Origin of the sequence: Phytopseudomonas daroniae (assembly GCF_004327285.1) — a bacterium.
Classification (GTDB): domain Bacteria; phylum Pseudomonadota; class Gammaproteobacteria; order Pseudomonadales; family Pseudomonadaceae; genus Aquipseudomonas; species Aquipseudomonas daroniae.
Window position 1 is genome coordinate 1 of the sequence record NZ_QJUI01000013.1, and the last position, 57,206, is coordinate 57,206.

Sequence of the window (57,206 nt, forward strand, 5' to 3'; positions counted from 1 at the left end):
CCGGCAGCGAACTGACCCTCAAGGCCGCTGGCAGCTTCATCAGGATCGACGGCGGCGGCGTGACCCTGAGCGGGCCGGTGATCAACATCAACTCCGGCGGTAGCCCGGGCAATGGCACCGGGGCGATGCCGTTGTTGCCGGGGCCGTTGAAACAGGCGGATACAGACAAACCCGGCGCACTCCTCAAACAGCGCCTGCGCGAGGAAGTACCAATCGTCGAGCTATGCCAGAAGCCGAAGGGGGGCACACCTCTACAGTGCCCATTGTCGGACTGCCCCTGCCGTAAGGCCATGAACGCCGGGGGGCATGCATGAGCAACAATCGCTGGCTCCTATTGGAAGGCACGGAACACTTGCTAACCGACGTGTACAGGATGAGCGAAAACCCTGATCCATCACGTCTGTACGATGGCACCGAACTGGCGGCCTACACGGATGAAAGTCTCCTACTGTTCAGCGTGAGCGCCAACCCCTCGCTGCTGCGCGCCATGCAAGACGATCCAGAGACGTGGCCCGGCCTGCTGATCACGGCAGGATGTAAGCGAGATGATCTGTTAACCCATCTTCGCTACATCTTGCTCGTGCGCTTCGAAACAGAGCGTAAGGGCGTGTTGCGCTATTCCATCCCGCGCACGGCCAGTTACTTCTTTCCCGCCTGCGCTGCCGAAACCCACCTCACCTGGCTCGGGCCCATCCAGTCACTGAGTTGGTATGGCGGCACCTGGCAGGACAGTGCCAATGGCCGTGCAGCCTGGCAAACCGTCGAGAATACCAGCGCAGCAGCTTGGCGCCCCACGACCGCCATTGGCACCTTGTTTCTGGATAGCGGCCAAGAGCAGGCCCTGGGCCGCCAGCAAGCTGAAAGTTTTCTCTACCAATGGTGGGCGCGGCAGCGCATCACACCTTTCGACGAGGCCCGGGGTTATCTCGATGAAGGCATGGCGGCCGGTTTTTTCTCGGCAGACGCATTGACCGCCTACCTCAATTTGCGCAGCGCCTATGCACACCTACCCCCGCCAGCAGAGCTGTGTCCAGGCAGCGATACCGAACGCCTGCATGAACTTGAACAGCATATGATTCTGCGCAACAGCAACAAGGAACGTAGCGTATGAGCAACAACGTAGGCGCCCTTAGCCAGGGCGCCGCCTGCGAATCCGGAAAACTGATCGTCCAGGTGGTCGGCAAGGATCACCCCACCACGCAAAAGCTGGTGATCTATGACGAAACCAACATGCAACAGCAGGAAGCACTGACCCAGCAAGACAAGCCAGAAATACAAAATGGCGCTACGTTCAGCAGCGTGCTGCACGTATGGGACTGGGAGGGGCAGCCCAACCGTAATCTCTGGCTGGAGATCGCCAGCGAACGGGGTGGGCCGATCCGCGTGCCGCTGCTTGAGGGCATGCGTCCCACCCAACGGCAGATGCCGGGCGAAACCCAGTGGAACCAGATCGTGCCGGTCGTACCGATGACGCCGCTGCCGGGCAGCAAGAGCCTGTACGACCTGGGTACGCCGGTCGTCGTGCGCAATGGCTATATCTACGTCTTCTATCAGGAGCGACTCTGGCGCGAACTGGAAGTACGCAGTGAGGACAGCCAAACCACCTTCCACGACGTGAACCTGTTCAACTACCGCCAAGGTGATGGTTTCAAGCCAGGACGGCGCACGCCCACCGGCGTCGCGTTGCAGGAAATCTGGCTGCCCGCCCAGTGCAATCGACGCAAAGTGACGGATCTGCAATTGTGCTTCTCGGAAGTGCAGCTTAGCCCGGCCCGCCTCAAGCGCCTGGAGCAAGACACTTCATTACGACGAGAACGCTGTAGCAGGCCGGAACTGATTGTCTCGCAAGCCACCTTCATCAAGCGTCACGCCAACCAGCCCAATGGCCTGGAAATGCTTGAGCTGTTTTCCAAGGTCAGTGCGATGCAGGCTAGCGCCAGTCAGGCGCGAACTGCGCACGCGAGCCTGAGCGGCAATGCGTTCCCGCTGGCTGTCGTGGCGCCTCAGCGCAACCGGCAACCTGGCTTCGAGTGGTTTCTCGACCACCCTGGACAATTCGTCTGTGACCTCGCAGGGAGCTATCCAGACACAGCCAAGAGCAGTGCGCAGACGTACGTGAATCAGTGCGAGCAAGGCAATCCCCCGACCACTCCCGACCCACTGCTCGAACTGGATGCTTGGGCCGATTGCCTGGAGCATCTGATCAAGAGCAAACGCCCAGCAGCAAGCAACCCTGATACCGCTAGCAGTTCAGCAGAGGAGCAAGCCCCTGATATCTGGCAAGCGGCTCCCGCTGGCGTGGACGTGCTGCTCTCGGCCCGCAATCGGCAAATCTGCGGCGTCATGCTCGACGACCACCTGTATCGCATGCGCTACCTGAAAAATCGCCTGGAGTCCCAGCAAAAGCTCCTCAGCCTCTGCGCCCAGCGTGCCACCCTGCATCCGAATCACGGCAGCGCCTTACTCATTCAGCAACTGGTCGTGCCCCGGGTGATTGGCGGCAAGAAGAACCCGCTGCACGAAAGCATCAGCAAGATCGGAGCGCGCGGCCGGCGCGATATCGAGCAGTTTACCGCTGCCAGCGAGCGCGCCCAGATCACGCTAGCCCACCAAACCGTGCAATCCATCTTCTACGAGTGCTTGTCCACCGCGCGAGCCCAGCAGACGCTGGCTGACCACCTGAGCCTCGATGGCTTCGACTACCTGGCCGAGCTTTATTTCGTCAGCCAACTGCTCGGCTGCCTCTCCATCACCGCCGATCAGCTCGACCCACTGGCCGCAGCAGGCACGGCCAGCCAGCAGGAAAGCCAGGGGCAGAAGTTCATCAGCGAAATGGCCAACAACGAGCACCACCCGTTGCACCTCATGCTTTGCCCAGCGTATGACGAGCAAAGCCTGCTGGCATCCTACAAAGCCCCAGCACAAGCAATCGGCAACCAGGGGGATGGTCTGTTCCGCGCCGACGAGCTGGCCGTCTTCGAAAACCGCAGTGAGCCCGCTGGCCCTTACAACACCTATAACGCGGAGAGCCTCGCCGGGCTGATGGCCTCAGGCAGCTTGCGTAACGCCCTGACCACTGAACTCAAGGCTGGGGCCGGGGCGTTGAACGCCATTTGTGAAAACCTGCAGGGCGCCGTGGATAGTGCCGAAGCAGCGGTCAAGGCCGCCGAAGAAACGCGCCATAAGGCCATGCAGGCGCTGGCCGACAACCGCCAGCAGCGTACCACCAGCCGGCAGGAGCAAAAGACGGCAGAGCGGGTAGCACGCGCGGCTGAACAGGCCGAGCAACGGGCTATCGGTCGGCAGCAGGGCACCCAGGCTGCACTGGATCGCGACAACCAGAACCTGGCTCAGGCTCGCCAGGCCGAACAGAACCTGCGCAACCAGTTGGCGCCCCAGGCGCGCCCGGTGAACCTGCGTTTGCATGGCATCAACGTCGAGCGCTTGCGCAGCATGATGCGTGACACCTTTGGTGCTGCGCATTTCGTGCGGCGCAGCAGCGCAGCGATCAAGGACTACTACCTGTTCGCCCTGGAAGACATACCCCACGAGCAGCAGCGTGCGGTGCGTATGTACGGGGAGTTTCGCGATGCCGACAACAACCTGCTCGCCTCGACCAACCAGCGCCGGGCACCTCGCAGTGAACAGGCGCCAGGTGATCACCTGGTGTTGGGTATCCCCAGAAACCACCGCACCGCGCAGATCATCGCAGGCCTCAATGAGCGGATCCGTGAAGTCCTGATCGCCGAACGGGCAGCGCAGGCTGCCAGCAGCGCGAATACCCAGGCACAGGCACAGGTCAGGCAAACGGGCAGTGCCTCAACGACAGCCAGAGAGGCCGAAGGCCGAGCGGCACGGCAGGGCCAGCAGGCGGCCAATGATGCCAGCATCGCCAGCCAGAATGCCCAACAGGCCAAAGGCGACCTGCAAAGCGCACTGGATCGCCTCGGTAATCATCAGAGCAGCAAGTTCTATCAGGCGCTCAATGGGACGTTGTTTCCTGCCTCGGTGTTGATGCTGGAATTGTGGAATATCAATGCTGAGTGGTCTGGAAGAGCAGGGACAGCGACAGAAAAAGGAAGAGCACGACAAGTATTCGGACTAGTCGGCGCAGGGCTTGATTTAGTAATTGCCATGGAGATGCTCACTGCGAAGATTGCCGGCAATCAGTCTGTTTTGAATATGGGGCAGAGAAACGTATTTACCTACTCGCGGGCTCAGGCAGAACAGCTTCTCGGGAGAACTGTCGGCAGCAAGGTGATTACCCGGATTACCGCCAGGCTGATTGCCCAGACGGCCGCTGCCGTACTGATGGTAGGGCTCTGTCTATTCGACTCCTGGCATGCCTGGCAATGGAATGATGCCGCCATCTGGGGCTATATGCTCGTGGCCGGCGGTGCTCTGGTCGGCGCGGTGGGTGGGTTCTTCGCGACTGGCGCAACCCTGTTCGGATTGGGGCCGGCGGGGTGGATCGCCTTGCTGTTGCTGGGCATCGGTATAGGCGTGGTGTACCTGTTCAGCAGCTCGCCACTGGAGGACTGGCTGGGCAATGGTCCTTTTGCCGATAGCCAGCAGGCACCACTGGATGATTCCGAGGAGGCTTTCTATCGGCTGCTGGGCCTGTTGGCCGGCATCACCATACATATCGAGAACAACCCCTACTACGAGCGCAATGCCAAGCTGGATATCAACGAAACCCTGCCGTACAAGATCCGCAATGCACCGTCGCGTATACGGGTCGAAAGCAACCTCCCCGGCTTGCTGGGCAACCTTGGCGAGATGACCACGCGTGTCGAATGTCGCCTGCGCACCCATACTGCCTATCCCCACGGCGTCGTAAGCGAACAACGGGCCTTGGGAGCATCAAGACCGGAAGCACAGGTGCTGTGGCCCAATGCCCTCGAACTGTACTTGCGCGCCCCAGATCTCGGCATCACCACGCCTGAACAAAACAATACCTGGCACAGCTGGGCGGTGCGTGCCCAGCTGTGCCTTACGCAAACCACGGATCAGGCCTGTACGATTCGTTATTTTCCAGCGCCATCGCCCCGCGCCAAGGTGGAGGCCGGAGCAGCCCATGCCGATCCCGATTTTAATCGGGTTGACCAGACGTTCTGGGCCGATGAAGAGACCCATAAACCCGATAACTGAAGCCGAATTTGATGTCTACCGATAGTTACTATGCCTCTACGGCCTACCAGCCTGATCGTATTCCCGAGCAGGAGCCTTCTGTTCCCCGTACCTGGATCCGCAAATTTTCCAAGGCGCGGTTGCCGTGGGGTAACACCCAGGAAGTTACCCCGGCAGATTTTCTCTGGCGCGAAGACCCCAAGCATATGCGAGCGCTGGAAAAGGACAAACAGGAAAGGCAGGCCGGCACCTACAAGCCGGCGCCATTTGAGCACCTGGACTTCCACTATATACATGACCAAGAGAAATTAAGATTTGCGCAGCTTCCCGGCGGATCTAGGGCTTTGATGATTGGATATTTGTTCGGAAAATTTTCCTTCCTAATCTCTTTTCCGATTTTTCTTATTGTATGTATTGCCCTTGCATTGGATTCTCGCAATCCATTTTTCTCTGAGTTCATGAGCCTATTTATTGAGACATCTCCCTTTTTATGTTTCCCACTTCTTTTTTTATGGGGGGGGGGATGGCTGATTATTCATAAACTCCCAAAAGTATGGGCTCGCCCCTCACGCGGCCCCGAATGGGAACTCAATCGCCGCACCGGCATGGTCACGGTCTTCGATTACGACAATAACGGCGAGTACAAGAAAAACGGCACCATCGGCGAGATCGTCCGTCCGTTCTACGAGTTCGATGCCTATGTCAGCACTCATCCGGATCGCCAAGGGTTGCCGATGAGCTTTCTTTACCTGCACCACCGCTACGAGGACATCAAGTTCAGCCTGGCTGGGCTGCTGCCCATGGATCGCTTCGCCGAGCCGCATTACGCCTTGTGGGATTACCTGCAGAACTTTATGGACACCAGCCGCCCGCTACCGGATGACCCCTTCCATGAACCGCTACGCGCCCTCGACCCTACCAGCGCCGAGCACGACCGGCAAAACGACCGCAACCCACGCTACTGGCGTGACATGGATGATGAAACCTACAAGCTCATGGTGGCCGAAATGGAAAAGCGCATAGCCACAATCGATACCATGCGCCGCCCAAACTTGATGGCCAAATACTGCACATACGTGGACTGATGCCACTTGACCCACTCTTAGTGCCGGAACCCGACGATGCCAACCGATAAGCCCATGGAAGCGCCCACTCTGGAACTGGACAAGCAGCATCGTGCGGGGGATGTGGTCGGCTTTCCCGGCGGTCTGGTCAGCTACCTGGCCCCCCTGCCGCTGCCCACCGGCCAGCCAGCCCAGGACTATGCCCATGCTGTGGGGGAGGTCAATGATACCTATCTGGACTTCGGGGTTGGTCTTCCTCCTGTATTCGGCTGGCAATTGACTCTAGGCCTACCTTTTGGCGGCTGGATAATGGCTGTTGTCTTATCTCCTTTATTGATGCTCGTGGGTACCCCTCTATTGGGGGGGGGCTTACTGTTGCAATAGAACTGGCTGTAGGGATTTTTGAACTTGGAATCAAGATTGGATCAATTGCTGCTCTTGTCGCATTGCTTCTCGGTTTGGGTATTTGGCTACACAAGCATCTCCAGCACCGCAACGTCATCCCCGCCCGCTTCAACCGCCAGCGCCGCGAGGTCTGCTTCGTCCCGGAAGGCCACACCGAACCGATCTTCGTCCCCTGGGAATCCCTCTCCGCCTGGGTGATCCAAGCCCAGGGCGCTACCCAGTACGGTATCCAGCGCCAGTACGCCATGGGCGTCGGCTTTCACCATGCCGAGAGTGGCGCGGACTTCTCCCTGGAGTTTCCCTGTGCCGGCCTGCCCCTGGCCATCGCCAATTGGGAGGCGATCCGCGCCTATATGGAACACGAGGTGCACAGCCTCAAGGAGATTCAGGATCCGCTCGATCTGCAAGGCCCCGATGACCCGCTCCACGAAGGCCTGCACACCTTCCGCAACGCCCGCGAACGCATGCGCCGCCGTTACCGCGAGAACGAAGTGGTCGGGTTCTACGTGTTTGGCTGGTACCTCTACCATGTGATGACCCTGTGGACGCTGCCCTTCCACCTCACCGAATGGGAAGTCGGCAGGGTCAAGCGCATGCACCGCCAGGATATTCCCGAAGCCATGCGCGCCTGGTCGCAACCGTTGCCGCCCGGGCAATGGGCCAGGCCCAGCGAGGAACTGCAACGCCAGAGCCGGCAGGTGGAGGCCCTGCGTCAGCGCGACCCACAGCGTTCGATCATCGAGGTATTCGCCGAGGTGCAACGCAGCCACACAGCCGTGTAGGGGGCGCCGCGCGCACCACCGACACGCTCCGTCGAAGTAGAATCAGGCGCGCTTTCTGTTGGCGGAGGGATTGTCGGCGGCGGGTGTTCGGTTGAGTTTCTCTTCGCTGAGCCGGCGCTGGCCTTCGCCATCCACCCAGCCGGCTTCCCAGGCGGCAGCGGGAACGCTGGCGTCGAAAGGCTGTGTCTGTGACGAGTGGCCTGCCAGACCAGCCATGTAGCCCTGTTGGTAAGCCTTGGTGAGGCTTTCCAGGCTCCAGTGCTGGTCTTTTTCGCTGTGGGTCATGGGGGCTGGATTCGCATTGGGTGCCTGCAAACAATGCTAGCCAAATCCGCTCGAGAGAACCGGGCCGCCGGTCTCGGATTTATGACCGTTGGCTTTTTTTGTGACGCAGTTGACGTGAGCGGCTGGTCTATCCCGGCCGATCTCGGCCGTTTTTCAGACCGCCAGCGCCAGGATGCTCGCCTGATAGGCAGCGGCGAAGCTGTCGAAGTCGCCGTCTTCATGAACCTCGAGCTCTGCCTGTTCCTGCAGCGAACGCTGTGCGGCCTGCTCGAATTCGCTCTGTTGCTCGGCGCTCAACGGTTGCCCACGGAAGTGCTCGGCGTGGCGCTTGCTCTGCCGCAAGGAGAAGGCCGCGAAGCTTTCGCCTTTTTGCAGCTCTGCCAGCACCTGGGCCGACGGCGTCAGGCTGGCGTCATCGATCTTCGCGCGTTGCGCCTGCAGGGCGTGGGCATGTGCGTCGCTGCCCTGGCTGCTGTCGAGCAGCCTGGTGATGGCCTCGATGCCATCGAGCAGCTCATGAGCCCAGCTCTGCAGTACCACCGGCCCGCCCTGGCGGTGCAGATGCAGACCGGGGCGACGACCTTCCTTGACCACCTTGAGGAAGTTGTCGGAGCAACTGCCACACTCGCCATTGCTCAGTTGCGGGCTGTCCTGCAATGCGCAGAACAGCAGGAAGGCGTCGAGGAAGCGCGACTCGGTGAGGTCGATACCCAGCGGCAGGAACGGGTTGATGTCCAGGCAGCGGGCTTCCACGTATTGCACGCCTCGGGCCATCAGCGCCTGGATCGGACGCTCGCCGCTGTAGGTCACGCGTTTCGGACGGATGTTGGAGTAGTACTCGTTTTCGATCTGCAGGATGTTGGTGTTGAGCTGCAGCCACTCACCGTCCTTCTTGGTGCCGATGTCGACATAGGGCGGGTAGGGCGTGCCGACCGCTTGGCGCAGGCTGTCGGTGTAGCTGGCCAGGTCGTTGTAGCAGGGCGTCAGCCCGGCCTGGGCCTCGCTCTGGTAACCCAGGTCGCTCATGCGCAGGCTGGTGGCGTACGGCAGGTACAGGGTGTCGGCATCCAGCTCCTGCAACTGGTGCGGGCGGCCGCGCATGAAGTTCTTGTCCAGCGCGGGTGATGCGCCGAACAGGTACATCAGCAGCCAGCTGTAACGACGGAAGTTGCGGATCAGTGCGATGTAGCGTGACGACTGATAGTCGCGGGCACTGCGCTGATCGCCTTCGGCCTGTTGCAGCACCGCCCACAACTGCTCCGGCAGGGAGAAGTTGTAATGGATGCCGGCGATGCACTGCATGGTCTTGCCGTAGCGCAGGGCCAGGCCCTGGCGGTAGACGTACTTGAGCTGACCGATGTGTGAGTGACCATAGCGTGCGATCGGAATGTTCTCTTCGTCCGGCAGCGGGCCGGGCATCGATGGGCTCCACAGGTACTCGCCGTCGAGCTTGCTGTAGACGAAGCGATGGATGCGATCGAGCTCGGCCAGGGTGTCGCTCGGATCGACGGCGGTCGAGGTGATGAACTCGAGCAGCGACTCGGAGTAGTCCGTGGTGATCTGCGCATTGGTGAGTGCCGAGCCCAGGGCGGCCGGATGTCCGCTCAGCGCCAGCTCGCCTTCGCTATCGACGCGCAGGCACTCGCGCTCGATGCCGTGCAGGCACTGGGACAGCAGGGAAAGGTTGGCGTGCTCGCCGAGCAGGGCCAGACGGCGGGAGAACAGGTCGCTCAAGATTGCATTCCTTCACGCAGCGGTCGCCCCAATATGGGGGTGGACTCTGCACTCTACAAGGGGGCGAATTGCTGACGTTGGTCGTCTGGCGAAAAGAGCGCGCATTCTAGCTTTGGCGAAGGGCTGCAGTCATGCCCAGGGTCTTGCGTGATGGCGTCATACCAGACCGACTTGTCGGCCCGGCAGGCTGTTTGCAGGCGAGACCGGTGCGCTACGCCGTCAGCGGCGGCTCTCTCACAGGCAGGCGAAGGTGGCCTGAGCCTTGGCGACCAGCTTGTCGTGCTGATGCACTTCGGCTTCGATCACCTGGGTGCGGCGCCCGGCGTGCACCACCCAGGCGCGGCAGCTCAGGCCGCCCTCGGTGACGCCGCGGATGTAGTTGACCTTGCATTCCAGAGTAACGCTGGTCGGCTCGCCGTCACTGAGGCTGTGGCTGGCCTGGCCCATGGCGGTGTCGATCAGCGAGAACAGCGCGCCGCCGTGCAGCTTGCCGTGCAGGTTACGCAGGCCGTCGTGCATGCTCAGCTCGATCACCGCTTCGCCGCCTTCGGCCTTGACGATCTGCAGGCCCAGCAGACGCCCGAAGGCGCTGCTCTTGCCGATTTCTTCCACGGGCTCGCTCATGGCTTATTTCCTCAACTGTTTGGCGTTGGCGAATAGCGACGCCATGGCGGCGTTGGCCGGGGCTGGTTTTTCCTGCCCGGAGTGACGCTCGCTGCGCGGCGTTTGTCCACCTTTGCCGCCACCCTGGCGACCACCACTGCGTGCGCCACTGCGTACGCCTTCTACCTTCTCGCCGGGCGTGTCGCCCATGCGCATCGACAGGGCGATGCGGTTACGCGGGATGTCCACTTCCATGACCTTGACCTTGACCACGTCGCCAGCCTTGACCGCTTCGTGGGGATCCTTGATGAATTTCTCGGACAGCGCGGAAATGTGCACCAGGCCGTCCTGATGAACGCCGATATCGACGAAGGCGCCGAAGTTGGTCACGTTGGTGACCACGCCTTCGAGGATCATCCCCAACTCGAGATCCTTGAGGGTTTCCACGCCTTCCTGGAACTCGGCGGTCTTGAATTCGGGGCGCGGGTCGCGGCCGGGCTTTTCCAGTTCGCTGAGGATGTCGCCGATGGTTACCAGGCCGAACGTCTCGTCGGTGAATTTCTTGGGATCCAGACGCTTGAGGAAGCCGGCATCGCCGATCAGCGAGCGAATATCGCGACCGGTGTCGACGGCGATGCGCTGCACCAGCGGGTAGGTTTCCGGGTGCACCGCGGAGGCATCCAGCGGGTTGTCGCCATTCATCACGCGCAGGAAGCCGGCGGCCTGCTCGAAAGTCTTGTCGCCCAGGCGCGGGACTTTCTTCAGCGCGTCACGGGTCTTGAACGCGCCGTGGGCATCGCGGTGGGCTACGATGTTTTGCGCGAGAGTGGCATTGAGCCCGGAGATGCGCGCGAGCAGGGCGCTGGAGGCGGTGTTCACGTCCACGCCAACGGCGTTCACGCAGTCTTCCACCACGGCGTCCAGGCTGCGTGCCAGTTTCAGCTGGGAAACGTCGTGCTGGTACTGGCCCACGCCGATGGATTTCGGGTCGATCTTGACCAGCTCGGCCAGCGGATCCTGCAGGCGGCGGGCGATGGATACGGCGCCACGCAGGGAGACATCGAGATCAGGGAATTCCCTGGCGGCCAGTTCCGAAGCCGAGTACACCGAAGCGCCGGCTTCGCTGACCATGATCTTGGTCATCTTCAGGCCCGGGTATTTCTTGATCAGCTCGATGGCCAGCTTGTCGGTCTCGCGGCTGGCGGTGCCGTTGCCGATGGCGATCAGATCCACACCGTGCTTGGCGCACAGCCTGGCCAGCACGTTGAGGGTGCCGTCCCAGTCGTTGCGCGGCGCGTGAGGGTAGACGGTGGCGGTATCCAGCACCTTGCCGGTGGCATCGACCACGGCGACCTTGCAGCCGGTGCGCAGGCCCGGGTCGAGGCCAAGGGTCGCGCGCGGGCCGGCCGGGGCGGCCAGCAGCAGGTCATGCAGGTTGCGGGCGAAAACGCTGATGGCTTCGTCCTCGGCGCCTTCACGCAATTCACCCAGCAGATCGGTTTCCAGGTGGGTGTAGAGCTTGACCTTCCAGGTCCAACGCACCACTTCGCCGAGCCATTTGTCAGCGGCGCGGCCCTGGTTGGAAATGCCGAAACGCTCGGCGATCATGCCCTCGCAAGGGTGCAGGGTGCCGGGAAGTTCTTCGCCGATCTTGAGGCTGGCGCTGAGGATGCCTTCGTTGCGACCGCGGAAAATTGCCAGGGCGCGGTGCGAAGGGGCGCTCTTGAGTTTCTCGTCATGCTCGAAGTAGTCGCGGAACTTGGCGCCTTCCGCTTCCTTGCCGGCGATCACGCGGGCGCTGAGAGTGGCGTTGTCCTTGAGGAAACCGCGCAGGCTGCTGAGCAGGCTGGCGTCTTCGGCAAAGCGCTCCATGAGGATGTACTTGGCCCCTTCGAGTACCGCCTTGGTGTCGGCGAAGCCCTTTTCCACATCGATGAAACGGGCAGCTTCGCTTTCCGGGGTCAGGTTCGGGTCGTTGAACAGTGCATCGGCCAACTCGCCAAGGCCGGCTTCCAGGGCGATCTGGCCCTTGGTGCGACGCTTCTGCTTGTAGGGCAGGTAAAGGTCTTCGAGGCGGGTCTTGGTGTCGGCGAGGTTGATTTCGCGGGTCAGCTCGGGAGTCAGTTTGCCCTGTTCCTCGATGCTGGCGAGGATGCTGGCGCGGCGATCGTCGAGTTCGCGCAGGTAGCGCAGGCGCTCTTCCAGATTACGCAGCTGGGTATCGTCGAGGCTACCGGTGACTTCCTTGCGATAACGTGCGATGAACGGCACGGTGGAGCCTTCGTCGAGCAGTGCGACGGCGGCGGCGACCTGTTGCGGGCGCACGCCCAGTTCTTCGGCGATACGGTTGTTGATGCTGAGCATAGAAAGAAGAATCCACCCTGGAGCTACGAAAACCGGCCTCGCTCATGATTGGCCGGACGATAAAGCGGCGCATTATAGCCATGCATGAAGGCGCGCATGCCACGCCGCAAGCTGCTGTCAGACCGTGAAAGTCAGTTAAGTACGCCAAGGGCAGCGAAAAATCTGCTAACAATGGACAATACGTGGTCTATACGGCCTCTGAGCCATAATGCCGCGTTGAAGTCGGGCGCGTCGCGTCGCGGATTCTCGATCAAGGAGCCCCTATGAGCAGCACTGCAGCACAACCGGTCGAAGGTGAAAAAATCCTGATTGTCGACGACGATGCCCGTCTGCGGCGTCTGCTCGAGCGTTTCTTCGACGAGCAAGGCTACCGCGTACGTGCGGTGGAGAACGTCGAACAGATGGATCGTCTGCTGTCGCGCGAACTGTTCAATCTGGTGGTACTCGACCTGATGCTACCCGGCGAAGATGGCCTGAGCGCCTGCCGTCGCCTGCGTGCTTCGAACAACCAGGTACCGATCATCATGCTCACCGCCAAGGGTGACGAAAGCAGCCGTATCCAGGGTCTGGAGCTGGGTGCCGACGATTACCTGGCCAAGCCGTTCAACCCGCGTGAACTGTTGGCGCGGATCAAGGCCGTACTGCGCCGTCAGGCGCCGGTGGTGCCGGGTGCACCGGGCAGCGAGGACGAGAGCGTCACCTTCGGTGACTACGAACTGTCCCTGGCAACCCGCGAGCTGAAGAAGGGCGAAGAAGTACACATGCTTACCACGGGTGAGTTCGCCGTGCTCAAGGCGCTGGTGCAACATGCCCGCGAGCCACTGACCCGCGACAAGCTGATGAACCTGGCCCGCGGCCGCGAGTGGGATGCGCTGGAGCGTTCCATCGACGTGCAGATATCCCGCCTGCGCCGGCTGATCGAGCCGGATCCGTCCAAGCCGCGTTACATCCAGACCGTCTGGGGCGTGGGCTACGTGTTCGTGCCGGACGGCAACAAGTAATCACTCGTCCGGCTACAACCATGTAGGCGTCAGCTTGCTGCGGTACGGCGCTCCGTCGATCCTTACGCTTTGATCGCCAGCGAGCTGGCTCCTACGGATTTTGTGTTCTCAATGAAAGCTCCGCTGTGGTTCCCGCAAAGTTTCTTCTCGCGCACCCTCTGGTTGGTGCTGATCGTCGTGCTGTTCTCCAAGGCGCTGACCCTGGTTTATCTGATGATGAACGAGGACGTGCTGGTCGACCGTCAGTACAGCCATGGTGCAGCGTTGACCTTGCGTGCCTACTGGGCGGCTGATGCGGAGGATCGGGCCAATATCGCCGCGGCCGCCGGGCTCAAGCGGGTACCGCGCACCGAGGTGCCGGCCAGCGAGGAACACTGGCCGTACAGCGAGATTTTCCAGCGGCAGATGCAGTCCGAGCTCGGCCCGGATACCGAAACCCGTGTGCGGGCCAAGAGCCCACCCGCCTTGTGGGTGCATGCGCCGACATTGGGCGATGACTGGCTGCGGGTGCCGCTCTATCCCCATCCGCTGCGCGGTCAGCGCATCTGGAGCGTGTTGGGTTGGTTCCTCGGTATCGGCTTGCTGTCCACCGCGGCCGCCTGGATTTTCGTGCGTCAGCTCAGCGAACCGCTCAAGCGACTGGTATTCGCGGCCCGGCAGTTTGGCCAGGGGCGCAGCGTGCGCTTGCCAGTCAGCGATACGCCGAGCGAGATGACCGAGGTGTATCGCGCCTTCAACCAGATGGCCGAGGATGTCGAGCAGGCGGCGCGCGAGCGTGAGCTGATGCTGGCCGGTGTTTCCCATGATCTGCGCACACCACTGACGCGGCTGCGCCTGTCGCTGGAGTTCCTCAATCATGACTCCGAGCTGACCGACGACATGGTGCGCGATATCGAGGATATGGACGCCATCCTCGATCAGTTCCTGGCCTTCATACGCGACGGGCGTGACGAGCCGGTGGAGGAATTGAATCTGCCCGAGCTGATCCGCGAAGTGGTGGCGCCCTACAACCAGAAACAGGAGCAGGTGAGTCTGTTTCTGGAGGCGGTGCCGGCGTTCCCGCTGCGCCGGGTGTCGATCAAGCGGCTGATCGTCAACCTGATCGAGAACGCCCTGCGTTACGGTGGCAGTGCCGTGGAAATCGTTCTATCGGTGGCCGATGACCACAGCGCACCCTACGTGGTGCTCAGCGTGCTGGATCGCGGTACCGGCATCGACCCGAGCGAGCTGGGTAATATCGTCAACCCGTTCATCCGCGGCGACCGTGCCCGCGGCGGCCAGGGTGCCGGGCTTGGCCTGGCCATCGTCAAGCGCATCGCCTCCTTGCATGGTGGCAGCGTCGAATTGCGCAACCGCACTGGCGGTGGGTTGGAAGCACGTATCTGTCTGCCGTTGGGGCTGCTATTGCCGCGCGACGCAGCATGACATGCAGTTGCCCAGTCCGCACGGGCTGGACTACCCATGGACATGCCCATGGGCGAGGCGGACTTGCCGATGCGGATAGATACACCGTCGCGTGTTTGTTCCTGGCGAGCGCTACCAGCTGAGGGTTGCACCCTGCAGCCGTGCGAGCCGGCCATAGGGCCAGGCGAAGTTGGCGTCACCGTGGCCGCTGGCTAGATCGCCGTACAACGGGATATCGAACGGTGCCAGGTATCCGCCGATGATCTCCTCGATGCTGTGTTGTACGCCGCGCCGTGGGCAATCGGTGAAGCTGCCCAGGCATACCGCCGCCGGGCGCTGCTCGCCGAAGCTTTCGAACAGCTGCCAGAAGCTGCGTTCCAGGCGGTAGTAAGGTTCGCCGACATCTTCGAGGATCAGGATGGCGTTGTCCGGCAGTTGCATGCCGGCAATGGTGCCGCAGCCGCTGGCCAGGGCGGTGAGGTTGCCGCCAACCAGCGTGCCCTCGACGGGCGACTCGGGGCCGCTGATATGCCGCACCGGCAATGGCTGACTGCGATCCTGCAGCAGATCCCACAGCGAGCGTATAGAGGCCAGGCGCTCGCGCTGGCCGGTCGGCGCTGACAGTGTTTGCAGGCCCAGCGCGGTGGTGACCGGGCCGTGGATGGCCGGCAGGCCATGGCGCCCGAAGGCGTCGAGCAGCAGCGACAGGTCGGAGTAGCCGATCAGCGGGCGCGGGCTGGCGTTCTGCAGCAGCGCCCAGTCGATGCCCGGCAGCAACTGCGCGCAGCCGTAGCCGCCGCGCAGGCACCAAACCGCATTGATATCCGCTAGGGTGAAGGCCTGGTGCAGATCTTCCAGGCGCTGCGCCGGCGTGCCGGCCAGGTAGCGATGGCGAGCCCGCACGTGGCGGCCCAGATGGTAGTCGATACCGAGCACCTCGAGCTGCGCCAGGGTCGCTTCGAATACGTCTTCGGCGATGGCCGAGGCGGGGGCGATCAGGGCCAGGCGGCCTGCGAATGGCGTACTCATCCTTTACCCTTGGTGCGAGTCAGGTTCGGGCCGCCGTTCTTTTCCAGAAACTGGATGATCATCCCGGCGACGTCCTTGCCGGTGGTCACCTCGATGCCTTCCAGACCGGGCGAGGAGTTCACTTCCATCACCAGCGGGCCATGATTGGAGCGCAGGATGTCGACGCCGGCCACCGACAGGCCCATGACCTTGGCCGCGCGGATGGCAGTCATGCGCTCTTCCGGTGTGATCTTGATCAGGCTGGCGGTGCCGCCGCGGTGCAGGTTGGAGCGGAATTCACCCGGTTTGGCCTGGCGCTTCATCGCGGCGATGACCTTGTCGCCTACCACGAAGCAGCGGATGTCTGCGCCACCGGCTTCCTTGATGTACTCCTGCACCATGATGTTCTGCTTGAGGCCCATGAAGGCCTCGATCACCGATTCGGCGGCCTTTTCCGTTTCACAGAGCACCACGCCGATACCCTGGGTGCCTTCCAGCACCTTGATCACCAGCGGGGCGCCGTTGACCATGTCGATCAGGTCGGGAATATCGTCCGGCGAGTGGGCGAAACCGGTCACCGGCAGGCCGATACCGCGGCGCGACAGCAACTGCAGCGAACGCAGCTTGTCCCGCGAACGGGCGATGGCCACCGATTCGTTGAGCGGCACCACGCCCATCATCTCGAACTGGCGCAGCACGGCGCAGCCGTAGAAGGTCACCGAGGCGCCGATACGCGGGATCACCGCATCGAAGCCTTCCAGCGGTTTGCCGCGGTAGTGGATCTGCGGCTTGTGGCTGGCGATGTTCATGTAGGCGCGCAGGGTGTCGATCACCACCATTTCATGGCCGCGCTGCTGCCCGGCTTCGACCAGGCGGCGGGTGGAATACAGGCGCGGATTGCGCGACAGCACAGCGATTTTCATTGGGCAACGCTCGGGTCGGGAAGCACGGGTTTGTCTTGGACGTAAGTGAGCGCCGGATTGACCACCAGTTGGCCATCCACCAGCGCCTTGGAACCGAGCAACATGCGATAACGCATGGTCTTGCGGCTGGCCAGGGTGAACTCCACCGGCCACAGTAGATCGCCCAGCATCAGGCTGGTGCGGATCACGTAGCGGCTCTGCGCCTGGCCATTGGAACTCTTGATGCTCTTGAACGCCACCAGGCGCGCCTCGCAGCGATGGCGACGCTGCACCTGGGTGCCAATATAGGCCGTGAATCTTACCCAGCGTTCACCGTCGCGCTCGAAGGGCTGGATATCGCTGGCATGCAGGCTCGAGGTGCTGGCGCCGGTGTCGATCTTGGCGCGCAGGCCGATGATGCCCAGCTCCGGCAGGTTGACCCATTCGCGCAGGCCGATCACGTTGAGGTGGTCGAATGTCTTCAAGGTGAGGCTTCCGTAACAGACCCGCAGAGCCTATAAAGGTCGGCATTGTAGTGATGGCATGTGACAAGCGCATCCTGGCGAAGATGCGTTTTACCATGTCATGCAAGCGTAGCGAATTCATTGTGGAGAGATGTTTGAGCGACAAAGACGACAACAAGGTGCGCCTGGATAAATGGCTGTGGGCCGCGCGCTTCTTCAAGACGCGAGCGCTGGCCAAGGCTGCGATCGAGGGCGGCAAGGTGCATTGCCGTGGCGAGCGCTGCAAGCCGGGCAAGGAACCGAAGGTAGGCGATGAGTATGTGATTCGTACCGGTTTCGACGAGCGTACCGTGATCGTGCAGGCGCTGTCGGTGGTGCGTCGCGGCGCGTCAGAGGCCCAGGCGCTGTATGCCGAGACCGGGGAGAGCATCGTGCGCCGCGAGCGGGCCGCCGAGCAGCGCAAGGCTGGCGCCCTGGGTGTACAGACCGACGGGCGACCCAGCAAGAAGCAGCGCCGGCAGTTGTTCTACCTGCGCGGCGGCTCCGGCGATTGGGTGGAGTGATTCCCGCCGATCACGCTGAATGACCTCAGCAATGGCACCTTTGCCAGGCAGCGTGTCAGCGGGGAGGTCAATCGCTCGATGACCGCGCTGGCACGGAAAGCCAGCGGTGTGTAGCAGCTCCAGGCGATGCCCAGCACGCTGAGCAGCACGCCGCCGACCAGAGCATCCGCACCCCAGTGTGCGCCGGCCACCAGGCGTGGCAGCATGCCGATCACCGCGACCGTCCAGACCAGCGCCCGGCGCCAGCCGCTGACGAAGAAACTGCAGAACATCGCCCAGATCATCAGCACCGAAGCGTGGTCGCCAGGGAAGCTGCGGCTGGCACTGTCTTTCAGATCCCAGCGTTCTTCCCAGGCCGGGAACAGCTCGGTGAGCCGGGCGCTGCCTTCCACCAGCAGCGAGGGGCTGGCGTGTTGCCAACCCATGTACTCGACCAGGTCGGCGAACAGCACGCGCATCAGCAGCATCACGATCAGTGCTACCAGAAAGGCGTAGAGCCCGGTGCGCACCTGGGCCGCCGGGAACACCAGGCCGGCGCGCAGCATGATTGCCAGCATCACCAGGCCCACGCCGGCGTCCACCGGGCGCATGCTGCCGATGGCCCAGATATGCGCCCACAGGCCGCCGGCATGCACCGGGTCGTTGAGCAGGTGGAACAGCCATAGATCGAACTGATTCCAGTAGATGCGGGTCACCGGCCATAGCCAACTGGCGAACAGCAGGGCGATGAGCAGGTGGCTTATGATCAGGGCGCGGGGGCGCCATTGGGCATTGAGAGCGAGATGCATGGCAGGGAGCTTTCGAAGAAAACCACCGATTCTAGGCAGCCTGCGCGCCGCCTTGGTGCCTTTCAGGCTCTTGTTCAGGCAGTGTTCAGGAGGCTGCGGCTTGGCCGTTCTTCGCATTCAGCTTGGTCAGCGTCGCGTTTGCGCCTAAAATTGCCGGCCCCCAGGCCAACCGGCGCTAATCCTTGGCCTGTCTCGCATCTTTCTGCAGGCGATCCGTTATGTCCGACTTCACCCAACGCTTTCTTTTCGACGACACCGATGTGCGCGGTGAACTGGTCGGGCTGTCTGGCAGCTACAGGCAGGTGCTGGCCAAGCACGATTACCCGCGTCCGGTGGCGCAATTGCTCGGGGAGTTGCTGGCCGCCGCGTCGTTGCTGGTCGGTACGCTGAAGTTCGATGGTTTGCTGGTGCTGCAGGTGCGTTCCGAGGGTTCGGTGCCGCTGCTGATGGTGGAATGCTCCAGTGACGGCGAAGTGCGTGGCATCGCCCGCTACGAAGCCGAGCGCATCACCGAGGGTGACGGCCTGCTGCAACTGATGCCCGAAGGCGTGATGGCCATGACCGTGGATCCTAAACAGGGCCAGCGTTATCAGGGGATCGTCTCCCTGGACGGCGATACTCTGGCCGACTGCCTGACCAACTATTTCGCCACCTCCGAGCAATTGGCCACGCGCTTCTGGCTATGTGCCGACGGCCTGCGTGCCCGCGGGTTCCTGCTGCAGCAGCTGCCAGCCGATCGTCTGACCGATGACGAAGAGCGCGCTGCCAGCTGGGAGCACCTGGTGACCCTGGCCGATACCCTGCAGAGCGAGGAATTACTGGGCCTGGACAACGAAACCCTGCTGCATCGCCTGTACCACCAGGAGACGGTTCGTCTGTTCGATCCGCGCCTCATCCAGTTCCGTTGTAGCTGCTCTCGTGAACGCTCGGCCAAAGCGCTGGTCAGTTTAGGGCAGGCCGATGCCGAGCTACTGCTCGGCGAGCATCACGGCCACGTGGAAATAGACTGCCAATTCTGCAACGAACGCTATGGGTTCGATGCCGCCGACATCGCCCAGTTGTTCGCCGGTGGAGGCAGTCAGCAGCCCTCTGACACCCGTCACTGAGGGGCGCCAGCAACGCGCAGGGTGTTCTGATTGGATTGGGGGGCTGCACCCGCAGTCCGCTTTTCTGGCATAATCCGCGCACTTTTTTAGCTGTAGTCCTGCTCAGTGCATGACTACAAACGTTTGGAAGACTCGGCCGTTCGGCCGACGGGGACTCACATGACGCAAGCCAACAACGCTGTGTACACCGACATCAGCACCGCTCAACTGGTCGAAGAAGCCCTTCGTCGCGGTGAGGGCGAACTGGCGTCCACTGGTGCTCTGGTTGTACGCACCGGCCACCGTACCGGGCGTTCTCCGGTCGATCGCTTCATCGTCGATGAGCCGAGTACCTCGGCCGACATCGGCTGGGGGCCGATCAACCGCAAGTTCCCGGCCGACAAGTTCGATGCCCTGTGGGATCGTGTTCAGGCGTTCTCCGATGCCCAGGACAGCTTCGTTTCCCACGTTCATGTAGGCTCCGCCGAAGCTCACTACCTGCCCGTCAAGATGACCACTGCCACTGCCTGGCAGAACCTCTTCGGCCGTCAGCTGTTCATCGAGCCGACCCAGTACAACCCGTCCTCCAAGCAGGAATGGCAAGTGCTCAACGTCGCCAACTTCGAGTGCGTGCCTGAGCGTGACGGCACCAACTCCGACGGTTGCGTGATCATCAACTTCGCCAAGAAGAAGGTGCTGATCGCTGGCATGCGCTACGCCGGTGAAATGAAGAAAGCCATGTTCAGCGTGCAGAACTTCCTGCTGCCGGCCGCCGACGTGCTGCCGATGCACTGCGCTGCCAACATCGGCGAAGAAGGCGACGTGACCCTGTTCTTCGGTCTGTCCGGCACTGGCAAGACCACCCTGTCCGCCGATGAAAGCCGTTACCTGATCGGTGACGACGAGCACGGCTGGGGCACCGGCGTGGTGTTCAACATCGAAGGCGGTTGCTATGCCAAGTGCATCGACCTGTCCGAGAAGAACGAGCCTGTTATCTGGAAAGCCATCAAGTTCGGTACCGTGCTGGAAAACGTGGTGCTCGACGAGCAGCGCTCGCCGGACTACACCGACGACAGCCTGACCCAGAACAGCCGTGCCGCCTACCCGCTGGAATTCGTCGAGAAGCGCAGCGAGAAGAACCTCGGCGGCGAGCCGAATGCGGTGATCTTCCTGACCTGTGACCTGACTGGCGTACTGCCGCCGGTGTCGATCCTCAACGAAGAGCAGGCGGCCTATCACTTCCTGTCGGGTTACACCGCACTGGTCGGTTCCACCGAAATGGGTTCGGGCAGCGGCATCAAGTCGACCTTCTCCACCTGTTTCGGCGCACCGTTCTTCCCGCGTCCGGCTGGCGTCTACGCCGAGCTGCTGATCAAGCGCATCCAGGCGTTCGGCTCCAAGGTCTATCTGGTCAACACCGGCTGGACCGGTGGTGGTTACGGCGTCGGCAAGCGTTTCAACATCCCGACCACTCGTGGTGTGATCGCAGCGATCCAGAGCGGCGCACTGATCGGTACCGAAACCGAGCAACTGCCGATCATCAACCTGAGCGTGCCGAAGGCCGTTCCGGGCGTCGAGACCAACCTGCTCAACCCACGCAACACCTGGGCTGACCAGAATGCCTACGACGAGGCTGCCAAAGGTCTGGCCAAGCTGTTCATCGACAACTTCACCAAGTTCGATGTCAGCGATGCCATCAAGAACGCCGGCCCGCAGCTCTAAGCGAGCCAGAGCAAAAGAAACCGCCTTCGGGCGGTTTCTTTTTTTAGCCGCAAGCTTCAAGCCGCAAGCCACAAGTAAGGGCGGCTTGGCTACACTCTCGAAGCCGACGCCGCAGGCTTTTCTCTTGCAGCTTGAGGCTTGCAGCTTGCAGCTGATTCAAAGGAGTGACAGCTATGACTACCCTGCAGCGCGTCTTCGGTTTCAATCAATTGCGGCCTGGCCAGGAAGCGGTGATCAGTGCCGTGCTTGCCGGCCGATCAGCCGCAGCGATCTTCCCAACCGGCTCGGGCAAGTCCCTGTGCTACCAGTTGCCGGCGTTGCATTTGCCGCACCTGACCGTGGTGGTCTCGCCGCTGCTGGCGCTGATGCAGGATCAGCTCGCTTTCCTGCATCGGCACGGCATCAGTGCGGCCAGTATCGATTCGGCGCAGAGTCGGGAGCAGGTCAGCGAAACCATGGCCAAGGCCAAGTCCGGTGAGCTGAAAATCCTGATGATTTCGGTCGAGCGCCTGAAGAACGAGCGTTTCCGCAATTTCATCGCCGGCGTACCGATTTCCCTGCTGGTGGTCGACGAGGCCCACTGTATCTCCGAATGGGGCCACAACTTCCGCCCGGATTACCTGAAGCTGCCGGACTATCAGCGCCAGTTCGGCATCGCCCAGGTGCTGCTACTGACGGCCACGGCGACGCCGCCAGTGATTGCCGATATGCAGAAGAAATTCTCCATCGCCGCGGATGACGTGGTCACCACTGGTTTCTATCGCGCCAACTTGAACCTGCTGGTCGAGCCGGTGGCTGGCCGTGACAAGCAGCGCCGGCTGGTCGAGTGGCTCGGCGCCAAACAAGGCCAGCCGAGCATCGTCTACGTCACCCAGCAGAAGACCGCGGAACAAGTGGCTGAGCAGCTTAGCCAGCGTGGCATCACCGCCAGCGCCTATCACGCCGGTATGGGGCATGAGGCGCGCGAGGCGATTCAGCGTCAGTTCATGGACGGGCGCATCAACTGCATCGTCGCCACCATCGCCTTCGGCATGGGCATCGACAAACGCGACATTCGCAACGTGGTGCATTTCGATCTGCCCAAGTCGGTGGAGAACTACAGCCAGGAGATCGGTCGCGCCGGCCGCGACGGCGAGGCATCCGACTGCCTGGTACTGGCCAATCGCGACAGCCTCAATGTGCTGGAAAACTTCGTCTACGGCGATACGCCGGAACGCGACGGCATCATCCGCGTGCTCGAAGAAATTCGTGCAAACGCCGAGGATGGCCAGTGGGAACTGACCATCAATGCGCTGAGCGACCACAGCAATATCCGCCAGCTGCCGCTCAAGACGCTGCTCGTGCAGCTGGAACTGCGCGGCATCATCGCGCCGCGCTATGCGTACTTCGCTGAATACCGCTTCAAGTACCTGATCGAACCCACGGCCTTGCTGGAGCGCTTCGAGGGGGAGCGGCGGCAGTTCGTCGAGGCCATAGTCAACGCCTCGACGCGGGCGCGTACCTGGTGCACGGTGGATTTCGAGGCGTTGTATCGCGGTCATCAGGCGGAGCGGGCGAGAGTGGTCAAGGCGCTGGATTTCTTTCAGGAGCGCGGCTGGATCGAACTGGAAAGCAAGCAGATGACCGATGTCTATGCCGTACTGCAGCCCGGTTTCGAGACTCAGGCCTTGGCCACCGAGCTGCATGATTACTTCCTGGCCCAGGAAGCCAGCGAAATCCGTCGTATCCAGGCCATGCTCGAGCTGTTCGCCAGTGAGCAATGCCTGAGTCACCGCCTGGCGGTCTACTTCGGTGATGAGCGTGCGCCACGCCAGTGCGGGCATTGTTCGGTCTGTCGCGGCCAGGTCGCCCATTTGCCCGAACCCCCTGCGCTCGCGCCGCTGGCAGGCTGCGATCGCAATGAGTTGTGTGGGGCGTTCATCGGCAAGTATCAGAGCGCCCGTGGTGGTGAATTGCCCAGTAACGAATGTCTGGCGCGTTTTCTGTGCGGCATCAGCGTCCCGTTGTTCACCCGGCTCAGGGCCCGGCAGATCAGCGGCTTCGCAGCGCTCGAGGATTATCCCTACGCCGACGTGCGGGACTGGTTGGCCGCGAGCTGACGCTCCGCCAACTCGGCGATTTCCTGCTGCCAGCTCTGTTCCAGGCGCTCGCCGAGGAACTCGACGAAGCGCCGTACGCGTGGCACCTGCTGGCGGCTGGTCGGATAGAGCGCATGCAAAGGGGCGTCCGGTAGCCGGTAGCGTGGCAGCACCCGTTCCAGACGCCCGGCCCTGAGGTCGGCCGCCACATCCCAGATGGATTTGCTGACGATGCCCTGGCCCTGCAGTGCCAGGGCGTGGGCCGCTTCGCCGTCGTTGCACAGAATGCTGGCCTGAACCCGCACCTGCAGCGGGACGCCGTCCTGTTCGAAACGCCAGTGCATGCGTTCCTGATCACCGATCAGCAGGCAACTGTGTTTGTGCAACTGCTCGGGATGCGTCGGGCGGCCGTGCCAGTCCAGGTAGGACGGTGAGGCGCAGAGCACCCGGTTGTTCGGCGCCAGTTGCCGGGCGATCAGGCTGGAATCGGCAGGCATACCGAAGCGGATAGCGATATCCACCTCGTGCTCGAGCAGGTCGACCAGGGCATCGCCGAAATTCAGCTGGATGCGCAGCTCCGGATATTGTTTGCGGAATGTTGCGATCAGCGGGATCAATTGGCGACGACCGAAGCCGAATGGCGCACTGATGCGCAGCAATCCGTCGACCTGTTCGCGGCGTTGCAGGAGCATCGCTTCCGCCGCATCCACCTCGTCGAGAATGCGCCGACAGTGGGCATGGAACAGCCGGCCTTCTTCGGTCGGGGCCAAGCGCCGCGTGGTGCGCTGCAGCAGGCGCACGCCGACGCGGGCCTCCAGGCGCGCCAGGCGCTTGCTCACCACGGCAAGGGAAAGATCCAGTTCCCGAGCGGCTGCCGACAGGTTGCCCGCACGCAGGATACGTTCGAACAAGCGCAGATCACTGAGGTCTTCGAGCATGGGCTTAGTCAACCATGGGGAAACAATGCATATCGTTTCTGGAGAGAATGGGGCGGGCAGCCCTGACCATACTCGCCTTTCACCCGTTGCGGCCAGTCCGGCCGCATCCTTGTCCCGCCAGGAGGCCCCATGCAGACACGTCGCCAGTTCATCCAGCGCAGCAGCGCCCTCGCCGCCATGGCCAGCATGGCGCCCTTGTTTCCCTCGTTCAGTTTCGCCGCGGACACCCTGCTCAAGCGGACCATCCCGGCGACCGGCGAAACCCTGCCGGTAATCGGCCTGGGCACCTCACGTACCTTCAACGTCGATCCAGCATCGGCGGACATGGCGCCTCTGCAGGAAGTGGTCAAGGCCTTCGTCGACGGCGGCGCCACACTGATCGATACGGCGCCGAGCTATGGCCGTTCGGAAGCGGTCACCGGCGAACTGGTCAAGCGTACCGGCACCGGCGATCGGGTGTTTCTCGCGACCAAGGTCTCGTCCACCGGGCGCGAGGCCGGCCTGCAGCAGATCGAGGCCGGCTTCAAGGCCCTGCAGACCGAGCGCATCGACCTGATCCAGGTACACAACCTGCAGGACACCGCCACCCAGCTGGGGCTGCTGCGCGAACTCAAGGAGCAGGGGCGGATTCGTTATGTCGGCGTGACCCATTACCTGGAGTCGGCCCACGATGACCTGCTCGCGACGCTGGAAAAGGAACCGGTGGACTTTGTCCAGTTCAATTACTCCATCGGTGCGCGCAATGCCGAACAGCGGCTGCTGCCCTATTGCGCCGACAAGGGCATCGCCACGCTGATCAACCGCACCTACCAGGCCGGCGAACTGTTCGCCAAGGTGCGCGGCAAGGAAGTGCCGCAATGGTTGCAGAGCGAGTTGGGGGCGACCTCCTGGGCCCAGGTGATGCTCAAGTTCGTACTGGCCAACCCGGCGGTCACCACGGTGATCCCGGCCACGTCCAACCCGCGCTATGTGCTCGACAACCTGCTGGCAGGCCAAGGGCAACTGCCGGATGCCGCACAGCGTGCGCGGATCGTCGAGCTGTTTGCCTGAGGCGTCATGGAACGGGGCGGCTATGCTGCCCCCATAGCAAACGCTGGCGTTTCCCTGGACTGCGCCGTCGTTCCCGCCTTGCCGAGGAGTACTAATGACCCTTGCCACCTCTCTATCACAGCGCGTGACCCGTGCGATCAATGCACAGCCCGGTGAGCTGGTAGCAGCTCTGTCGGGCTTCGCGCTGTTTTTCTGTCTGTTCTGCGGCTATTTCATGCTGCGGCCGATCCGTGAATCGATGGGTATCCAGGCTGGCGTGGAAAACCTGCAGTGGCTGTTTACCGCGACCTTCGTGGTCATGCTGCTGGCCGTGCCGTTGTTCGCCTGGCTCAATTCCAGGGTGCCGCGCATCCATTTCATCGACTGGGTCTACGGCTTCTTCTGTCTCAACCTGCTGGCTTTCGCCGTGGCGTTCAGCGTCATGTCCGAGAGCCTATGGTTGGCACGGGTGTTCTACGTGTGGATCTCGGTCTACAACCTGTTCGTGGTGTCGGTGGCCTGGAGCCTGATGGCCGATGTGTTCGACTCGCCCCAGGCCAAGCGGCTGTTCGCCTTCATCGCCGCAGGCGCCAGCGTCGGAGGCCTGGCCGGGCCGGCATTCAGTGCGCTGCTGGTGGGCGCTATCGGTGCCAGCGGCCTGGCGTTGCTGGCCGCGTTGCTGCTGGCCGGGGCTCTGGCGCTCAAGCATTACCTGATGGGCTGGCGCGAGCGCGCTGGTGCCGGGCGCCCGGGTGCCAGCCGGGCGGAGAATCCGCGGCGGCCGGTGGCGGGTAATCCGTTCAGCGGCATGACGCGGGTGTTCAGGTCGTCCTACCTGCTGGGGATTTCCGCTTTCGTCATCCTGCTCGCCACGGTCACCACCTTTCTCTATTTCGAGCAGGCGCGGCTTGTGGCCGAGCTGTTCCCGGATCGCAGCGAGCAGGTACGGGTGTTCGGTTTGATCGACTTCGTGGTGCAGGTTGGCGCGCTGCTGGCACAGCTGTTCATCACTGGCCGGGTCGCCCAGCGCCTGGGGGTGCGCACCCTGCTGGCAGCTGTGCCGATACTGGTGTGCGTGGGCTTTCTCGCCCTGGCCATGGCGCCGACCTTCGCGGTGCTGGCCGGGTTGATGATCGTGCGGCGTATCGGCGAGTACGCATTCGTGCGGCCGGGGCGGGAGATGCTCTTCGCGCCGCTGGATGCCGAGAGCAAGTACAAGGCCAAGAACTTCATCGACACCGTGGTCTATCGCGGCGGTGATGCCGTCAGCGGTTGGGCCAAGAGCCTGATCGACATGCTCGGTTACGGTGTGGCGTTGATCGCCGTGATCGGTGCGCTGTGTGCGGCCATCTGGGGTGTGCTCGGCTGGTACCTGGGCGGCCGTGCCGATCGCGGTGAAACCGGCGTTCAGCCGCCACGCGAGGACAGCGAGCCTGCGCTCACGCGTTGATCAGCGTGCGTGCCTCGGCGAAGCAGGCCTCTGCCAGTGCCGAGCGTGGTGCGCTGCGACGCATGATCAGGCCCAGGGGCGCCAGTGTGTGGGCGTCCTCGATGGGCGTCAGCACCAGGTCGTTGGTGAACTCGGCGAGGCCGTTCTGCAGCGGCATGATCGAGCAGCACAGGCCGGCACTGACGGCCTGCAGCAGCTGGTGCACGGCATCGGTTTCCAGTTTCGGCAGCGGCGTCAGCCCGCGTGAACGGAAGCTGTGGTCGATCGACTGGCGAAAGTGCATGCCGGCAGAGAGCAGGCCCAGTGGCAGGTCGATCAGGTTTTCCCAGCGCAGGGTGGTTTCCGTGAACTGGTAGTGCCGACGGTCGTACAGCAGGCCCATGCGCGTCGCCGCCAGTTCCAGGCTGTCGAAATGCTCGCGGTCGAGGCGGTCGAGGTACGACAGCCCGAGGTCGAGCTGATTACTGCCGAGGCGCTCGAGGATCTGGTCGCTGCTCAGGGCGAACAGCTGGAAGCGCAGCCCGGGATGTTGCTCGGCGAACAACTGCACCAGATCCATCGGATCGAAACCGGATAGCGGCACCACGCCGAGGCGCAAGGTGCCGACCAGTTGCCCGCGACAGGCCGCCGCTTCGGCGTACAGGCCGTCATGGGCAGCCATCAGGCTGCGTGCCCAGGCGAGAATGCGTTCTCCTTCGGCACTGAACCCTTCGAAACGCTGCCCGCGCCGCACCAGTTCCAGGCCCAGTTCGTCTTCCAGGTTGCGCAGGCGCATCGACAGCGTCGGCTGTGTAACGTGGCAGCGGGCGGCCGCCTGGCCGAAGTGCCGGGTCTCGTCGAGGGCGATCAGAAACTTGAGCTGCTTGATATCCATGGGCGCTTCGTCGGGCATAGGCGGCGCTGTTGCGGCACGCGGAGAGCGCTCTTCAGTCAGGGCGCGAGCGGGATTCTAGCAGGCCGCTCAGGACGGGATGGTGTCATCTTCAGGCTGGGCCTGGCGCTCGCTTACCCAGTACTCGATCAGATTGCGCAACTGCGACAACTCCACCGGCTTGGCCATGTGGCCGTCCATGCCGACCAGTCGTGCGCGTTCCTTGTGCTCATTGAGGATATGCGCGGTCAGCGCCACCACCGGGGTGCGCTGGCGGCGCTCGGTGATTTCCCAGGCACGCAGTTGTTCGGTCGCGGAGAAACCGTCGAGCACCGGCATTTCGCAGTCCATCAGCACCAGGTCATAGCGCTGCGCCTTCATCGCGCTCAGGGCTTCTTCACCGTTGCTCGCCGTATCGGGCTGCACGTTGAGCTTGCCGAGCATGCCGCGGATCACCTTGGTGGAAATGCTGTTGTCTTCGGCGACGAGGATGCGGAAGTCTTCCGGCACCAGCAGCGGCGTGGTGCTGGCAGCCATGGGGGCACTTTGCCCACGCCGACGCTGGGCCAGTTCATCAGCCAGAGTGGCCTTGAGGGTGTAGCCCGCCACAGGCTTGGCGAGGATGCGCTTGATACCGGCATTGCGCGCGATGATCTTGCTCGGCGCATGGCTGATGCCGGTCAGCATGATGATCAGGATGTCGTTGTTCAGGCTCGGGTCTTCCTTGATCTTCGCAGCCAGTTGCATGCCGCTCATGCCGGGCATTTCCTGATCGAGCAGCACCACGTCGAAGTATTCGCGCATATGCGCCTTGGTGCGCAGCAGCGCCAGGGCTTCCTTGCCCGAAGGCACGCTGCTGACGTTCATGCCCCAGGCGTTGCACTGCTGCAGCAGTACCTTGCGGCAGGTGTCGTTGTCGTCCACCACCAGCAGGCGGGTGCCCTGCAGCGTGCCGTCGATATCGGTGCCCGGTTGTTGCAGGCGGGCGTTGTCCAGCGGCAGGGTCAGCCACAGGGTCGAGCCCTGGTTGCCGCCGCTCTGGATACCGAACTCGCCGCCCATCAGGCGGATCAGCTGGCGGGCGATGATCAGGCCCAGGCGACCGCCAAGGCGCGTCGCAGACAGGAAATCATGGCTCTGCAATTCCGTGTTGAGCAGTGCATCGCGCTCGCTGGCATTGAGCGGGTGGCCGCTGTCCTGCACGGCGAAGCGCAGGCGCGGTTGTTCGCCACTGGTATCGAGCGCCACCACCAGCAGAATCTCGCCTTCGCTGGTCTGCTTGAAGGCGTTTTCGAGCAGGCTCAGCAGGGTCTGGCGCAGACGTGTCGGGTCGCCACTGACGATGCGCGGCACCTGGGGCTGGATGAAGCTGATCAGCTCGATCTTTTGTAGTTCGGCCTTGGCGCGGAAGATGTCCAGGCAGTCTTCGGTCAGGGCGTTGAGGTCGAACTGCACGTCATCCAGTTCGATCTGCCCGGACTCCAGCTTGGAGATGTCGAGAATTTCGTTGATCAGGTTGAGCAGTTCGTTGCCGGAGCTGTGAATGGTCTGCACGTAGTCGCGCTGCTTCGCCGACAGTGGCGTACCGAGCAGCAGCTCGGTCATGCCCAGCACGCCGTTCATGGGGGTACGGATCTCGTGGCTGATCTTGGCCAGGAACTCGGCCTTGGCCCTCAGCTCGGCATCATTGGCGGCCAGTGCGGTTCGCGCTCGCGAGGCGGCTCGCTGCAGTTGCCGCTGATGCTCGGCCAGCGCTGCGCTGAGCACCACACCGCTGAGGGTGGCGATGGTGAAGACGCCGATTACCAGCCAACCGGGATCGAGCTGGTCGAAGCCGAGCAGGATCGGGATGAACAGGCCAAAGCCGACGTTGAATACCAGCATGCCGCCGACGACCAACCGTGCCGACTGGTAACCGTTATGCCAGTGCACGCCGCTGACCAGCAGCACGCTCAGGGTGCCGAGGAACACCGTCAGGTACACCAGCACGCTGTACCAGAGCAGGCCGCTGATCAGAATGATCAGGCCCAGCCCCAGGGTCAGCAGCGCATGTCCCTGCAGCACCCAGTTGAGCTTGCTGCGCTGCATCGGCGTACTGCGGAAGAAGCCAAGGGCGAACGATGACAGGCAGAATGCGGCGATCAGAGCACTGATATCGGCGATCAGCGACTGGTTGTAACCGAGGCTCGGTACCCAGGCCGCCAGCATGCCCAGATTCGCCGCCGCACAGACCGCCAGGCCGGCATGCAGGCCGGCCAGCCAGAGGCTGCAGGCCGAACGCATGTAGGCGAAGCGGATCAGGTTGTAGACCACCACCAGCAGCAGGGCGCCGAGCAGCGCACCAAACAGGTAGGCGGGTTTTTCCAGGCTGACCAGTTCACTCTCGTCGATGACCTTGAACCAGGCCATCAGCGGGTGGTTGGAAGTCATCCGCACATAGACTTCTCGTGCCTGCCCGTCGTTGGGCAAGGACATCAGGTAGGCGCGCGAGGGCAGCGGCCGTGAATTCAGCGGCATCGACTCGCCGGTGTGTACGCTCTGCTCGACCTGCGTGCCTTGCAACAGGTAGTAATCGAGGAACTGCACCCGCGGAGCGAACACCCACAGCCAATACGGTGCCTGGTGTTCGGGCACGTCGAAACGCAGCCAGACGGCTTTCTGGCTCTGGGGATAGGTAAAGGCGAGGTTATCGAGGGGGAGGAACTGGTTGCGCCGGCTGCGCACGTCGTTCAGATCCATCTGTGCGCCGTCGTCGATGAATACCGACCAGCCACTGGCATAAGGCGTCGTAACCCGCTGTGGTGCTGCAGTGCTCGACAGGCAGGCACCGGCCAACAGCAGGCCAACGAGTAAACCTATGGCAATCCTGAGCCGTCGCACGTGGCAATCCCTTTGAGTGATACGGCTGAATTATAGCCAGCCGTGGTGGCGCAGACTATGAACCGAGACGCTATCCTGACAGCCAGAGCACCCTGATGGTCAGCGATCCTCAGGGTATTGCCGACAGGCGGCATCGATTGATGCCGCCGTCTTGTTACATCAGTTTTCGCCACGCTCGCGGGCGATCGCGCGGTAGCCGATATCGTTGCGGTGGAACATGCCATTCCAGCGAATTTTCTCGGCCAGCTGATAAGCCTGCCGCTGGGCGTCGGCGACGCTGGCGCCGATGGCCGTCGCACAGAGTACGCGGCCGCCGGCAGTGACGACCTGGCCATCTTTCAGCGCGGTGCCGGCATGGAATACCTTGCCTTCGAGCGTGGCGGCCTCAATCAGGCCTTCGATCACGTCACCTTTGGCGTAATCGCCCGGGTAACCGCCGGCAGCCAGTACCACGCCTACGGTCGGGCGTGGATCCCAGGTCGCTTCGACCTTGTCCAGCGCCTTGGCCAGCGCGGCTTCGACCAGCAGCACCAGGGAAGACTCCAGACGTACCATGATCGGCTGGGTTTCCGGGTCGCCGAAACGGCAGTTGAATTCGATGACCTTGGGCTTGCCGGCTTTGTCGATCATCAGGCCGGCATACAGGAAACCGGTATATACGTTGCCTTCATTCGCCATGCCGCGCACGGTCGGATAGATGACTTCGTCCATCACTCGCTTGTGCACTTCAGCAGTGACCACTGGCGCTGGCGAGTAGGCGCCCATGCCACCGGTATTCGGGCCGCTGTCGGCGTCGCCGACGCGCTTGTGATCCTGGCTGGTGGCCATCGGCAGCACGTTCTCGCCGTCGACCATGACGATGAAGCTGGCTTCCTCGCCATCGAGGAACTCCTCGATCACCACGCGCGAGCCTGCTTCACCGAAAGCGTTGCCAGCGAGCATGTCGCGCACGGCGTCTTCGGCCTCTTGCAGAGTCATGGCGACGATCACGCCCTTGCCCGCGGCCAGGCCGTCGGCCTTGATCACGATAGGGGCGCCTTTCTCACGCAGATAGGCCAGGGCTGGCTCAACTTCGGTGAAGTTCTGGTAGTCGGCGGTGGGAATCTTCTGGCGGGCCAGGAAATCCTTGGTGAAGGCCTTGGAGCCCTCCAATTGGGCCGCGGCGGCGGTCGGGCCGAAGATATCCAGCTTGCGGGTGCGGAACAGGTCGACCACGCCTTTGACCAGTGGCGCTTCCGGGCCAACGATGGTCAGTTGCACGTTCTTTTCGGCGAAATCGGCCAGTGTCTGGATGTCCAGCACGTCGATGGCGACGTTCTCGCATTTGGCTTCGGTGGCGGTGCCGGCGTTACCCGGGGCGACGAAGACTTTCTCGACGCGCTTGTCCTGTGCCACTTTCCAGGCCAGGGCGTGTTCACGACCGCCGCTGCCGATGATCAGTACATTCATGTCTCTCTCCCATTGGAGGCGGGCCGCTGGCCCGATCGGTGGATAGAAAAAGCGCTATCCACCCTACGAAATAGGGCTGATGTAGGGTGGATGGCCGCAGCCATCCACCGGCCAGTCAATGGCGGAAGTGGCGCATGCCGGTGAACACCATGGCAATCCCTGCCTCGTCGGCGGCAGCGATCACTTCGTTGTCACGCATCGAACCACCTGGCTGGATCACCGCGGTGATACCGGCCTTGGCGGCGTTGTCGATGCCGTCGCGGAACGGGAAGAAGGCGTCGGAGGCCATCACCGCGCCGGGAACCGGCAGGCCGGCGTGTTCGGCCTTGATCGCGGCGATACGGGCGGAGTTGACACGGCTCATCTGGCCGGCGCCGACACCGACGGTCTGGCGATTCTTGGCGTAGACGATAGCGTTGGATTTGACGAACTTGGCCACTTTCCAGGCGAAGATCAGGTCATGCACTTCCTGCTCGCTCGGCGCGCGCTGGGTGACGATCTTTAGATCGGATACCGAGATCATGCCGATATCACGGCTCTGCACCAGCAGGCCGCCGTTGACGCGTTTGTAGTCCCAGCCCGCGGCGCGCTCGGCCGGCCACTCACCGCATTCGAGCAGGCGCACGTTGGCTTTGGCGGCAACCACTTCTCGGGCCGCGGCGCTGATTTTCGGGGCGATGATCACTTCGACGAACTGACGTTCGACGATGGCCTTGGCGGTTTCGCCATCCAGCTCGCGGTTGAAGGCGATGATGCCGCCGAACGCCGATTCGGTATCGGTGGCATAAGCCAGGTCGTAGGCCTTGCGGATGCCGCCTTCGTTTTCTGGTACCACGGCCACGCCGCACGGGTTGGCGTGCTTGACGATCACACAGGCCGGTTTGACGAAGCTCTTCACGCATTCCAGCGCAGCGTCGGTGTCGGCCACGTTGTTGAACGACAGCTCCTTGCCCTGCAGCTGCACGGCGGTGGCCACGCAGGCTTCGTCGGCATGCTCGACGTAGAAAGCAGCTTTCTGGTGCGGGTTTTCGCCGTAGCGCATGTCTTGCGCCTTGATGAACTGCGTGTTGAACGTGCGTGGGAACAGGTTGCGGTCGGAGGTACTCAGGGTGTCGCGGCTCTGCTCGATGGTGCCCAGGTAGTTGGCGATCATGCCATCGTAGGCGGCGGTATGCTCGAAGGCCTTGAGGGCCAGGTCGAAGCGCTGGGCGTAGCTCAGGCCGCCGGCTTTCAGGGACTCGACGATACCGGCGTAGTCGCCGGCATTGACCACGATGGCCACGTCTTTGTGGTTCTTGGCGGCGGAACGCACCATGGTCGGGCCACCGATGTCGATGTTCTCGATGGCATCGGCCAGGTCACAGCCAGGCTTGGCCACGGTGGCGGCGAAGGGGTACAGGTTGACTGCCACCAGATCGATCGGCTTGATGCCGTGCTCGTCCATCACCGCACCGTCGAGGGCGCGACGGCCAAGGATGCCACCGTGGATTTTCGGGTGCAGGGTCTTCACCCGGCCGTCCATCATTTCCGGGAAACCGGTGTAGTCGGCCACTTCCACTGCCGCCACGCCATTGTCCTTGAGCAGCTTGTAGGTGCCGCCGGTGGAGAGAATTTCCACGTTGAGGGCAACGAGCTCGCGGGCGAATTCAAGGATGCCGGTCTTGTCAGACACGCTGATCAGCGCACGGCGGATGGGGAGGCGGGTGGTCTGGTCGGTCATTTCAGAGTCCATCAGAGCAGAGTATTAGCAAAAAAGGCGGCTTCGTTAGAGCCGCCCTTTTCGGGAATGCAGGGTCAGAGCAGGTCGTACTGCTTGAGCTTCTTGCGCAGGGTGCCGCGGTTCAGGCCGAGCAGCTCGGAGGCTTTGGTCTGGTTACCCTTCACGTAATTCATGACGGTTTCCAGCAGCGGGGCTTCCACTTCGGTGAGCACCAGGTTGTAGACGTCGGTGACGTCCGCACCTTCAAGGTGAGCGAAGTAGTTGTGCAGGGCTTTCTCGACATTGCCGCGCAGGGTCTGGCCTTCTTCGCTCGGTGTGTTGAGGTGTTGTTTCAAACTGGTGCTGTCGCTCACGGGTGCAATCCCACTTCCTAAAGTCTCGTTCAACATTGTCATGCGGCCACCCCCTCGTCGTCGTTGTAGCGATCACCGAAGAACTGGCGAACGCTTGCACACTGCGCCTCCTGGCTGTCCAAACGATTGAACTCGGCTCGGAATTCGCGGGCGCCGGGCAGCGTCGCGAGGTACCAGCCGACGTGCTTGCGGGCGATGCGCACACCCATCACATCGCCATAGAAGGCATGCAGGGCGGCCAGGTGCTCGAGCAGAATGCGTTCAATTTCGGTCAGCGCCGGGGCGGGGCAATGGGCACCGGTGCGCAGGTAATGCTCTATTTCTCTGAAAATCCATGGGCGGCCCTGGGCTGCCCGGCCGATCAGCAGGCCATCGACGCCGGTAGCGGCCAGCACATGGGCGGCCTTTTCCGGTGAGTCGATGTCGCCATTGGCCAGTACCGGGATGGATACGGCCTGCTTGATCGTGGCGATGGTGTCGTATTCGGCGTCGCCGGTGTACAGATCGGCGCGGGTGCGGCCGTGTACGGCGAGGGCGACGATACCGGATTGTTCGGCGATGCGTGCCACTTCGATACCATTCTTGTTCTGTCTGTCCCAGCCGGTGCGGATCTTCAGCGTGACCGGGACGTCGACCGCGGCCACCACCGCTTCGAGGATCGCCTGCACCAGCGGTTGATCCTTGAGCAGGGCGGAGCCGGCGGCCTTGTTGCAGACCTTCTTGGCCGGACACCCCATGTTGATGTCGATGATCTGGGCGCCCAGTTGCACGTTGGCGCGGGCTGCCTCGGCGAGCATCTGCGGATCACCGCCGGCGATCTGTACGGAGCGGGGCTCCGGATCGCCGCTGTGAATCATGCGCAGACTCGATTTACGCGTATTCCACAGGCGCACATCGCTGGTGACCATTTCCGACACCACCATGCCGGCGCCGAGACGGCGGCAGAGCTGTCGGAACGGCTGATCGGTGACGCCGGCCATGGGGGCCAGGATCAGTCGATTGGGCAATGTATAGGGGCCGATGCTTAGCGTCGACATAGGGCTTCCCTGCTCAAGAGACGTGCTGTTGAGGCCAGTAGGAGAGTGCGAAAAAGGGTAGAGATCATACCCGCTCTGAATGACCGGATAAAGGTCGTTTTGAACAAAATCTGAACAGTTGACCTGTGGTCTCCGGTCGCTCGGTCTGCTGAGTGCGTTGCAGACGGCTGCCTTCTGGCAGCCGTCTATCGGCTGGCTGCGGCTACTCCGGCGAGTGGAAGTTGAGGCTGTAGTTCACGGCGCGGGCGCCGGGATCGAGGATGTCGAGGGCGATATGGATCGGCGTTTGCGGCGGCATTTCCGCCTGGCCGGCCAGCTCACCCGCCAGGTACTCGCTGGGCTTGAAGCGGCGACTGGCGATCAACTGGCCATTAAGATCGGCGAAACGCATCTCCAGCAGCGGAAATGGCTGGGAGAAGGGCGCGCGGTTGTAAAGGATCGCGTCGACGACCAGCGCCCCGCTGAATTCCGGGTGGCTGCGCACCACCAGGTTACTGCTCTTGATCTGCCCGATATCGACCTTGGACGGCAGGCTGCAGCCGATCACCGGGCAGACTTGTTCGAACCACGGGCGGTACTGATCCTGACGTGCCAATTCGGCGTAGTGATAAATCACGTACTGACCGACCAGCGCGGTAGCCGCCAGCAGGTTGAGCAGGCCCCAGCCGAGCCAGCGCCCCCAGGGTTTGCGCTGTGGGCGCCAGTCCAGCTGCAGTGGCTCTTCTTCGAGTTCGAACAGTGCGTCGCCGCGCAGGTTCGGTTCGCTGCGTGAGCGCGCGCGTGCGGCATTCTTCTGCTTGGGCGGCTGCGGCTCATCCAGGTCGTCATCTTCGCTGGCGGGCTCGGTGGCAACGGGTTCGCCATCGCGCTGCGCGCTGAGACCGAAGGTCGGTTCGGCGTCTTCGCGCGGGGCAGTACGTTTTTTCGGTGCGTCGATCAGATCGCGAATGCCGGGTGTCTTCGGGATCGGTGGCACGTCGTCAGGTTCGCTGGTGCTTGGCGGTGGTGGTTGACCGAAGTCTGACGAGTCCAGAGGCGGCTGCTCGACGAGCGGTTCGAGCTCCAGTTTGCTGGCCGGTGAATCGTCGCGCAGCAGCGCTTCGGCCCAGCGTTCGTCATCAGCCGGCTCATCATCCTCTTCTGGCTGGTCGAAACGTGGCGTCTGTCGCGATGGTTGATCGAGTTCCAGAAACTGGCGAGACAGCTGCTGTTCCTGGGCTTCGAGCTTGGCCAGTTCTTCATCGAGATCCAGATCGTCGAGATCGAGGTCGTCATGAATCCACAGGGTTTCGTCATCGAGCTTGCTGGCAGGCTTTGCCGGCACGGCTGCTTCTGGCGCAATACTCGGTGCAGGTGCAGGTGCAGGTGCAGGTGCAGGTGCAGGTGCAGGTGCAGGTGCAGGTGCAGGTGCAGGTGCAGGTGCAGGTGCAGGTGCAGGTGCAGGTGCAGGTGGTGCCTTGGGCGCCGCAGGCGCGGCTGCACGCATGTCCGGGATGTTATGACCCTGCTCGCGCAACTGGCGTGCCGCATTGAACACTTGCAGGCAGGCACCGCAGCGCACCGATCCCTGGGCAATACCGAGCTGGGCCAGATTCACGCGGAAGCTGGTGCTGCAGTTCGGGCATTGGGTGACGAAACTTTCGGTCATGCGGAGTCCGGCGGCCGGTATGGCGGCGAAAACAGGGCGAGTAGTCTAACTCAACTGCCTGACGAGCCAATACTCGGCGTCAGCGGCGTCGGGCAGTTGCGACCTGCGTAGTCTGGATTGGCGCGTAATCCGGGGGAGGCCAGTCAGTCACCTTCTCTGATCAGCGGCGTACACCGCTGATGCGTACCCAGCCATCCTGCGTCGCGGTCGGGTCGAGCAGGAAGTCGGCCTCGTAGGCGGCGCGGACTTCCTCGGCCTGTTCGGCAAGGATGCCGGACAGCGCCAGGCGGCCGCCGCTTTTCACCAGGCGGGTGATCTGCGGTGCCAGGCTGACCAGCGGGCCGGCAAGAATGTTGGCCACCACGACATCCGCCGGCTCCTGAGGCAGGTCGGCTGGCAGATAGACCGGGAAGCGCGCGTCGGCGATGCCGTTGCGCCCGGCGTTGTCGCGCGAAGCTTCAAGAGCCTGAGGATCGATATCGGTGCCGACAGCCCGTGGCGCGCCGAGCAGCAGGGCGGCGATGGCCAGAATCCCTGAGCCGCAGCCGAAGTCGAGCACGCTGCAGCCGTCCAGCTCCTGGCCGTCGAGCCACTGCAGGCACAGCGAGGTGGTCGGGTGGGTGCCGGTGCCGAACGCCAGGCCCGGGTCGAGCAGCAGGTTCACTGCGTCCGGCTCGGGCGCTTCGTGCCAGCTGGGTACGATCCACAGGCGCTGGCCGAAGCGCATCGGCGCGAAGCCATCCATCCAGCTGCGTTCCCAGTCCTGGTCGGCAATCGCCTCGAAATGATGCTCGGGCAATTCACCGCCGGTCAGCAACTGCAGGTGGGCGCTCAGGGCGTCGGCATCGGTGTCCGCTTCGAACAGCGCCAGCAGGTGGGTATTGCTCCACAGCGGAGTGGTGCCCAGATCCGGTTCGAAGATCGGCTGGTCTTCGGCGTCCATGAAGGTCACCGATACCGCGCCGACTTCCAGCAGGGCGTCTTCATAGGTCGGCGCCTGTTCGGGGGTGATGGCGAGGCGCAGTTGTAACCAGGGCATGGGAAGCTCCCTTCGGGAGCAGCTTCAAGTTCAAGGCGGATGGCCGCCCCCTTCAAGCTGCAAGAAAAAGAAAGAGCGGCCTAGGCCGCTCTCTTGTGTCGCATATCGTACAGCTTGCTGCTTGAGACTTGCAGCTTGCCGCTCGATTTTAGTGCTTATCCATACCCAGTTTCTTTTCCAGGTAGTGGATATTCACGCCGCCTTCGCAGAAACCCTTGTCCACGACCAGGTCACGGTGCAGGGGCACGTTGGTCTTGATGCCGTCGACCACGATTTCTTCCAGGGCATTGCGCATGCGGGCCAGAGCCTCGTCACGGGTGGTGCCGTAGGTGATCAGCTTGCCGATCAGCGAGTCGTAGTTCGGCGGCACGGTGTAACCGCTGTACAGGTGCGAATCGACCCGCACGCCGAAACCGCCTGGCGCGTGGAAGTGCTTCACCTTGCCGGGGCAGGGCATGAAGTTGTCCGGATCCTCGGCGTTGATGCGGCATTCCAGGGCGTGGCCGAGGAGTTTCACATCTTCCTGCTTGTACGACAGCTTGTTGCCAGCGGCGATGCTGAGCATCTCCTTGACGATGTCGATACCGGTGACCATTTCGGTGACCGGGTGCTCGACCTGCACGCGGGTGTTCATCTCGATGAAGTAGAAACGACCGTCTTCGTAGAGGAACTCGAAGGTGCCGGCACCGCGGTAACCGATCTCGATGCAGGCATCGACACAGCGCTGCAGCACTTCGGCGCGGGCCTGCTCGTCGATCAGCGGGGCCGGGGCTTCTTCCAGCACCTTCTGGTGACGGCGCTGCAGCGAGCAGTCGCGGTCATAGAGGTGGATGGCGTTGCCCTGGCCGTCGGAGAGTACCTGGACTTCCACGTGACGCGGATTGCCGAGGAATTTCTCCAGGTAAACCATCGGGTTGCCGAACACCGAACCGGCTTCGCTGCGTGTCAGGCGGGCCGACTTGATCAGGTCTTCTTCTTTCCACACCACGCGCATGCCGCGACCACCACCGCCGCCAGCGGCCTTGATGATCACCGGGTATCCGACCTCACGGGCGATCGCCAGGGCGGTCGCTTCGTCTTCCGGCAGCGGGCCGTCGGAGCCGGGAACCACCGGTACGCCGGCCTTGATCATGGCGTGCTTGGCCGAGACCTTGTCGCCCATCAGGCGGATGGTGTCGGCTTTCGGGCCGATGAAGGCGAAACCGGAGTTTTCCACCTGCTCGGCGAAATCGGCGTTTTCCGCGAGGAAGCCGTAGCCGGGGTGGATGGCGGTCGCGCCGGTGACTTCCGCGGCACTGATGATCGCCGGGATGTTCAGGTACGACAGGTTACCGGGGGCCGGGCCGATGCATACCGATTCGTCGGCCAGGGCCAGGTGCATCAGTTCGCGGTCGGCGGTGGAGTGTACCGCTACGGTCTTGATGCCCAGTTCCTTGCAGGCACGCAGGATGCGCAGGGCAATCTCGCCGCGGTTGGCGATCAGGACTTTTTCCAGCTTCTGCATTACGGGTTCCCCGCGCATCAGACGATGGTGAACAGCGGTTGATCGTATTCCACCGGCTGGCCGTTCTCGACCAGGATGGATTCGATCGTGCCGCTGGTTTCGGCCTCGATGTGGTTCATCATCTTCATCGCTTCGACGATGCAGAGGATGTCGCCTTTCTTCACGGTCGAACCGACTTCAACGAAGTTGCCCGAGGTTGGCGAAGCGGCACGGTAGAAGGTACCGACCATTGGCGAGCGCACCACGGTGCCGTTCAGCTTGGCAGCGGCCGGTGCAGCGGCTTCGGCAGCAACCGGGGCTGCAGCGGCAGCGACTGGAGCAGGGGCTGGCGCATAGGTAGGCTGGACGTAGGCCGGTTGCTTGCCGTGACGGCTGATGCGTACGGACTCTTCGCCTTCCTTGATTTCCAGTTCGTCGATGCCGGACTCTTCCAGCAGCTCGATCAGTTTTTTGACTTTGCGAATATCCATAGGTGTTCAACTCCCAGTCTGGTCAGGGTCGTTCAAGTTGTGCGAATGAACCGCCGCGTCATGGCGCCGGTTTCAGGTGTTTTTGCTCGCCAGGCCTTCCAGTGCCGCCTCAAGGGCCAGCCGATAACCGCTGGCGCCGAGACCGCAGATCACGCCCACCGCCACGTCGGAAAAATAGGAGTGATGCCGGAAAGGTTCGCGCTTGTGCACGTTGGAGAGGTGTACTTCGATGAATGGGATGCTCACCGCCAGCAACGCGTCACGTAATGCGACGCTGGTGTGAGTGAAGGCGGCAGGGTTGATGATGATGAAGTCGACGCCCTCGACTCTGGCGGCGTGAATACGGTCGATCAGCTCATACTCGGCATTGCTCTGCAGATGCAGCAGATGATGGCCGGCCTCGCGAGCACGTTGCTCCAGGTCGAGATTGATCTGCTCGAGGGTCGTGGCACCATAGGTGCCGGGCTCTCGGGTACCGAGCAGGTTCAAATTGGGGCCGTGCAAAACCAGTAGGGTCGACATGATCCGGGCTTCCTTCTTTTTAGCTGCGCGGACTCTGCCAGAGTTGCCGTAGGGATGTCCAGTTTTCGGGAGTAGTCGGCACGATGTCCGCATCTTTCGCCGAAGATGTGACCGAATTGCCTAAAATCGTTCTCGTGCCAGGGTCAGGCGTTCGGAAAACGCCGCGGCGTCGATCTCGCCGACCACCCGCAGATCCTGCAATTCCTTGCCGCTGCCGTCGAACAGCTGGATCGCTGGCGGGCCGAACAGCTGGTAGCGGTCGAGCAGCGCGCGTTGGGCTGCGGTGCTGTCGGTCATGTCGAAACGCACCAGGTGATAGTCGGCCAATTGCGGGCCAACCTGGGGTGAGTTGAAGACTTCACGTTCGATCTTCTTGCAACTGATGCACCAGTCGGCGTACCAGTCCAGCAGCAGCGGTTGGCCCGTGCCTTTGGCCTGCGCCAGGGCAGCATCCAGCTCGGCCGGGGTGCTGACGGTTTGCCAACTGCCGGCTGTGGCTGCGCTCGCCTGGCCGCCTGTGGGGCCGCTGCCGAGTGGGCGCAGCGGATCGTCGCGGCCTTGCAGGGCGCCTGTCCAGGCGGCCAGGGCATAGACCAGCAAGGCCAGGCCGGCGAGTTGCGCCAGTTTGCCCCGTGGGGTTTTCGAGGTGAATTCCAGGGCACCGAGGAACAGCGCGACGCCCGCCGCCAGCAGCCCCCAGAGCGCCAATGCCAGGCTGCCGGGCAGCACCCGCTCGAGCAGCCAGACCGACACCGCCAGCAGCATCACGCCAAAGGCATTGCGCACAGCGATCATCCAGGTGCCGGATTTGGGTAGCAGCGCACCACCGCCTGCGGCAAAGATCACCAGCGGGGTGCCCATTCCCAGGCCCAGCGCGAACAGTTGCAGCGCGCCACCCACGGCATCGCCGGTACTGCTTATATAGAGCAGCAGGGCGGTGAACGGTGCGGTGATGCACGGTGAAACGATCAGGCTGGAGAGCACGCCCAGAGTCGCGGCGCCTGCCAGAGTGCCGCCCTGGGTCTGCGCCGCCTTGCGATCCAGACGCTCGCGGATGAAGGCTGGCAGGCGCAGTTCGAATACGCCGAACATGGCCACGGCGAAGAGCGCGAAGAACAGCGCGAACGGCACCAGAATCCACGGCGATTGCAGCATCGCCTGCAAGTTGAGCTTGGCGCCGAACAGGCCCATCAACGCGCCGAGTGCGGCATAGCAGGCGGCCATTGGCAGTACGTAAGCCAGCGACAGCGCCAGCCCACGTCCCTTGCTCGGGCGTCCGCGCAGCACTACACCGGAGAGGATCGGCAGCATGGGTAGTACGCAGGGGGTGAAGGTCAGCGTCAGGCCCGCAGCGAACATCAGCGCCATATCGACCCAGCTCCAGCCCGCCTTGGCTTGCACCGTGCCGCTTTCGGTGCTGGCAACGCCACCATTGATCGCCAGCGTCTCGGTTTCCGGCGGATAGCACAGGCCCTTGTCGGCGCAGCCCTGGTAGGTGACGGTCAGATTGAGCGGGCGATTGTCCGGGTTGTTGAGTGGTACCTCGATATCCAGTACTTCGTAGAACACCTGCACGTCGCCGAAATACTCGTCGGTCTTGTGCAGGCCGTCCGGCAGTTCCACAGGAACGCCAGCCAGCTCGGCGGGCTCGACCTTGAACTTGAACTGGTGGCGATACAGGTAATAGCCCTCGGCCGCGACGAAGCGCAGGGTCGCCGAGTTCGGCGAGCTGTCCACCAGGCTCAGTTTGAACGCCTCGCGTACGGGCAGAAAATCCGCGCTGTTGTTCAGCGGCTGGCCGAGAGGTGCGGCGTTCGGGCGGCTGTCGAAAACGCCAGCGCCGGCGGGCAGGACGACGAGCAACAGCAGCAGGCAGAGGAAACGTGACATGGGCATCTCGTGCGGCGTGAATCGCGTCATGATAACGGAGCCGGCGAGCCATGCCATGGGGCGTGCTGTAAGAGGCCGTTGCGCTGGCCGGAAGATGCTTGGCCTGGCGGATGACTGCTGCGGCATAAGGCCGCGTAGGCGGAAGGTTCAAGGAGGAAGCGGCCGGTCGGTGACCCGCGTTGAACCATGGATCACGGCCTTCGGCCCCGGATTACGCCTGCGGCTAATCCAGGCTACATTCGTGCCATGGATCCCGTAGGTTGGATCGGGGCGCGTAGCCTAGAAGGCCTGATCCTTCGTTTAACGCGAATCATCGACCGGCCTCTTGCGCCTTTTTCTTCGCTTACACGCGAAACGCCTGCACCGCCTGATTCAACTGCCCACTCAATTCCTGCAATTCGCCGCTCTGGGCGCGGCCCTGGCCGATGCGTTGCAGGTTGTCGCCGCCCAGTTGGTGGATGCGTTCGCTATGGTCACGGATTTCGCTGACCGCGCTGCCCTGGTAGGCGGTGGCGTCGGCGATTCGCCCGGCCATGCTGGTGATGGTGCGGATCGCGCTGACGATTTCATCCAGGGCGCCGTCGGCAGTGCGGGCCTGGTCAGCCGTGGCTTCGGCGTGTTCGACCTGGCTGCGCATCGCCACCAAGGATCCGTTGGCGGCTTTCTGAAGGCGGCCGATCACGTCCTGAATCTGTGTAGTGGCCGAGCTGGTGCGCAGTGACAGCGAACGTACTTCGTCCGCCACCACGGCAAAGCCGCGACCGGCCTCGCCAGCACGAGCCGCTTCGATGGCGGCATTGAGGGCGAGCAGGTTGGTCTGTTCGGCGATGCTGTGGATAACCGTCAGCACGCTGCCAATGGTGCCCGTCTCTTCGGCCAGGCGCTCGATGGCCTGGGCGTTACCCTGTACTTCCTCGACCAGCGCATGCAGGCCGGTCAGGCTGTTGCCGATGACCTGCTGGCCCTGCGCCAGGGCGCGGTCGGCGTCGCGGCTGGCGGTTGCCGTCTGGCTGGCGTCGTCGGCGACCTGAAGGATGGTCGCTTCCAGTTCGCCGAGCGCGTCGCGAATCTGTGCGGTATCGCTGGCCTGGCGTTCGGCGCCGTCGTGCAGGCCGCCGCTGAGGTCGGCCAGGGTGCGGCTGGAGGCCGAGACCTGCCCGGCGTGCTGGTGGATGGTGCCGACCAGATCGACCAGATAGGCGCGCAGGCGATTCAGCGATTCCTCGATATCACGCAGTTCGCGGGTATTGGTGGCCAGGTGAACCTCGCGGCTGAAGTCGCCCGATGCCCAGGCCGAGAGTGCCGGCACCAGTCGTTCGAGCAGGCGGCTGAGGCGGCGCTGCAGGGTGTCGATGATCAGCGCGATGAGCAGGATCAGCGCAACCATGGCACCGAGGATCAGGCGCACTTCGCCCTGGATGCGGCCATGCTCGGCACGCACTTGCGGTTCCAGCGTGGTGAAGGACTGCTGCACCGCATCCAGCCGTGCGCGGGTGGCGGCCGCCAGCTGGCCGCGCTGTTCGATCAGGGTACGGGTGCGCGCCAGTTCCCCCGGGTAGCGGCCAAGCAGGCTGTTGAGTTCACGTTTCAAGGCGATGCCGCGATCTTCCGCCTCGGCCTCCTGGCTATCGCTGTCCAGGCCCAGCAGCGAGGCGAAGGCACTGCCGCCAGACGTGGCTTCATCGGCGACACCGAGCAGCGCCAGGCCGTCGAGAGCCTTTGCCTGCTCCTGCAATGACTGCACTTCACGTTCCACGTCCGCTGCCAGTTCGCTACGCCCGCTGCTGACCAGCTTGTCTCGGGCCAGAGCCAGGCGTGCGAGATGTTGGGACGCTTCGAACAGTGGGTGGCGATAGGCTTGCGCCGTCTCGCCCTGACCCTCGTCGGCGTATCGGGCGATCTGCGACAGGACGCCGGCCATCTCCCGCTCCGCCTGAATCAGCAGGCCCTGAGGATCGCCGGACAGCTTGCCGGCGGCGAGCAATTCGTCTGCGGCAAAGGTTTTCAACTCACCCAGGCTGTTCACGAGGTCACCAGCGAGGTCGGCAGGCAACTGCGCGACGTTCTGCTGCAGGGCATCGAGGCTCTGCAGAGCGGCGCTGTGGCGCAAGGCGTCGCCGTTGTCCAGGTAACCGAGGATGTTGCCCGCGGCTTCACGCTGAAATTGTTGGGAAAGGCCCAGGTACTGCTCCATCAGTACATAAGGGCGCTCCAGTGCCCGTTGTGACCACCATAGCGTGCAGGCCAGGGCGATACCGACGCCGACCAGCAGCAGGGTATTGAGATTGGTGAGCGATTTAAGGCGCATGGGACTCGACCGACGACTGAACGGTGATGGCACTGCGCCATGCAGTGCGGCGGTGTCGGTACGTTATTGCGACTTCATGACAGTGGTATGACGCTGTGGGAAAGCTTCAAGCTTCAAGCCAGGCCGTAGGGTGGACAACGCTCTTTTTGTCCACCATTGCGATTGCGGAGTGGTGGACGGGTCGGGCCGCGTAGGTAGAGCGTCAGCTACGCCCCGATCCCCCCTACGAAGGGCCGCTACCGCCTTGCTGAGGACGGATCCGTTACCTCAGCCGTAGACCTCGACACGATTGCGGCCGCCATTCTTGGCGCGGTACAGCGCCTCGTCAGCACGCTGTGACAGGTGCTTGTTGTCCAGGCCGTCGCGCAGTTCGGCGATGCCACAGCTAAATGTGCAACTGAGATCCTGGGGCTGTGCGGGGTAATGGATTTCGGCGAAGCGTCTGCGCACTTCGTCGAGCACTTTGGCGGCCGTGCGTGCGTCAGTGTTGGGCATCACCACGGCGAATTCCTCACCGCCATAACGGCCGATGCAGTCGCTCTTGCGCAGCCGCTGCTTGAGAAATAGCGCCAGGCTCTTGATCACCCGGTCGCCCATGGGGTGGCCATAGTTGTCATTGACCTTCTTGAAGAAGTCGATATCGAGCATGGCGAAGCTCAACGGTTGTCCGTCGCGCTGGGCACGGAAACGGGCATCTTCGAGCAACTGCAGGGTGTGGGTGTGGTTGAACAGACCGGTGAGGCTGTCGCGCACCATGCGCGCCTTGAGGTTGCGTGCACGGTCGGCGCGGTTGCGCACGGTGGCGATCAGGTGGCGCGGCTTGATCGGTTTGGTGAGGAAGTCGTCGCCGCCTTCGCTCATGGCGTCGAGCTGCTTGTCGAGGTCGTCCTCGGCGGACAGGTAGATGATCGGCACGCTGACATAGCGGTCGTTGTGGCGAATCACCTTGGCCAGCTCGGTGCCGCTACAGGCGGGCATGTACATGTCGAGGATGATCAGATCCGGCTGGAACTCGGCCAGTTCGGCCATGGCCTGGATCGGTTCGGTAAGGGTGCGGGTGACGATGCCGGCACTGTTCAGCACTCGCTCGGTATGGGTGGCCTGGGCACGAGAGTCATCGACGATCAGCACGCGATAGGGCTCGTACTGGGCGACATGAGTCAGCACCTCGATGCGTTCCAGCAGGCTGGAAGCGTCCAGCGTCCCGGTGAAGAACTCGCGGCCGCCGGCGCGCACGGCGGCCAGGCGGGTCGGGGTGTCGGTGTCTTCATGGCTGTAGAACAGCAGCGGGATTTTTTCCTGCAGCCCTTCCTGTACGCCTTGGGCCAGAAGCAGGCCGTTGCCCCTGCCGGCAAAGTCGATTTCCATGAGGATGGCCGCCGGGTGGCGTTCGAGCATGGCGGCGCGAAAGGCGTTGGCGGTGTCCAGCGGCAGGGCGTTCATGCCGAAGAACTCCAGCTGCTGAGCCAGGCGCTCGGCGCGCTCCAGGTGTTGCAGGGCCAGATAAACCGGTTTGCGCAGTGGTGGCAGGGCGGTCTGTTCGAAGCGGTCGCCATGGCGCAGGCCGGTACGCGACAGGCGCTGCATCTGTTGATTGAGCTCGCTGATCACCTCGCTGTTGAGGCGCCCGCGGTTGGCATCCACAGCGCTCAGACAGGCAACGATGCGCTGAGCCAGGCCACGGTGCTCCGCCTGCTCGAAGCGCTCGGCATAGCGCTGCAGCAGTTGCGCCGCTTCGTGCAGCTCCTGCATGCCGGCGTCGTTCCATTCGGCGCGCTGCAGGCGCTGCCAGACTTCCAGAACCTGGCGGGCCTGGTGGATGACGCGCTGGGCAAAATGCTGCTTGAGCCGGTCGCGGCTGGGATCTTCGTGCTCGGTCATTTGGCCTTTAATCTGCGTGTGGCGGCGAATCGCTACCGAGTGGTGGCTCCATGCTATCACCGGATGATTATTTTGCCATTCCTTTGCCCTCAATGCTGTGAATCGTCCCGCACGTCGGGGGATGGTGCCCAGGCAGCCTTATGCCGACCGGCCGGCAAGGTGATGGTTCCGGAGCCTGTCATCCACTGTCACGTCGTGAACAGGTTGTCACGCTGCGCAGCGGGGCAGCCTTCCCTTATAGTGAACGGCGTAGGCTCGATAACGGACTCGCTGGATCGCAAGTATTAGCGCAACCCTGCTACCGCCCTGTGGTCGAAGCCCTGTATGTCGCAGATCAAAGGATAATCGCCATGCTCGATTGGAAGAACCGCACCTCTGGCACGCACAGTGCTGACGATGGCGCATCAGTTGGATCACGCCGTCGCACCGGAGGTCGGCTCGGCGGGATCATTGCCGGCTTGCTGGGTATTTACCTGCTGGTGGCGCTGATCGTCGGCTGGTACTGGAGTCAGGAGCCGGACATGTTCCCGGTGCAGCAGCGCGTGCAGGCGGCAGCCGAAAGCAGCCAGCGCCAGGTGGTCAGCGGTTACACCACGGTGGAAACGCTCAAGCAGGTCGCCGAGACCCTGCTCGACAAGCCGGGCGGTTATCTGTCCAACGATCTGGCTCCGCCGGGCCTGTGGCTCGACAACATGCCGAGCTGGGAATACGGCGTGCTGGTGCAGGTGCGTGATTTCTCCCGTGCATTGCGCAAGGACTTCGCCCGTTCGCAGTCGCAGTCTACCGAGGATGGCGATCTGGCCCGGGCCGAGCCGCGTTTCAACTTCGACCATCGCAGCTGGGCGCTGCCGGCCGCCGAATCGGAGTACCGCGAGGGCCTCAAATCCCTGGATCGCTACCTGGCTCGTCTGTCCGAACCTGGCCAGAGCGGTGCGCGCTTCTATACCCGTGCCGACAACCTGAACAACTGGTTCGGCGATGTCGCCACCCGCCTCGGCTCGCTGTCGCAGCGGCTGTCGGCCAGCGTTGGCCAGGTACGCCTGAATACCGAAGTCACCGAGGCCGATCAGCTGGGACAGGGCGAAGTGCCGGAAGTCACCGAGCGCGCCTACGAAACGCCGTGGCTGCAGATCGACAACGTGTTCTACGAAGCGCGCGGTCAGGCCTGGGCACTGTCGCATCTGCTGCGTGCCGTCGAGGTGGACTTCGCCGACGTGCTGGCGAAGAAGAACGCCACCGTCAGCGTACGGCAGATCATCCGTGAGTTGGAGGCGGCCCAGGCCACCCTGTGGAGCCCCATGGTGCTCAATGGCAGTGGTTACGGCATCCTCGCCAACCACTCGCTGGTCATGGCCAACTACATCTCGCGTGCCAACGCCGCGGTGATCGACCTGCGTCAGCTGCTGTCCCAGGGCTGAGGCATGTCGATCAGTGCCGCAGAGGTGGCGCATCGCGCCGCCTCGGACGCCGAACTGGTTGCCTGGGTCGACGAACAGGATCGCCTGCTCGGCCAATTGCCCCGTGCCGAGCTGCGTGCCCGTGGGCTGATCGGCCGGGGTACCTTCATTCTGCTATTCAACAGCCTTGGTGAGTTGTGCGTGCACCAACGCACCCTGAGCAAGGCGATCTACCCCGGTTACTGGGACGTGGCCGCGGGCGGCATGGTGGCGGCGGGGGAGGATTACGCCACTTCGGCAGCTCGCGAGCTGGCTGAGGAACTGGGGATCTTCGGGGTTGCGCTGCGTGAACATGGGCGCTTTCGTTTCGCCCGGGCGGACAATCAGCTATGGGGCGCGGTGTTCTCCGCCGTGTCCGATGCGCCGCTGGTTCTGCAGCCGGAAGAAGTGTCGAGCGCTCGCTTCATCAGTCTCCAGGCGGTCTTGCAGGACAGCGAACACAGGGACTATTGCCCGGATTCGTTGCAGGCGCTGCAGCTTTACCTGGCGAGTTCCCCGTCCTGATCGAACCAGCCGGTCGCCAATTCGTCAGGCCATGGCGCATTTGGGTTCTTAGCATGGCTCGGCTTTGTCGTTAAACTGCGCCGCTTCGCCAATCCACTGAGGAAAAACGCGGTGGCCAAGAAAACCTCCTCATTCGCCGGTCTCGGTGGCCTGGTGTATTCCACTGACGCCGGGCGACATTGTCCTGATTGTGGGCAGCCAGTGGATGCCTGCACCTGCTCGAGCACGGCCATCCCGGAAGGCGATGGCATTGCCCGGGTGCGCCGCGAGACCAAAGGCCGCGGTGGCAAGACGGTGACCACCATCAGCGGCGTGCCGCTGGCCGAAGAGCCGCTCAAGGAGCTGGCATCGGTGCTGAAGAAGCGTTGCGGTTGTGGCGGCTCTCTGAAGGACGGGGTGATCGAGATCCAGGGCGATCATGTGGAGTTGCTGCTCGCCGAGCTGCTCAAACGCGGTTTCAAGGCCAAGAAATCCGGCGGCTGATGGCCGCCGAAACAGGCAACTTTCTAAACTTACCGACGGCTCGGCCAGTCCACTGCCGAGCAATCGTCATTTCCAGGCTCTATGCTCGGTCGACCTTATTCGACCGCATCAGCCCATTCGCTACAGGGGAGACCTCGATGGCCGCACGACGCACACGCAAGGACGATGGAAGCCAATGGACAGTGGCCGACAGCCGCAGTGTCTATGGCATCCGCCATTGGGGCGCGGGTTATTTCTCGATCAATGATGCGGGCCGCGTCGAAGTACGTCCCAACGGGCCGGACAGCACACCCATCGACCTCTTTGAACAGGTTGCCGAGCTGCGCCAGAGCGGCCTGTCGCTGCCCTTGCTGGTGCGCTTTCCGGACATTCTGCAGGATCGCGTACGCAAGCTGACCGGCGCCTTCGACGCCAGTATCGCGCGCCTGGAATACGGCAATCGCTACACCGCGCTGTACCCGATCAAGGTCAACCAGCAGGAAGCGGTGGTGGAAAACATCATCGCCACTGAGAACGTCTCCATCGGTCTGGAAGCCGGTTCCAAGCCGGAGCTGCTGGCTGTGCTGGCTTTGGCGCCGAAGGGTGGCACCATCGTCTGCAACGGTTACAAGGATCGCGAGTTCATCCGCCTTGCGCTGATCGGCCAGAAACTCGGCCATAATGTGTTCATCGTCATCGAGAAGGAGTCGGAAGTCGCCCTGGTGATCGAGGAGGCGGCCGAGCTCAAGGTCGCGCCGCAGATCGGCCTGCGCGTGCGCCTGTCGTCCCTGGCGTCGAGCAAGTGGGCCGATACCGGCGGCGAGAAGTCCAAGTTCGGCCTGTCGGCGGCGCAACTGCTGTCGGTGGTCGAGCGCTTCCGCGCCGCGGGCCTGGATCAGGGCATCCGCCTGCTGCATTTCCACATGGGCTCGCAGATCGCCAATATCGCCGACTACCGCAAGGGCTTCCGCGAGGCCATCCGCTACTATGGCGAATTGCGCGCCCTCGGCCTGCCGGTCGATCACATCGACGTCGGCGGTGGCCTGGGGGTGGACTACGACGGCACCCACTCGCGCAACGCCAGCTCGATCAACTACGACATGGAGGACTACGCCGACGCCGTGGTCGACATGCTCAAGGAGTTCTGCGACCGCCAGGAAATCCCCCATCCGCACATCTTCTCGGAAAGTGGCCGGGCGATGACCGCGCACCACGCGGTGCTGCTGGTGCAGGTCACCGACGTCGAGCGGCACAACGACGAGGTGCCGGACATCGACCGCAGCGTCGAGCAGCCGGAAGTGCTGCAGGTGCTGATCGACCTGCTCGGCGACAGCGACCCGGAAATGGTCGCCGAAAGCTACTGGCGCGCCACCCACTACGTCAGCGAAGTGGCCGCGCAGTATTCCGCCGGCAAGCTCGACCTGCCGCAGAAGGCCCTGGCCGAACAGTGCTACTTCGCCATCTGCCGCCGCCTGTACAACCAGCTCAAGGCCCGCCAGCGTTCCCATCGCCAGGTGCTCGACGAGCTCAACGACAAGCTGGCCGACAAGTACATCTGCAACTTCTCGGTATTCCAGAGCCTGCCCGACACCTGGGCCATCGGCCAGATCCTGCCGATCCTGCCGCTGGGTCGCCTGGATGAAGAGCCGCTGCGCCGCGCCGTGCTGCAGGATCTGACCTGCGACTCGGACGGCAAGATCAACCAGTACGTCGACGAGCAGTCCATCGAGACCAGCCTGCCGGTGCACGAGCTGCGAGACGGCGAGGACTACGTGCTGGGCATCTTCCTGGTCGGTGCCTACCAGGAAATTCTCGGCGACATGCACAACCTGTTCGGTGACACCGATTCGGTGAACATCTACCAGAACCAGGACGGCAGCATCTACCACGCCGGTATCGAAACCCACGACACCATCGAGGACATGCTGCGCTACGTGCATCTGTCGCCCGAGGAGCTGATGACCCACTACCGCGACAAGGTGGCCAGCGCCAGGATCACCGTGCGCGAGCGTACCCAGTTCCTCGATGCCCTGCGTCTGGGCCTGACACGCTCCTCGTACCTGTCGTACTGAGAACCGCTGAGCCATGGGAGCGCCGCCCTTGAGGTGGTGAGGTTGTGGCCATGTCGCGAAACCGCGTCATGGTCACGCATCGCCGCGAGGGCGCGGCTTCTACGGGGTCGCGTGAACACCGTCGCGACTTCGCTTGCCAGCGATGCGCTGGTGGCAGTTCTGCAAATTGCGTTGCCAATCGCCGGCAAGGCCAGGCGTCCTGCACCTCCTGCAACCTGTAGTCGTCTTGCAATGCCATGCTTGCCGGATCTCACTAATGGATCAGTGGCTTTTACCAATCTTGGCTCTATAGGCAGAGCCATCACCGCTTTAAAGTAGCGTCCATCTCTTCTCGAGGACGCCAACATGTCTAGCCCTATCACCCTTCGTGCCGTGGAAGACGAGGTTCAATGCCTTGGCTGTTTCCCGGTCATGCGTGAACTCCGTCCCCATCTCGAAGACGCCCAGGTATTCGTTCGTCAGGTGCTGCGCCAGGCCGATCAGGGCTACCGTCTGCTCGCCGCCTGGCGAGGTGATGAGGTGGTCGCACTGGCCGGTTACCGGCTGCAGGAAAACACCCTCTACGGGCGCTTCGTATATATCGACGATCTGGTCACCCGCGCCGATGAGCAGCGTAGCGGCGTCGGCCAACAGCTGATCGAGGCGGTGCGCGCCGAGGCGACCGATATGGGGTATGTCCATCTGGTTCTGGATACCGGTTTGGGCAATGCCCTGGCCCAGCGCTTCTATTTTCGACAGGGCTTGCTGGCTCGCGGCATGCACTTCGTTCAATCGCTCAAGGGAGTTCGCGCATGAAGCGTATCCTGTTGCTCGAATGCAGCCCGCACCGGCAGAACGCCAGCGGCAGTCGGCTGGCCCGTCAGTTGGTGGCCCGGCGCTGGCCCGCGGCCGAGGTGATCGAGCGTGATCTGGCAGGTGAGCCGCTACCGCCGCTGAGCGTCGAGTACGTGTCGGCGCTGACCGGTTCGGCACCCTTCGATGATCCCGCCTTCGCCTGCTCCGAGGCATTGATCGCCGAACTGGAAACCAGCGATTGCCTGATCATCGCCACGCCGATGCACAACTTCTGCGTGCCGGCCGCGCTCAAGCTGTGGATCGATTATGTATTGCGCATCCACCGCAGTTTCGCCGCCACGCCTCAGGGCAAAGTCGGCCTGCTGCAGGATCGCCCGACCCTGGTGCTGGTCAGTGCTGGCGGTTTCTACCAGGGCGAGCGGGCACGTCAGCCGGATTTCCTCACCGCCTATTTGCGCCATGTGCTGAGTACGCTGGGCATCACCCAGGTCGAGTTCGTCCACCTGCAGGGTCTGGCGCACGGTGCTGAATCGGCGAGTGCCGCGTTGGATAGCGCGCTGACGCAACTGGAACGAACTGCATATTTTCCTCTCAAGCTCTCCACGGAGATCGCCTCATGAGCACCTTGCGCCTGCCTTACAGCCAACTGTCGCCGGAAGCCTACAAAGGCCTGCTGACTACCAAGAATGCCCTGGTTGCCAGCAGCCTGGGGCTGCCGCTGATCGAGCTGGTCTACCTGCGCATCTCGCAGATCAACGGCTGCGCCTTCTGCCTGGAAATGCACGCCAAGGCCCTGCGCCAGGGCGGAATCGTGGAGGCCAAACTGGACAGTCTGGCCGGCTGGCGCATCAGCGCGCAGTTCAGCGACGCCGAGCGCGCCGCGCTGGCCTGGGCTGAATCGCTGACCGACGTGGCGCAGACTCATGCGCCGGACGAAGTGTTCGAGCCGCTCAAGGCGCATTTCGACGAGGCTCAGATCAGCGACCTGACCTTCGCCATCTCGCTGATGAACGCATTCAACCGTTTGGCCATCGGCATGCGCCAGTAGTGCGCAGACGCTAAAAGGCGGAAGCGGACGGTCGTAGGATGGGTGAAACCCATCGGAAATTGATGGGTTTCACCCATCCTACGGGCTAATCCAACCTACAGGTCGTGGCCCGAACGTAGCCTGGATTAGCCGTAGGCGTAATCCGGGGCCGAAGGCCGTGATCCATGGTTCAACGCGGGTCACCGACCGTCCGTGCCCGCCACTCTGCTGCCCTTCATATCAGCAGCATCGCAGCCGCTCCGAGCAGCAATATCAAATACCTGCGCGATCCGCCAGCAGGCTGCGGTCGAAGACGAACACGCCGTCGGCCTGCTCGGTCAGTTGCCACAACTGTTGAGGGCGGCCCATTTTCGGGAAGTTCTTTTCGCCGGTGTCGCGAATCCAGCCGGCGTCCTTCATCCGCTCCAGACGCTTGCGCAGCGACGTGTTGTTGATCGTCGTGCCCAGGCAGGCCTGGGCTGCGTTCAAGGCATCGAGCACGGTGAAGCGCGTTGGCGCCAGGTACAGCGGCAGGCTGGTATACACCGCTTTGCCGGCCAGGCGTTCCAGGCTCAGGCGCGCCAGATCCCTGTGGTCGAAGGGCAGGGCGATGCGCCCATCCAGCACCTCATCGAGAGGCACGAAACGCAGGCCGTCATCGGCCGTCTCGGTATCCGGCGCCAGCAGGGCCAGGTAATAGGTGCTCATCGACCAGCCGCGTGGGTCGCGGCTGGCGCTGCCCTCGGTGCCGACCTGCTCCAGGTGCCGTGGCACAACCTGGGCCTTGTCGCGCAGCACGCGGTGGGCGGCTGCCTCGAGGTTGACGTCACGGGTGCTGCCATTGACGATCACCCCTGGCAACGCCCATTGCCCGATGAAGGGCTCACGTTCTCGGCGGTGCAGCAGCAGGTGCAGTTGCCGGCTTTCGGCGTCAATGCGCAGGGCGATCAAATCGACACTCGCCAGTACTTCCGCAGAACTCACATCGCCCTCCTGTAAATCGTCAATTCGGCCTGGATTTCCGGCAATTGCCAGGCCTCTGGAATCGCCTGTCCGCTGGCGATCATCGCGCGAATCGCGCTGCTGTGCACGGTCATCTCCTCGTTCGCCACCAGCAGGCCGAATTGCTGGCGCAACTCCGCCGCACGGTGGAAGGTGGTCAGCCGGGGGAGGTTATCCTCACCGATCACCAGCGCCAGGCGCTGCGGCGGCAGGGCATGATCCCGTGCCAGACGGCGCATCAGGTCGTAGCTGTAGATCACCTGGCCGTCGGCGCCCAGTTCACGCTCCACGGTGGAGCACAGCACGCGTTCGTCGAAGCGCGCGGCCAGTCGCTCGACCCAGGCGCAGCGCAGTTCGAAGTCCGCCATGCGCTTGGCATCGGCATGCCGGTAACTGGGCACCACCACTACCCGATCCGCTACGTCCAGCGTGCGTTGGATGACACTGGCATGGCCCGCGTGTGGCGGGTCGAACGCGCCACCGTAAACAGCCATGGCGAAGCGCTGCGACGCGGGCTCGTGGTTATCGGCGGCGAAGGTCTGGAGTGATGACGGCGGCATCGTGAATCTCCTTGTGGGCAGGTGTTGACAGATATAATACACCTGGTGGAATATGTGTCCACTCCGCAGCGATGCGGCTCCACAAGCAGGAGGTGTCAGATGAAGATCGCCACGTTCGATGTCGATGCGCAGAAAGGCTTCACCAGCCTGTGCCCCGATGAACTGCCAGTGGCCGGCGGCCATGAGATCGCCGCGCCGCTCAACGACATGGCGCATCGTGGCACCCTGCGTCTGGGCAGCAAGGACGCCCACGCCCGCAACGCCATCTGGGTGGTGGAAAACCATGCCCAGATGCTGCAGCCGCTGACCCATGCCAACGCCGACCTGACCTGGGTCAGCCACTGCGTGCCAGGCACGCCAGGTTTCGAGCTACTGGACGAGCTACCGGCGCCGATCGACTACGATTTCTTCGTCTGGAAGGGCGTCGAGCCCGATCTGCACCCATACGGCGCGTGCTTCCACGACCTGGCCGGCAAGCGCAGCACGGGTGTCATCGAATACCTGAAGGTCGCTGGCGTGGATGTCGTGGTGGTCGGTGGCCTGGCCCTGGACTTCTGCGTACAGAACACCGCGCTGCAATTGCGCGGCGCCGGCTTCCAGGTGTTGCTGTATCTTCCGGCGTGCCGGGCCATTTCCGAAGCCGGCGCAACGCAAGCCATCGACCAGATGCGCGCGCAGGGCATCATCATCTGCGCCGACAGCGGAGCGCTCGACAGCGAGCTGGCCCGCCTCGAGGAGAGTGACCATGAGTGAGAGCGTATTCGCCCCCAGCATCATCCAGAACCTGCTGGACACCGACTTCTACAAACTGACCATGATGCAGGCGGTGCTGCACAACTATCCCAACGCCGAAGTGGAGTGGGAGTTCCGTTGCCGCAGCGACGAGGATCTGACGCCTTACCTGGCGGAGATTCGTTATCAGATCGAACAACTGGTCAACACCTCGATCACCCCGGATCAACTGGCCTACCTGGAGAAGATTCCCTTCATCAAGGCCGACTTCATCCGCTTTCTCAGCCTGTTCCGCTTCAACATGCGCTATGTACACGTCGGCACCGATGCCGCCGGGCAACTGGCGATCCGTGTGCGTGGGCCGTGGCTGCACGTGATCCTCTACGAGATCCCGCTGCTGGCCATCGTCTCGGAAGTACGCAACCGCTACCGTTACCGCGAAGTGGTGATCGAGCAGGTGCGCGAGCGGCTCTACGAGAAGCTCGACTGGCTCAAGGGCGAAGCTTCGGCCGATGAACTGGCGGGTTTCCAGTTGGCTGATTTCGGTACGCGCCGGCGCTTTTCCTACCGCGTGCAGGAAGAGGTGGTGCACATCCTCAAGCGCGATTTCCCTGGCCGCTTCGTGGGTACCAGCAACGTGCATCTGGCCCGCGAATACGACCTCAAGCCGATCGGTACCATGGCCCACGAATGGTTCATGGCGCATCAGCAGCTTGGGCCACGCCTGATCGACAGCCAGAAGGCCGCGCTGGAATGCTGGGTCAAGGAATACCGCGGTCTGCTCGGGATCGCCCTGACCGACACCATCGGCATGTCCAGCTTTCTCGAGGACTTCGATCTGTATTTCGCCAAGCTGTTCGACGGCTTGCGCCACGACTCCGGTGACCCTCTGCAGTGGGCCGAAAAGGCCATCGCGCACTACGAGGAACTGGGAATAGATCCGCAGAGCAAGACGCTGATCTTCTCCGACGGTCTGACGATGCCCAAAGCCCTGGAACTGTATCGCGCGCTGCATGATCGCATCCATGTCAGCTTCGGCATCGGCACCAACCTGACCTGCGACATCCCCGGTGTCGAGCCGATGAACATCGTGATAAAGATGATCGACTGCAACGGCCAGCCGGTGGCGAAAATCTCCGACACCCCCGGCAAAACCCAGTGCCGCGACCCCAACTTCGTGACTTACCTGAAACATGTTTTCCGCCTCGAAGCCAACTGACTAAGGGAGAGACACCATGAGCAATCGACAAGCCGAAATCGCCACCGCCCTGGGCGTCATCGCCCCGTTCGCCTCGGAGGCCGATGTGGACGCCGAGATCGCCCGGCGCATCGCCTTCATCAAGGACACTCTGATCGCCTCGTACACCAAGGCGCTGGTGCTGGGTATCAGCGGCGGTGTGGATTCGTCCACCGCTGGACGCCTGGCGCAGCTCGCGGTAGAGCAACTGCGTAGCGAAAAACAGGATCAGAGCTACCGCTTCGTCGCCATCCGCCTGCCGCACAACGTGCAGCACGACGAGGTCGATGCCCAGGCGGCGCTGACCTTCATCGCGGCAGACGAAGTGCTGACCATCGATATCGCCCCGGCAGTAGCGGGCCTGGCCGGGCAGGTCGGCGAGTTGAGTGGACTGGCCTCATCGCGTCGCGATTTCGTGCTGGGTAACACCAAGGCACGGATGCGCATGCTGGCCCAATACACCGTGGCCAATGTCCGCAACGGCCTGGTCATCGGTACCGACCATGCCGCCGAAGCGGTGATGGGCTTCTTTACCAAGTTCGGTGACGGCGCCTGTGACCTGGCGCCGTTGAGCGGCCTGGTCAAAGGCCAGGTGCGGCAGATTGCCGAACGTCTCGGTGCGCCGGCTGCCGTATTCTCGAAAGTACCGACGGCGGATCTGGAAGACGAGCGCCCCGGCATCCCTGACGAGCACGTGCATGGCGTCAGCTACGAGGACATCGATGCCTTCCTGCAGGGCAAGCCGGTCAGCGAATCGGCTTACCAGACCATCGTGCAGACTTACGACAAGACCCAGCACAAGCGCGAACTGCCGCTGGTGCCCTGATCCACAGTGATGCAAACAGGCCCGCTATCCAGCGGGCTTTTGCATGTCAGCAAGCGCGGCTCAAACGTCGAACATCCCATACCCACGCGCCATCAGCACGGCTAGTAGCGGGATAACCACCAGCAGGGCCAGCTCCAGGCGAATCAGGTTGATCAGCAGGC

At 62.8% G+C, this 57,206-nt stretch carries 49 protein-coding genes and 1 pseudogene (1 of these 50 running past the window's edge); 24 read left to right on the forward strand and 26 right to left on the reverse strand.

What is annotated here, in order from left to right; all coding sequences use genetic code 11:
* From DNK06_RS25215 to DNK06_RS15505, 6 genes and pseudogenes are all read left to right on the forward strand, one after another.
* A pseudogene (locus tag DNK06_RS25215) lies at nucleotides 1-314 on the forward strand (DUF2345 domain-containing protein); the annotation flags it as partial.
* The gene (locus DNK06_RS15485; RefSeq protein ID WP_131180891.1) at nucleotides 311-1,111 is read left to right on the forward strand and encodes a DUF4123 domain-containing protein; all 801 of its coding nucleotides are present in this window, start codon (nucleotides 311-313) and stop codon (nucleotides 1,109-1,111) included. The pseudogene DNK06_RS25215 and the gene DNK06_RS15485, both read left to right, overlap by 4 nt.
* Entirely contained in the window at nucleotides 1,108-5,151 is a 4,044-nt protein-coding gene (locus DNK06_RS15490) for a toxin VasX (RefSeq protein WP_131180892.1), read from the forward strand. The genes DNK06_RS15485 and DNK06_RS15490 overlap by 4 nt, the downstream gene beginning before the upstream one ends.
* A gap of 11 nt (nucleotides 5,152-5,162) precedes the next feature.
* A complete protein-coding gene (locus DNK06_RS15495; RefSeq protein WP_131180893.1) occupies nucleotides 5,163-6,215 on the forward strand; it encodes a hypothetical protein in 1,053 nt (350 codons plus the stop codon).
* Between the two features lie 36 nt (nucleotides 6,216-6,251).
* Nucleotides 6,252-6,578, forward strand: coding sequence for a hypothetical protein (locus DNK06_RS15500; RefSeq protein ID WP_131180894.1), 327 nt, complete (start codon nucleotides 6,252-6,254; stop codon nucleotides 6,576-6,578).
* Between the two features lie 74 nt (nucleotides 6,579-6,652).
* Complete coding sequence (locus tag DNK06_RS15505) at nucleotides 6,653-7,381, forward strand: hypothetical protein (protein ID WP_242674679.1); 729 nt, start codon at nucleotides 6,653-6,655, stop codon at nucleotides 7,379-7,381.
* Between the two features lie 42 nt (nucleotides 7,382-7,423).
* Here DNK06_RS15505 and rmf read toward each other — a convergent pair whose 3' ends face one another.
* The 4 genes from rmf to DNK06_RS15525 form a co-directional block, all read right to left on the reverse strand.
* Nucleotides 7,424-7,666, reverse strand: a complete 243-nt coding sequence (gene rmf / locus DNK06_RS15510; protein ID WP_131180895.1) for a ribosome modulation factor — start codon at nucleotides 7,664-7,666, stop codon at nucleotides 7,424-7,426.
* A gap of 153 nt (nucleotides 7,667-7,819) precedes the next feature.
* Nucleotides 7,820-9,400, reverse strand: a complete 1,581-nt coding sequence (gene gshA, locus DNK06_RS15515; protein ID WP_131180896.1) for a glutamate--cysteine ligase — start codon at nucleotides 9,398-9,400, stop codon at nucleotides 7,820-7,822.
* 234 nt (nucleotides 9,401-9,634) lie between these two features.
* Entirely contained in the window at nucleotides 9,635-10,024 is a 390-nt protein-coding gene (locus DNK06_RS15520) for a PaaI family thioesterase (RefSeq protein WP_131180897.1), read from the reverse strand.
* Between the two features lie 3 nt (nucleotides 10,025-10,027).
* Nucleotides 10,028-12,367: a Tex family protein gene (locus DNK06_RS15525; RefSeq protein WP_131180898.1), complete on the reverse strand. Its 2,340-nt coding sequence runs from the start codon at nucleotides 12,365-12,367 to the stop codon at nucleotides 10,028-10,030.
* A gap of 263 nt (nucleotides 12,368-12,630) precedes the next feature.
* On the opposite strand from DNK06_RS15525, the gene ompR reads away from it, so the two are divergent.
* Both ompR and DNK06_RS15535 read left to right on the forward strand, forming a co-directional pair.
* Nucleotides 12,631-13,368: an osmolarity response regulator transcription factor OmpR gene (gene ompR, locus DNK06_RS15530; RefSeq protein ID WP_131180899.1), complete on the forward strand. Its 738-nt coding sequence runs from the start codon at nucleotides 12,631-12,633 to the stop codon at nucleotides 13,366-13,368.
* 111 nt (nucleotides 13,369-13,479) lie between these two features.
* Nucleotides 13,480-14,793 carry an ATP-binding protein gene (locus DNK06_RS15535; protein ID WP_131180900.1) on the forward strand — a complete coding sequence of 438 codons (1,314 nt, stop codon included), beginning with the start codon at nucleotides 13,480-13,482 and terminating at the stop codon, nucleotides 14,791-14,793.
* A 111-nt stretch (nucleotides 14,794-14,904) separates the two neighbouring features.
* On the opposite strand, the gene DNK06_RS15540 is transcribed toward DNK06_RS15535, so the two are convergent.
* From DNK06_RS15540 to rimB, 3 genes are read right to left on the reverse strand one after another with little or no spacing between them, the layout of a single operon-like run.
* Nucleotides 14,905-15,801 carry a S66 peptidase family protein gene (locus tag DNK06_RS15540; RefSeq protein WP_131180901.1) on the reverse strand — a complete coding sequence of 299 codons (897 nt, stop codon included), beginning with the start codon at nucleotides 15,799-15,801 and terminating at the stop codon, nucleotides 14,905-14,907.
* Nucleotides 15,798-16,703, reverse strand: a complete 906-nt coding sequence (gene rimK, locus DNK06_RS15545; RefSeq protein ID WP_042554499.1) for a 30S ribosomal protein S6--L-glutamate ligase — start codon at nucleotides 16,701-16,703, stop codon at nucleotides 15,798-15,800. The genes DNK06_RS15540 and rimK overlap by 4 nt, the downstream gene beginning before the upstream one ends.
* Nucleotides 16,700-17,167, reverse strand: a complete 468-nt coding sequence (rimB, locus tag DNK06_RS15550; RefSeq protein WP_131180902.1) for a retropepsin-like aspartic endopeptidase RimB — start codon at nucleotides 17,165-17,167, stop codon at nucleotides 16,700-16,702. The genes rimK and rimB overlap by 4 nt, the downstream gene beginning before the upstream one ends.
* 134 nt (nucleotides 17,168-17,301) lie before the next feature.
* On the opposite strand from rimB, the gene DNK06_RS15555 reads away from it, so the two are divergent.
* Nucleotides 17,302-17,709, forward strand: a complete 408-nt coding sequence (locus tag DNK06_RS15555; RefSeq protein ID WP_131180903.1) for an RNA-binding S4 domain-containing protein — start codon at nucleotides 17,302-17,304, stop codon at nucleotides 17,707-17,709.
* On the opposite strand, the gene DNK06_RS15560 is transcribed toward DNK06_RS15555, so the two are convergent.
* A complete protein-coding gene (locus DNK06_RS15560) occupies nucleotides 17,673-18,497 on the reverse strand; it encodes a phosphatase PAP2 family protein (protein WP_131180904.1) in 825 nt (274 codons plus the stop codon). The genes DNK06_RS15555 and DNK06_RS15560 overlap by 37 nt on opposite strands.
* 218 nt (nucleotides 18,498-18,715) lie before the next feature.
* On the opposite strand from DNK06_RS15560, the gene hslO reads away from it, so the two are divergent.
* The 3 genes from hslO to DNK06_RS15575 all read left to right on the forward strand — a co-directional run bounded on the left by hslO (nucleotide 18,716) and on the right by DNK06_RS15575 (nucleotide 23,403).
* A complete protein-coding gene (gene hslO, locus DNK06_RS15565; RefSeq protein ID WP_131180905.1) occupies nucleotides 18,716-19,603 on the forward strand; it encodes an Hsp33 family molecular chaperone HslO in 888 nt (295 codons plus the stop codon).
* Nucleotides 19,604-19,762: 159 nt separating this feature from the next.
* The gene (locus DNK06_RS15570; RefSeq protein ID WP_131180906.1) at nucleotides 19,763-21,304 is read left to right on the forward strand and encodes a phosphoenolpyruvate carboxykinase; all 1,542 of its coding nucleotides are present in this window, start codon (nucleotides 19,763-19,765) and stop codon (nucleotides 21,302-21,304) included.
* Nucleotides 21,305-21,477: 173 nt separating this feature from the next.
* Complete coding sequence (locus tag DNK06_RS15575; protein WP_131180907.1) at nucleotides 21,478-23,403, forward strand: RecQ family ATP-dependent DNA helicase; 1,926 nt, start codon at nucleotides 21,478-21,480, stop codon at nucleotides 23,401-23,403.
* On the opposite strand, the gene DNK06_RS15580 is transcribed toward DNK06_RS15575, so the two are convergent.
* On the reverse strand, nucleotides 23,367-24,320 hold the full coding sequence (locus DNK06_RS15580; protein ID WP_131180908.1) for a LysR family transcriptional regulator: 954 nt from the start codon (nucleotides 24,318-24,320) through the stop codon (nucleotides 23,367-23,369). The two genes, DNK06_RS15575 and DNK06_RS15580, sit on opposite strands and share 37 nt — an antisense overlap.
* Nucleotides 24,321-24,449: 129 nt before the next feature.
* Here DNK06_RS15580 and DNK06_RS15585 point away from each other — a divergent pair, with 129 nt between their 5' ends.
* Together DNK06_RS15585 and DNK06_RS15590 are read left to right on the forward strand one after the other, a co-directional pair.
* On the forward strand, nucleotides 24,450-25,370 hold the full coding sequence (locus DNK06_RS15585) for an aldo/keto reductase (protein ID WP_131180909.1): 921 nt from the start codon (nucleotides 24,450-24,452) through the stop codon (nucleotides 25,368-25,370).
* Nucleotides 25,371-25,464: 94 nt separating this feature from the next.
* Entirely contained in the window at nucleotides 25,465-26,799 is a 1,335-nt protein-coding gene (locus tag DNK06_RS15590; protein WP_131180910.1) for an NTP/NDP exchange transporter, read from the forward strand.
* On the opposite strand, the gene DNK06_RS15595 is transcribed toward DNK06_RS15590, so the two are convergent.
* The 14 genes from DNK06_RS15595 to DNK06_RS15660 form a co-directional block, all read right to left on the reverse strand.
* Nucleotides 26,789-27,673, reverse strand: a complete 885-nt coding sequence (locus DNK06_RS15595) for a LysR family transcriptional regulator (protein ID WP_131180911.1) — start codon at nucleotides 27,671-27,673, stop codon at nucleotides 26,789-26,791. The two genes, DNK06_RS15590 and DNK06_RS15595, sit on opposite strands and share 11 nt — an antisense overlap.
* Nucleotides 27,674-27,760: 87 nt before the next feature.
* A complete protein-coding gene (locus DNK06_RS15600; RefSeq protein ID WP_131180912.1) occupies nucleotides 27,761-30,550 on the reverse strand; it encodes a hybrid sensor histidine kinase/response regulator in 2,790 nt (929 codons plus the stop codon).
* Between the two features lie 159 nt (nucleotides 30,551-30,709).
* Nucleotides 30,710-31,999 (reverse strand): phosphoribosylamine--glycine ligase, encoded by a 1,290-nt coding sequence (purD, locus tag DNK06_RS15605; RefSeq protein ID WP_131180913.1) that lies wholly within the window; start codon nucleotides 31,997-31,999, stop codon nucleotides 30,710-30,712.
* 115 nt (nucleotides 32,000-32,114) lie between these two features.
* The gene (gene purH / locus DNK06_RS15610; protein ID WP_131180914.1) at nucleotides 32,115-33,719 is read right to left on the reverse strand and encodes a bifunctional phosphoribosylaminoimidazolecarboxamide formyltransferase/IMP cyclohydrolase; all 1,605 of its coding nucleotides are present in this window, start codon (nucleotides 33,717-33,719) and stop codon (nucleotides 32,115-32,117) included.
* Nucleotides 33,720-33,793: 74 nt separating this feature from the next.
* Nucleotides 33,794-34,114, reverse strand: a complete 321-nt coding sequence (gene fis / locus DNK06_RS15615) for a DNA-binding transcriptional regulator Fis (RefSeq protein WP_131180915.1) — start codon at nucleotides 34,112-34,114, stop codon at nucleotides 33,794-33,796.
* Complete coding sequence (dusB, locus tag DNK06_RS15620; protein WP_131180916.1) at nucleotides 34,111-35,109, reverse strand: tRNA dihydrouridine synthase DusB; 999 nt, start codon at nucleotides 35,107-35,109, stop codon at nucleotides 34,111-34,113. Before dusB ends, fis begins: the two co-directional genes overlap by 4 nt.
* Nucleotides 35,110-35,311: 202 nt before the next feature.
* Nucleotides 35,312-36,757: a DUF3426 domain-containing protein gene (locus tag DNK06_RS15625; RefSeq protein ID WP_131180917.1), complete on the reverse strand. Its 1,446-nt coding sequence runs from the start codon at nucleotides 36,755-36,757 to the stop codon at nucleotides 35,312-35,314.
* 160 nt (nucleotides 36,758-36,917) lie between these two features.
* On the reverse strand, nucleotides 36,918-37,796 hold the full coding sequence (prmA, locus tag DNK06_RS15630) for a 50S ribosomal protein L11 methyltransferase (protein WP_131180918.1): 879 nt from the start codon (nucleotides 37,794-37,796) through the stop codon (nucleotides 36,918-36,920).
* A gap of 148 nt (nucleotides 37,797-37,944) precedes the next feature.
* Nucleotides 37,945-39,300 carry an acetyl-CoA carboxylase biotin carboxylase subunit gene (gene accC / locus DNK06_RS15635; protein ID WP_131180919.1) on the reverse strand — a complete coding sequence of 452 codons (1,356 nt, stop codon included), beginning with the start codon at nucleotides 39,298-39,300 and terminating at the stop codon, nucleotides 37,945-37,947.
* Between the two features lie 17 nt (nucleotides 39,301-39,317).
* Complete coding sequence (gene accB / locus DNK06_RS15640; RefSeq protein ID WP_131180920.1) at nucleotides 39,318-39,770, reverse strand: acetyl-CoA carboxylase biotin carboxyl carrier protein; 453 nt, start codon at nucleotides 39,768-39,770, stop codon at nucleotides 39,318-39,320.
* 72 nt (nucleotides 39,771-39,842) lie between these two features.
* Nucleotides 39,843-40,292 (reverse strand): type II 3-dehydroquinate dehydratase, encoded by a 450-nt coding sequence (aroQ, locus tag DNK06_RS15645; RefSeq protein WP_131180921.1) that lies wholly within the window; start codon nucleotides 40,290-40,292, stop codon nucleotides 39,843-39,845.
* A 120-nt stretch (nucleotides 40,293-40,412) separates the two neighbouring features.
* A complete protein-coding gene (locus tag DNK06_RS15650) occupies nucleotides 40,413-42,182 on the reverse strand; it encodes a protein-disulfide reductase DsbD (protein WP_131180922.1) in 1,770 nt (589 codons plus the stop codon).
* A gap of 343 nt (nucleotides 42,183-42,525) precedes the next feature.
* Complete coding sequence (locus DNK06_RS15655; protein ID WP_131180923.1) at nucleotides 42,526-44,490, reverse strand: methyl-accepting chemotaxis protein; 1,965 nt, start codon at nucleotides 44,488-44,490, stop codon at nucleotides 42,526-42,528.
* A gap of 267 nt (nucleotides 44,491-44,757) precedes the next feature.
* Nucleotides 44,758-46,371, reverse strand: a complete 1,614-nt coding sequence (locus DNK06_RS15660) for a diguanylate cyclase (protein ID WP_131180924.1) — start codon at nucleotides 46,369-46,371, stop codon at nucleotides 44,758-44,760.
* 350 nt (nucleotides 46,372-46,721) lie between these two features.
* On the opposite strand from DNK06_RS15660, the gene DNK06_RS15665 reads away from it, so the two are divergent.
* From DNK06_RS15665 to DNK06_RS15695, 7 genes are all read left to right on the forward strand, one after another.
* On the forward strand, nucleotides 46,722-47,789 hold the full coding sequence (locus tag DNK06_RS15665; RefSeq protein ID WP_131180925.1) for a DUF2333 family protein: 1,068 nt from the start codon (nucleotides 46,722-46,724) through the stop codon (nucleotides 47,787-47,789).
* A 3-nt stretch (nucleotides 47,790-47,792) separates the two neighbouring features.
* Nucleotides 47,793-48,332, forward strand: coding sequence for an NUDIX hydrolase (locus tag DNK06_RS15670; RefSeq protein WP_131180926.1), 540 nt, complete (start codon nucleotides 47,793-47,795; stop codon nucleotides 48,330-48,332).
* A 111-nt stretch (nucleotides 48,333-48,443) separates the two neighbouring features.
* On the forward strand, nucleotides 48,444-48,815 hold the full coding sequence (locus tag DNK06_RS15675) for a translation initiation factor Sui1 (protein ID WP_131180927.1): 372 nt from the start codon (nucleotides 48,444-48,446) through the stop codon (nucleotides 48,813-48,815).
* A 137-nt stretch (nucleotides 48,816-48,952) separates the two neighbouring features.
* Entirely contained in the window at nucleotides 48,953-50,866 is a 1,914-nt protein-coding gene (gene speA / locus DNK06_RS15680; RefSeq protein ID WP_131180928.1) for an arginine decarboxylase, read from the forward strand.
* A 345-nt stretch (nucleotides 50,867-51,211) separates the two neighbouring features.
* On the forward strand, nucleotides 51,212-51,661 hold the full coding sequence (locus DNK06_RS15685) for a GNAT family N-acetyltransferase (RefSeq protein ID WP_131180929.1): 450 nt from the start codon (nucleotides 51,212-51,214) through the stop codon (nucleotides 51,659-51,661).
* A complete protein-coding gene (locus DNK06_RS15690; RefSeq protein ID WP_131180930.1) occupies nucleotides 51,658-52,281 on the forward strand; it encodes an FMN-dependent NADH-azoreductase in 624 nt (207 codons plus the stop codon). Before DNK06_RS15685 ends, DNK06_RS15690 begins: the two co-directional genes overlap by 4 nt.
* Nucleotides 52,278-52,709: a carboxymuconolactone decarboxylase family protein gene (locus tag DNK06_RS15695; protein WP_131180931.1), complete on the forward strand. Its 432-nt coding sequence runs from the start codon at nucleotides 52,278-52,280 to the stop codon at nucleotides 52,707-52,709. The genes DNK06_RS15690 and DNK06_RS15695 overlap by 4 nt, the downstream gene beginning before the upstream one ends.
* 252 nt (nucleotides 52,710-52,961) lie before the next feature.
* Here the strand turns inward: DNK06_RS15695 and DNK06_RS15700 are convergent, their stop codons facing one another.
* Complete coding sequence (locus DNK06_RS15700; protein WP_131180932.1) at nucleotides 52,962-53,672, reverse strand: NrtR DNA-binding winged helix domain-containing protein; 711 nt, start codon at nucleotides 53,670-53,672, stop codon at nucleotides 52,962-52,964.
* Nucleotides 53,669-54,250 (reverse strand): adenylyltransferase/cytidyltransferase family protein, encoded by a 582-nt coding sequence (locus DNK06_RS15705; RefSeq protein ID WP_131180933.1) that lies wholly within the window; start codon nucleotides 54,248-54,250, stop codon nucleotides 53,669-53,671. Before DNK06_RS15705 ends, DNK06_RS15700 begins: the two co-directional genes overlap by 4 nt.
* A gap of 99 nt (nucleotides 54,251-54,349) precedes the next feature.
* Here DNK06_RS15705 and DNK06_RS15710 point away from each other — a divergent pair, with 99 nt between their 5' ends.
* The 3 genes from DNK06_RS15710 to nadE are packed head-to-tail and all read left to right on the forward strand — an operon-like array spanning nucleotide 54,350 to nucleotide 57,045.
* Entirely contained in the window at nucleotides 54,350-55,003 is a 654-nt protein-coding gene (locus DNK06_RS15710) for an isochorismatase family protein (protein WP_131180934.1), read from the forward strand.
* Entirely contained in the window at nucleotides 54,996-56,201 is a 1,206-nt protein-coding gene (gene pncB / locus DNK06_RS15715; RefSeq protein WP_131180935.1) for a nicotinate phosphoribosyltransferase, read from the forward strand. The genes DNK06_RS15710 and pncB overlap by 8 nt, the downstream gene beginning before the upstream one ends.
* 16 nt (nucleotides 56,202-56,217) lie before the next feature.
* A complete protein-coding gene (gene nadE / locus DNK06_RS15720) occupies nucleotides 56,218-57,045 on the forward strand; it encodes an ammonia-dependent NAD(+) synthetase (protein ID WP_131180936.1) in 828 nt (275 codons plus the stop codon).
* A 60-nt stretch (nucleotides 57,046-57,105) separates the two neighbouring features.
* On the opposite strand, the gene DNK06_RS15725 is transcribed toward nadE, so the two are convergent.
* On the reverse strand, nucleotides 57,106-57,206 hold the end of the coding sequence (locus DNK06_RS15725) for a DUF2214 family protein (RefSeq protein ID WP_131180937.1). Its footprint extends 358 nt past the window's final position; the window shows 101 of its 459 coding nt (coding positions 359-459); its start codon lies beyond the right edge, outside the window — the gene reads right to left on this strand; the stop codon is at nucleotides 57,106-57,108.

Bases quoted from the DNA above. Each gene is read 5' to 3' on its own strand.
- DNK06_RS15485 (WP_131180891.1), top strand. From the start codon at position 311: ATGAGCAACAATCGCTGGCTCCTATTGGAAGGCACGGAACACTTGCTA.
- DNK06_RS15490 (WP_131180892.1), top strand. From the start codon at position 1,108: ATGAGCAACAACGTAGGCGCCCTTAGCCAGGGCGCCGCCTGCGAATCC.
- DNK06_RS15495 (WP_131180893.1), top strand. From the start codon at position 5,163: ATGTCTACCGATAGTTACTATGCCTCTACGGCCTACCAGCCTGATCGT.
- DNK06_RS15500 (WP_131180894.1), top strand. From the start codon at position 6,252: ATGCCAACCGATAAGCCCATGGAAGCGCCCACTCTGGAACTGGACAAG.
- rmf (WP_131180895.1), bottom strand. From the start codon at position 7,666: ATGACCCACAGCGAAAAAGACCAGCACTGGAGCCTGGAAAGCCTCACC.
- DNK06_RS15520 (WP_131180897.1), bottom strand. From the start codon at position 10,024: ATGAGCGAGCCCGTGGAAGAAATCGGCAAGAGCAGCGCCTTCGGGCGT.
- DNK06_RS15525 (WP_131180898.1), bottom strand. From the start codon at position 12,367: ATGCTCAGCATCAACAACCGTATCGCCGAAGAACTGGGCGTGCGCCCG.
- ompR (WP_131180899.1), top strand. From the start codon at position 12,631: ATGAGCAGCACTGCAGCACAACCGGTCGAAGGTGAAAAAATCCTGATT.
- DNK06_RS15535 (WP_131180900.1), top strand. From the start codon at position 13,480: ATGAAAGCTCCGCTGTGGTTCCCGCAAAGTTTCTTCTCGCGCACCCTC.
- DNK06_RS15540 (WP_131180901.1), bottom strand. From the start codon at position 15,801: ATGAGTACGCCATTCGCAGGCCGCCTGGCCCTGATCGCCCCCGCCTCG.
- rimK (WP_042554499.1), bottom strand. From the start codon at position 16,703: ATGAAAATCGCTGTGCTGTCGCGCAATCCGCGCCTGTATTCCACCCGC.
- DNK06_RS15560 (WP_131180904.1), bottom strand. From the start codon at position 18,497: ATGCATCTCGCTCTCAATGCCCAATGGCGCCCCCGCGCCCTGATCATA.
- hslO (WP_131180905.1), top strand. From the start codon at position 18,716: ATGTCCGACTTCACCCAACGCTTTCTTTTCGACGACACCGATGTGCGC.
- DNK06_RS15570 (WP_131180906.1), top strand. From the start codon at position 19,763: ATGACGCAAGCCAACAACGCTGTGTACACCGACATCAGCACCGCTCAA.
- DNK06_RS15575 (WP_131180907.1), top strand. From the start codon at position 21,478: ATGACTACCCTGCAGCGCGTCTTCGGTTTCAATCAATTGCGGCCTGGC.
- DNK06_RS15580 (WP_131180908.1), bottom strand. From the start codon at position 24,320: ATGCTCGAAGACCTCAGTGATCTGCGCTTGTTCGAACGTATCCTGCGT.
- DNK06_RS15585 (WP_131180909.1), top strand. From the start codon at position 24,450: ATGCAGACACGTCGCCAGTTCATCCAGCGCAGCAGCGCCCTCGCCGCC.
- DNK06_RS15590 (WP_131180910.1), top strand. From the start codon at position 25,465: ATGACCCTTGCCACCTCTCTATCACAGCGCGTGACCCGTGCGATCAAT.
- DNK06_RS15595 (WP_131180911.1), bottom strand. From the start codon at position 27,673: ATGGATATCAAGCAGCTCAAGTTTCTGATCGCCCTCGACGAGACCCGG.
- purD (WP_131180913.1), bottom strand. From the start codon at position 31,999: ATGAATGTACTGATCATCGGCAGCGGCGGTCGTGAACACGCCCTGGCC.
- purH (WP_131180914.1), bottom strand. From the start codon at position 33,719: ATGACCGACCAGACCACCCGCCTCCCCATCCGCCGTGCGCTGATCAGC.
- fis (WP_131180915.1), bottom strand. From the start codon at position 34,114: ATGACAATGTTGAACGAGACTTTAGGAAGTGGGATTGCACCCGTGAGC.
- dusB (WP_131180916.1), bottom strand. From the start codon at position 35,109: ATGTCGACGCTAAGCATCGGCCCCTATACATTGCCCAATCGACTGATC.
- DNK06_RS15625 (WP_131180917.1), bottom strand. From the start codon at position 36,757: ATGACCGAAAGTTTCGTCACCCAATGCCCGAACTGCAGCACCAGCTTC.
- prmA (WP_131180918.1), bottom strand. From the start codon at position 37,796: ATGCCCTGGTTACAACTGCGCCTCGCCATCACCCCCGAACAGGCGCCG.
- accC (WP_131180919.1), bottom strand. From the start codon at position 39,300: ATGCAGAAGCTGGAAAAAGTCCTGATCGCCAACCGCGGCGAGATTGCC.
- accB (WP_131180920.1), bottom strand. From the start codon at position 39,770: ATGGATATTCGCAAAGTCAAAAAACTGATCGAGCTGCTGGAAGAGTCC.
- aroQ (WP_131180921.1), bottom strand. From the start codon at position 40,292: ATGTCGACCCTACTGGTTTTGCACGGCCCCAATTTGAACCTGCTCGGT.
- DNK06_RS15650 (WP_131180922.1), bottom strand. From the start codon at position 42,182: ATGTCACGTTTCCTCTGCCTGCTGCTGTTGCTCGTCGTCCTGCCCGCC.
- DNK06_RS15655 (WP_131180923.1), bottom strand. From the start codon at position 44,490: ATGCGCCTTAAATCGCTCACCAATCTCAATACCCTGCTGCTGGTCGGC.
- DNK06_RS15660 (WP_131180924.1), bottom strand. From the start codon at position 46,371: ATGACCGAGCACGAAGATCCCAGCCGCGACCGGCTCAAGCAGCATTTT.
- DNK06_RS15665 (WP_131180925.1), top strand. From the start codon at position 46,722: ATGCTCGATTGGAAGAACCGCACCTCTGGCACGCACAGTGCTGACGAT.
- DNK06_RS15670 (WP_131180926.1), top strand. From the start codon at position 47,793: ATGTCGATCAGTGCCGCAGAGGTGGCGCATCGCGCCGCCTCGGACGCC.
- speA (WP_131180928.1), top strand. From the start codon at position 48,953: ATGGCCGCACGACGCACACGCAAGGACGATGGAAGCCAATGGACAGTG.
- DNK06_RS15685 (WP_131180929.1), top strand. From the start codon at position 51,212: ATGTCTAGCCCTATCACCCTTCGTGCCGTGGAAGACGAGGTTCAATGC.
- DNK06_RS15690 (WP_131180930.1), top strand. From the start codon at position 51,658: ATGAAGCGTATCCTGTTGCTCGAATGCAGCCCGCACCGGCAGAACGCC.
- DNK06_RS15695 (WP_131180931.1), top strand. From the start codon at position 52,278: ATGAGCACCTTGCGCCTGCCTTACAGCCAACTGTCGCCGGAAGCCTAC.
- DNK06_RS15705 (WP_131180933.1), bottom strand. From the start codon at position 54,250: ATGCCGCCGTCATCACTCCAGACCTTCGCCGCCGATAACCACGAGCCC.
- DNK06_RS15710 (WP_131180934.1), top strand. From the start codon at position 54,350: ATGAAGATCGCCACGTTCGATGTCGATGCGCAGAAAGGCTTCACCAGC.
- pncB (WP_131180935.1), top strand. From the start codon at position 54,996: ATGAGTGAGAGCGTATTCGCCCCCAGCATCATCCAGAACCTGCTGGAC.
- nadE (WP_131180936.1), top strand. From the start codon at position 56,218: ATGAGCAATCGACAAGCCGAAATCGCCACCGCCCTGGGCGTCATCGCC.